Source organism: Achromobacter aloeverae (assembly GCF_004121055.1).
GTDB lineage: Bacteria > Pseudomonadota > Gammaproteobacteria > Burkholderiales > Burkholderiaceae_B > Bordetella_C > Bordetella_C aloeverae.
Genome location: NZ_PYAL01000001.1, coordinates 1,488,711 through 1,544,465 on the forward strand (window position 1 = coordinate 1,488,711; position 55,755 = coordinate 1,544,465).

54 protein-coding genes (2 of these 54 running past the window's edge) are annotated in these 55,755 nt (G+C 66.9%); 23 read left to right on the forward strand and 31 right to left on the reverse strand.

The annotated features are described in order from the left end of the window. On the forward strand, positions 1-293 hold the 3' portion of the coding sequence (locus tag C7R54_RS06460) for an NADPH-dependent FMN reductase (protein ID WP_129149286.1). It extends 259 nt beyond the left edge of the window; only the last 293 of its 552 coding nucleotides appear in the window; its start codon lies beyond the left edge, outside the window; the stop codon is at positions 291-293. Between the two features lie 73 nt (positions 294-366). On the opposite strand, the gene C7R54_RS06465 is transcribed toward C7R54_RS06460, so the two are convergent. Continuing rightward, positions 367-585, reverse strand: a complete 219-nt coding sequence (locus tag C7R54_RS06465) for a dodecin (protein WP_129149287.1) — start codon at positions 583-585, stop codon at positions 367-369. Between the two features lie 317 nt (positions 586-902). Between C7R54_RS06465 and C7R54_RS06470 the strand changes: the two genes are divergently transcribed. After that, entirely contained in the window at positions 903-1,427 is a 525-nt protein-coding gene (locus tag C7R54_RS06470) for a DUF6496 domain-containing protein (RefSeq protein ID WP_129149288.1), read from the forward strand. A 189-nt stretch (positions 1,428-1,616) separates the two neighbouring features. On the opposite strand, the gene C7R54_RS06475 is transcribed toward C7R54_RS06470, so the two are convergent. Further along, a complete protein-coding gene (locus C7R54_RS06475) occupies positions 1,617-3,101 on the reverse strand; it encodes an MFS transporter (protein WP_129149289.1) in 1,485 nt (494 codons plus the stop codon). Positions 3,102-3,394: 293 nt separating this feature from the next. Here C7R54_RS06475 and C7R54_RS06480 point away from each other — a divergent pair, with 293 nt between their 5' ends. The 6 genes from C7R54_RS06480 (at position 3,395) to C7R54_RS06505 (ending at position 11,623) form a co-directional block, all read left to right on the forward strand. Further along, positions 3,395-5,077 carry a pyridoxal phosphate-dependent decarboxylase family protein gene (locus tag C7R54_RS06480; protein WP_129149290.1) on the forward strand — a complete coding sequence of 561 codons (1,683 nt, stop codon included), beginning with the start codon at positions 3,395-3,397 and terminating at the stop codon, positions 5,075-5,077. A 29-nt stretch (positions 5,078-5,106) separates the two neighbouring features. Beyond that, positions 5,107-6,444, forward strand: coding sequence for an ATP-grasp domain-containing protein (locus C7R54_RS06485; RefSeq protein ID WP_129149291.1), 1,338 nt, complete (start codon positions 5,107-5,109; stop codon positions 6,442-6,444). A 115-nt stretch (positions 6,445-6,559) separates the two neighbouring features. Then, a complete protein-coding gene (gene mutS / locus C7R54_RS06490; RefSeq protein WP_420809123.1) occupies positions 6,560-9,190 on the forward strand; it encodes a DNA mismatch repair protein MutS in 2,631 nt (876 codons plus the stop codon). Between the two features lie 17 nt (positions 9,191-9,207). After that, positions 9,208-10,389 carry a cupin domain-containing protein gene (locus C7R54_RS06495; protein WP_129149292.1) on the forward strand — a complete coding sequence of 394 codons (1,182 nt, stop codon included), beginning with the start codon at positions 9,208-9,210 and terminating at the stop codon, positions 10,387-10,389. A gap of 309 nt (positions 10,390-10,698) precedes the next feature. Next, positions 10,699-10,917 (forward strand): endopeptidase, encoded by a 219-nt coding sequence (locus tag C7R54_RS06500; RefSeq protein ID WP_129149293.1) that lies wholly within the window; start codon positions 10,699-10,701, stop codon positions 10,915-10,917. A 274-nt stretch (positions 10,918-11,191) separates the two neighbouring features. After that, positions 11,192-11,623 (forward strand): carboxymuconolactone decarboxylase family protein, encoded by a 432-nt coding sequence (locus C7R54_RS06505; protein WP_129149294.1) that lies wholly within the window; start codon positions 11,192-11,194, stop codon positions 11,621-11,623. A gap of 195 nt (positions 11,624-11,818) precedes the next feature. On the opposite strand, the gene bamC is transcribed toward C7R54_RS06505, so the two are convergent. The 4 genes from bamC to C7R54_RS06525 form a co-directional block, all read right to left on the reverse strand. Then, positions 11,819-12,967, reverse strand: coding sequence for an outer membrane protein assembly factor BamC (gene bamC / locus C7R54_RS06510; protein WP_129149295.1), 1,149 nt, complete (start codon positions 12,965-12,967; stop codon positions 11,819-11,821). A gap of 19 nt (positions 12,968-12,986) precedes the next feature. Continuing rightward, the gene (gene dapA / locus C7R54_RS06515; protein ID WP_129149296.1) at positions 12,987-13,892 is read right to left on the reverse strand and encodes a 4-hydroxy-tetrahydrodipicolinate synthase; all 906 of its coding nucleotides are present in this window, start codon (positions 13,890-13,892) and stop codon (positions 12,987-12,989) included. 149 nt (positions 13,893-14,041) lie between these two features. Further along, a complete protein-coding gene (locus C7R54_RS06520; protein WP_129149297.1) occupies positions 14,042-14,689 on the reverse strand; it encodes a site-2 protease family protein in 648 nt (215 codons plus the stop codon). Positions 14,690-14,692: 3 nt separating this feature from the next. Beyond that, positions 14,693-15,319 (reverse strand): L-threonylcarbamoyladenylate synthase, encoded by a 627-nt coding sequence (locus tag C7R54_RS06525; RefSeq protein WP_129149298.1) that lies wholly within the window; start codon positions 15,317-15,319, stop codon positions 14,693-14,695. 63 nt (positions 15,320-15,382) lie between these two features. On the opposite strand from C7R54_RS06525, the gene ypfJ reads away from it, so the two are divergent. Continuing rightward, on the forward strand, positions 15,383-16,240 hold the full coding sequence (gene ypfJ, locus C7R54_RS06530; protein ID WP_129149299.1) for a KPN_02809 family neutral zinc metallopeptidase: 858 nt from the start codon (positions 15,383-15,385) through the stop codon (positions 16,238-16,240). 27 nt (positions 16,241-16,267) lie between these two features. On the opposite strand, the gene C7R54_RS06535 is transcribed toward ypfJ, so the two are convergent. After that, positions 16,268-16,549, reverse strand: coding sequence for a hypothetical protein (locus C7R54_RS06535; RefSeq protein WP_129149300.1), 282 nt, complete (start codon positions 16,547-16,549; stop codon positions 16,268-16,270). 260 nt (positions 16,550-16,809) lie between these two features. On the opposite strand from C7R54_RS06535, the gene C7R54_RS06540 reads away from it, so the two are divergent. Continuing rightward, positions 16,810-17,052, forward strand: a complete 243-nt coding sequence (locus C7R54_RS06540; RefSeq protein WP_129149301.1) for a hypothetical protein — start codon at positions 16,810-16,812, stop codon at positions 17,050-17,052. 92 nt (positions 17,053-17,144) lie between these two features. On the opposite strand, the gene C7R54_RS06545 is transcribed toward C7R54_RS06540, so the two are convergent. Continuing rightward, positions 17,145-17,390 (reverse strand): hypothetical protein, encoded by a 246-nt coding sequence (locus C7R54_RS06545; RefSeq protein WP_129149302.1) that lies wholly within the window; start codon positions 17,388-17,390, stop codon positions 17,145-17,147. Between the two features lie 405 nt (positions 17,391-17,795). Here C7R54_RS06545 and C7R54_RS06550 point away from each other — a divergent pair, with 405 nt between their 5' ends. Together C7R54_RS06550 and C7R54_RS06555 are read left to right on the forward strand one after the other, a co-directional pair. Next, the gene (locus C7R54_RS06550; protein ID WP_129149303.1) at positions 17,796-18,899 is read left to right on the forward strand and encodes a DUF748 domain-containing protein; all 1,104 of its coding nucleotides are present in this window, start codon (positions 17,796-17,798) and stop codon (positions 18,897-18,899) included. A gap of 123 nt (positions 18,900-19,022) precedes the next feature. Then, positions 19,023-19,568 (forward strand): low affinity iron permease family protein, encoded by a 546-nt coding sequence (locus C7R54_RS06555; RefSeq protein WP_129149304.1) that lies wholly within the window; start codon positions 19,023-19,025, stop codon positions 19,566-19,568. Positions 19,569-19,574: 6 nt separating this feature from the next. Here the strand turns inward: C7R54_RS06555 and C7R54_RS06560 are convergent, their stop codons facing one another. The 8 genes from C7R54_RS06560 to C7R54_RS06595 all read right to left on the reverse strand — a co-directional run bounded on the left by C7R54_RS06560 (position 19,575) and on the right by C7R54_RS06595 (position 27,643). Next, complete coding sequence (locus C7R54_RS06560; protein WP_129149305.1) at positions 19,575-19,778, reverse strand: hypothetical protein; 204 nt, start codon at positions 19,776-19,778, stop codon at positions 19,575-19,577. A 106-nt stretch (positions 19,779-19,884) separates the two neighbouring features. After that, positions 19,885-21,906, reverse strand: coding sequence for a hypothetical protein (locus tag C7R54_RS06565; RefSeq protein ID WP_129149306.1), 2,022 nt, complete (start codon positions 21,904-21,906; stop codon positions 19,885-19,887). Positions 21,907-21,992: 86 nt separating this feature from the next. Beyond that, positions 21,993-22,856: an isocitrate lyase/PEP mutase family protein gene (locus C7R54_RS06570; protein ID WP_129149307.1), complete on the reverse strand. Its 864-nt coding sequence runs from the start codon at positions 22,854-22,856 to the stop codon at positions 21,993-21,995. 126 nt (positions 22,857-22,982) lie between these two features. Next, positions 22,983-23,534 (reverse strand): LeuD/DmdB family oxidoreductase small subunit, encoded by a 552-nt coding sequence (locus C7R54_RS06575; protein WP_129149308.1) that lies wholly within the window; start codon positions 23,532-23,534, stop codon positions 22,983-22,985. Positions 23,535-23,547: 13 nt separating this feature from the next. Further along, a complete protein-coding gene (locus tag C7R54_RS06580) occupies positions 23,548-24,819 on the reverse strand; it encodes an aconitase/3-isopropylmalate dehydratase large subunit family protein (RefSeq protein ID WP_129149309.1) in 1,272 nt (423 codons plus the stop codon). A gap of 16 nt (positions 24,820-24,835) precedes the next feature. After that, positions 24,836-25,627 (reverse strand): GntR family transcriptional regulator, encoded by a 792-nt coding sequence (locus tag C7R54_RS06585; protein ID WP_129149310.1) that lies wholly within the window; start codon positions 25,625-25,627, stop codon positions 24,836-24,838. 4 nt (positions 25,628-25,631) lie between these two features. After that, on the reverse strand, positions 25,632-26,612 hold the full coding sequence (locus C7R54_RS06590; RefSeq protein ID WP_192903599.1) for a tripartite tricarboxylate transporter substrate binding protein: 981 nt from the start codon (positions 26,610-26,612) through the stop codon (positions 25,632-25,634). 122 nt (positions 26,613-26,734) lie between these two features. Further along, complete coding sequence (locus tag C7R54_RS06595; RefSeq protein WP_129149311.1) at positions 26,735-27,643, reverse strand: LysR substrate-binding domain-containing protein; 909 nt, start codon at positions 27,641-27,643, stop codon at positions 26,735-26,737. Between the two features lie 56 nt (positions 27,644-27,699). On the opposite strand from C7R54_RS06595, the gene C7R54_RS06600 reads away from it, so the two are divergent. Then, positions 27,700-28,926 carry an MFS transporter gene (locus C7R54_RS06600; RefSeq protein WP_129149312.1) on the forward strand — a complete coding sequence of 409 codons (1,227 nt, stop codon included), beginning with the start codon at positions 27,700-27,702 and terminating at the stop codon, positions 28,924-28,926. Positions 28,927-28,994: 68 nt separating this feature from the next. Further along, the gene (gene pcaC, locus C7R54_RS06605) at positions 28,995-29,420 is read left to right on the forward strand and encodes a 4-carboxymuconolactone decarboxylase (protein WP_129149313.1); all 426 of its coding nucleotides are present in this window, start codon (positions 28,995-28,997) and stop codon (positions 29,418-29,420) included. A gap of 143 nt (positions 29,421-29,563) precedes the next feature. Here the strand turns inward: pcaC and hpaR are convergent, their stop codons facing one another. The 8 genes from hpaR to C7R54_RS06645 all read right to left on the reverse strand — a co-directional run bounded on the left by hpaR (position 29,564) and on the right by C7R54_RS06645 (position 36,503). Further along, positions 29,564-30,049: a homoprotocatechuate degradation operon regulator HpaR gene (hpaR, locus tag C7R54_RS06610; protein WP_129149314.1), complete on the reverse strand. Its 486-nt coding sequence runs from the start codon at positions 30,047-30,049 to the stop codon at positions 29,564-29,566. Positions 30,050-30,171: 122 nt separating this feature from the next. Next, positions 30,172-30,990 (reverse strand): aldolase/citrate lyase family protein, encoded by an 819-nt coding sequence (locus tag C7R54_RS06615; protein ID WP_129149315.1) that lies wholly within the window; start codon positions 30,988-30,990, stop codon positions 30,172-30,174. A 55-nt stretch (positions 30,991-31,045) separates the two neighbouring features. Further along, positions 31,046-31,879 carry a 2-oxo-hept-4-ene-1,7-dioate hydratase gene (gene hpaH, locus C7R54_RS06620; RefSeq protein ID WP_129149316.1) on the reverse strand — a complete coding sequence of 278 codons (834 nt, stop codon included), beginning with the start codon at positions 31,877-31,879 and terminating at the stop codon, positions 31,046-31,048. Positions 31,880-31,881: 2 nt separating this feature from the next. Beyond that, a complete protein-coding gene (locus C7R54_RS06625; RefSeq protein ID WP_129149317.1) occupies positions 31,882-32,316 on the reverse strand; it encodes a 5-carboxymethyl-2-hydroxymuconate Delta-isomerase in 435 nt (144 codons plus the stop codon). 35 nt (positions 32,317-32,351) lie between these two features. Beyond that, complete coding sequence (locus tag C7R54_RS06630; RefSeq protein WP_129149318.1) at positions 32,352-33,326, reverse strand: tripartite tricarboxylate transporter substrate binding protein; 975 nt, start codon at positions 33,324-33,326, stop codon at positions 32,352-32,354. A 134-nt stretch (positions 33,327-33,460) separates the two neighbouring features. Beyond that, positions 33,461-34,918 carry a 5-carboxymethyl-2-hydroxymuconate semialdehyde dehydrogenase gene (gene hpaE / locus C7R54_RS06635; protein ID WP_129149319.1) on the reverse strand — a complete coding sequence of 486 codons (1,458 nt, stop codon included), beginning with the start codon at positions 34,916-34,918 and terminating at the stop codon, positions 33,461-33,463. Positions 34,919-35,010: 92 nt separating this feature from the next. Next, the gene (locus tag C7R54_RS06640; RefSeq protein WP_129149320.1) at positions 35,011-35,808 is read right to left on the reverse strand and encodes a fumarylacetoacetate hydrolase family protein; all 798 of its coding nucleotides are present in this window, start codon (positions 35,806-35,808) and stop codon (positions 35,011-35,013) included. Then, entirely contained in the window at positions 35,805-36,503 is a 699-nt protein-coding gene (locus C7R54_RS06645) for a fumarylacetoacetate hydrolase family protein (RefSeq protein WP_129149321.1), read from the reverse strand. Before C7R54_RS06645 ends, C7R54_RS06640 begins: the two co-directional genes overlap by 4 nt. A gap of 396 nt (positions 36,504-36,899) precedes the next feature. On the opposite strand from C7R54_RS06645, the gene gorA reads away from it, so the two are divergent. After that, positions 36,900-38,249 (forward strand): glutathione-disulfide reductase, encoded by a 1,350-nt coding sequence (gene gorA / locus C7R54_RS06655; RefSeq protein WP_129149323.1) that lies wholly within the window; start codon positions 36,900-36,902, stop codon positions 38,247-38,249. 25 nt (positions 38,250-38,274) lie between these two features. Here the strand turns inward: gorA and C7R54_RS06660 are convergent, their stop codons facing one another. From C7R54_RS06660 to C7R54_RS06670, 3 genes are all read right to left on the reverse strand, one after another. Further along, positions 38,275-39,033: a COG4705 family protein gene (locus C7R54_RS06660; protein ID WP_129149324.1), complete on the reverse strand. Its 759-nt coding sequence runs from the start codon at positions 39,031-39,033 to the stop codon at positions 38,275-38,277. A gap of 143 nt (positions 39,034-39,176) precedes the next feature. After that, on the reverse strand, positions 39,177-39,395 hold the full coding sequence (locus C7R54_RS06665; protein WP_129149325.1) for a hypothetical protein: 219 nt from the start codon (positions 39,393-39,395) through the stop codon (positions 39,177-39,179). Beyond that, complete coding sequence (locus tag C7R54_RS06670) at positions 39,383-40,150, reverse strand: COG4280 domain-containing protein (protein ID WP_129149326.1); 768 nt, start codon at positions 40,148-40,150, stop codon at positions 39,383-39,385. Before C7R54_RS06670 ends, C7R54_RS06665 begins: the two co-directional genes overlap by 13 nt. Positions 40,151-40,277: 127 nt before the next feature. Here C7R54_RS06670 and C7R54_RS06675 point away from each other — a divergent pair, with 127 nt between their 5' ends. From C7R54_RS06675 to C7R54_RS06685, 3 genes are all read left to right on the forward strand, one after another. Next, the gene (locus C7R54_RS06675; RefSeq protein WP_129149327.1) at positions 40,278-41,174 is read left to right on the forward strand and encodes a MurR/RpiR family transcriptional regulator; all 897 of its coding nucleotides are present in this window, start codon (positions 40,278-40,280) and stop codon (positions 41,172-41,174) included. A gap of 164 nt (positions 41,175-41,338) precedes the next feature. Continuing rightward, on the forward strand, positions 41,339-43,378 hold the full coding sequence (locus C7R54_RS06680; protein ID WP_129149328.1) for a hydantoinase/oxoprolinase family protein: 2,040 nt from the start codon (positions 41,339-41,341) through the stop codon (positions 43,376-43,378). Positions 43,379-43,400: 22 nt separating this feature from the next. Next, positions 43,401-45,110, forward strand: a complete 1,710-nt coding sequence (locus C7R54_RS06685; protein ID WP_129149329.1) for a hydantoinase B/oxoprolinase family protein — start codon at positions 43,401-43,403, stop codon at positions 45,108-45,110. Between the two features lie 79 nt (positions 45,111-45,189). On the opposite strand, the gene C7R54_RS06690 is transcribed toward C7R54_RS06685, so the two are convergent. After that, positions 45,190-46,122: a LysR family transcriptional regulator gene (locus C7R54_RS06690; RefSeq protein ID WP_377813552.1), complete on the reverse strand. Its 933-nt coding sequence runs from the start codon at positions 46,120-46,122 to the stop codon at positions 45,190-45,192. Positions 46,123-46,275: 153 nt separating this feature from the next. Between C7R54_RS06690 and C7R54_RS06695 the strand changes: the two genes are divergently transcribed. Next, a complete protein-coding gene (locus C7R54_RS06695) occupies positions 46,276-47,262 on the forward strand; it encodes a Bug family tripartite tricarboxylate transporter substrate binding protein (protein ID WP_158021162.1) in 987 nt (328 codons plus the stop codon). A gap of 60 nt (positions 47,263-47,322) precedes the next feature. Here the strand turns inward: C7R54_RS06695 and C7R54_RS06700 are convergent, their stop codons facing one another. Next, positions 47,323-49,500: a TonB-dependent siderophore receptor gene (locus tag C7R54_RS06700; protein WP_129149332.1), complete on the reverse strand. Its 2,178-nt coding sequence runs from the start codon at positions 49,498-49,500 to the stop codon at positions 47,323-47,325. 156 nt (positions 49,501-49,656) lie between these two features. Between C7R54_RS06700 and C7R54_RS06705 the strand changes: the two genes are divergently transcribed. Next, positions 49,657-50,442: an AraC family transcriptional regulator gene (locus tag C7R54_RS06705; protein ID WP_129149333.1), complete on the forward strand. Its 786-nt coding sequence runs from the start codon at positions 49,657-49,659 to the stop codon at positions 50,440-50,442. 33 nt (positions 50,443-50,475) lie between these two features. Here C7R54_RS06705 and C7R54_RS06710 read toward each other — a convergent pair whose 3' ends face one another. Then, positions 50,476-51,426, reverse strand: a complete 951-nt coding sequence (locus C7R54_RS06710) for an AraC family transcriptional regulator (protein WP_129149334.1) — start codon at positions 51,424-51,426, stop codon at positions 50,476-50,478. Between the two features lie 101 nt (positions 51,427-51,527). Between C7R54_RS06710 and C7R54_RS06715 the strand changes: the two genes are divergently transcribed. Both C7R54_RS06715 and C7R54_RS06720 read left to right on the forward strand, forming a co-directional pair. Continuing rightward, on the forward strand, positions 51,528-52,775 hold the full coding sequence (locus tag C7R54_RS06715) for an MFS transporter (RefSeq protein WP_129149335.1): 1,248 nt from the start codon (positions 51,528-51,530) through the stop codon (positions 52,773-52,775). Between the two features lie 185 nt (positions 52,776-52,960). Next, on the forward strand, positions 52,961-54,319 hold the full coding sequence (locus tag C7R54_RS06720) for an MFS transporter (RefSeq protein WP_129149336.1): 1,359 nt from the start codon (positions 52,961-52,963) through the stop codon (positions 54,317-54,319). Here the strand turns inward: C7R54_RS06720 and C7R54_RS06725 are convergent. Continuing rightward, positions 54,269-55,051 (reverse strand): IclR family transcriptional regulator, encoded by a 783-nt coding sequence (locus tag C7R54_RS06725; RefSeq protein ID WP_129149337.1) that lies wholly within the window; start codon positions 55,049-55,051, stop codon positions 54,269-54,271. The genes C7R54_RS06720 and C7R54_RS06725 overlap by 51 nt on opposite strands. Before the next feature lie 43 nt (positions 55,052-55,094). Here C7R54_RS06725 and C7R54_RS06730 point away from each other — a divergent pair, with 43 nt between their 5' ends. After that, a protein-coding gene (locus C7R54_RS06730; protein WP_129149338.1) for a N,N-dimethylformamidase beta subunit family domain-containing protein crosses the window boundary here: on the forward strand, positions 55,095-55,755 show its 5' portion. 992 nt of this gene lie beyond the right edge of the window; 661 of the gene's 1,653 nt are visible here — the first part of the coding sequence; its start codon is at positions 55,095-55,097; the stop codon falls past the right edge of the window.

A 55,755-nucleotide genomic window follows, 5' to 3' on the forward strand; every position in this document is an offset into this window, starting at 1 on the left:
AGAACGCCATCGACTGGGGCACCCGTCCATGGGGCCAGAACAACTGGAACAACAAGCCGGTGGGCATCGTGGGGGCCTCGCCCAGCGCCGCCGGCACGGCGCTCGCGCAGCAGCACTTGCGCAATATCCTGGCGGCGGAGGGCGCTCCCGCGCTGACCACGCCGGAGGTCTTCCTGCAGATGAAGGAAGGCTTGATCGATGCGCAGTTCAATATCACCAACGCCGACACCAAGGCCTTCCTGCAAGGATGGGTGGACCGCTACGTCGCGTGGGTCGCGAAGTTCGCGACCTGACCGCGCCGCCGCGCGCGCCGCGCCGCTCGGGCTGGCGCGCGCCTTACTTACCCTGCTCTCGGCCCTGCTCCTGCTACTCGCCGGGATCCTCGATCCGCATCCCCACTTTCAGACATACCTGCCAGTGCGCGATCTTGCCATTCTCGATGTGCCCGCGCACCGAGGTCACCTCGAACCACTCCACATTGCGCAGCGTCTGCGACGCGCGCTGGATGGCGCGTTGAATGGCATCGTCGCTGGACGTGGTCGACGAACCGACCAGTTCGACTTGTTTGTAAACGTGGTTGGCCATGAGTTTTCTCCTCTGTTCCGCGCAATGGCGGTCGCTGTGCCGACGCGAGCCGCCGGCATGCAGACGCCGCAAGCGGCGTGCACGACAGAGTAGTCCTACGCGGGCATGTCCGCCATAAACCTTCAGGCGCGGGATGACCCCTGCATCCTTGCACCCGTGCGCCCTTGCACGGCACAACGTTTGCTGGCTCCCACGCAACCGCGTCGAAGCATGGTGTCGACGGCGTGGCCATACGCGAACGGGCCGACGCACTGCCTGCGCATTGCCTACCCGCACTGCCTGCACCCTGCGCGGCCATCTTCCAGGAGGTATCCATCATGCCGGAGAAAAAAACCGTCGCTCGGGCCGCCCGCGACAAGAAGCAGGGCAAGTCCGCGTCCACCCAGGCCGGGGAGTTCGTCAAGGAGCAGATCCATCACGTGCGCGAAGGCAAGCATGGCGTGCGTTCGGCCAAGCAGGCCGTCGCCATCGGCCTGTCCGAAGCGCGCCGGTCGGGCGTGAAGGTCCCGACCAAATCGACCGCGTCCGCCGCCACCAAGAAGAAGGCGCACCAGGACGAGGCCCACGCCAAGGAGGCCAAGGCGGGTACGGCGCGCAAGTCCACGCGCCGCGCCACCGCGACCACCCGCGCCTTGAAGCGTGAAAGCAGCGCCGGCGCGTCCAAGCGCGCCCTGTCGTCCCAGTCCCGGTCGGCGGCATCCAAGCGCACCGCGTCGGACCGCTCCGCCGCTGCCCGCAAGGCAGCCGCCACCAAGGGCGCCGCCGGCCGTTCCGCCGCCGCCAAGAAAGCGGCGCGCACCCGGGCAGCCAACAAGAGCGCGCACGCGGCGAGCCACCGCTAGGCAGTCAGGCCACCGCCCGGCGGGCAGGCCGCTGCCGGGCGGTCGCTACTGAACGCTTGCGCGGATCGGGGAGGCGCCCCCCAAAAAAGTTCTCCAAAAAGGGGGCTCTCAAAAGGAGCTTCTCAAAAGGAGCTTCTCCAAAGGGGATCTCCAAAGAGGGTTCTCCAAGGGCCCTACCCCTGCTTTCCTTCAAGCCGCCTTCGGCTTGTTGTGCCCGCTGATCGCGGCACCCGCATCCGCCCGCAGGCGCACGCTGTCGACGATTGCCAGCAAGGCCAGCACCGCCGCGGCCGCCAGGGCCAGGCGGAACTCCCGCGGCCCCGGCGTGGCGCCCGCCATGCCCGTGGCCCATTCGGCGGCCCGCAGCGCGATCGCGCCGAACGCGATGCCCATCCCTGCGTTCAGCTGCTGGCAGGCGCTGAACAAGGTCGTCGCGCCGGTCATCGCATCGCGCGGCACGTCGGCGAAACCCAGCGTATTCAACGCGGTGAACTGCATCGACCGGCACATCCCGCAGAAGAACAGCAGCGCGCAGGTCAGCCAGAACGGCGTACCGGCGCCCAGCATCGCGCAACCGGCGAAGCCCAGCGCCACCAGCAGGCCATTGGCCACAAGCACCCGCCGGAAGCCGAACGTGCGCATCACCCAACCCGTGCCCGGCTTCATGGCCAGGTTGCCCGCGAACAGCGCGAGCATCAGGCTGCCGGCCTGCACCGGCGTCAGGCCAAAGCCCACCTGGAACATCAGCGGCAGCAAGAAAGGCGCGCTACCGATGGCGATGCGGAACAGCGACCCGCCATATACCGTCACCGCGAAGGTCGGATAGCGCAGCGCCGTCAGGTCCACCAGCGGATGCGCCGCCTTGCGCAGATGGCGCACCGACAGCGCCAAGGCCGCCACGGCCACCGCCAACAGCACCGCGACGGACGGCAGGCTGACGTTCAGCTCGCCGCACAAGTCCATCGCGTACATGAATACGCTGCACCCCACGCCGGTCAGGATAAAGCCCCAAAGATCAAAGGGACGGCGTCCGCCCGCCTCGCCATGCACCAGGCGCTGCGTCAGCAGCATCCCTGCCAGGCCCAGCGGGACGTTGAGGAAGAAAATCCAGTGCCAGCCCAGGTAAGTGGTGATCAACCCGCCTACCAGCGGCCCAACCACGGGCGCCGCCAACCCCGGCCAGGTAATGATGGCGATTGCCCGCACCAACTCGTTCTTGGGCGTCGCGCGCAAGACGGCCAGGCGCCCGACGGGCACCATCATGGCGCCGCCCAGCCCTTGCAGCACCCGCGCCGCCGTGAATTGCAACAGGCTCTGAGACAAGCCGCACAGGATGGACGCGAAGGTGAACAGGGCCAGCGCGCCGCCGAACACCTTGCGCGAACCGTAACGGTCCGCCACCCAGCCGCTGATGGGAATGAACACCGCCAGCGCCAGCAGGTACGCGCTCATGCCGATGGACATATCGGCCGGCCGCACGCCGAAGGTACGGGCCATCTCCGGCAGGGCCGTGGTGATGATGGTCGAGTCCAGCATCTCCATGAAGAACGCCCCGGCCACGAGCCAGGCCACGCCCTTGCCCTTGGAGGGATCGCCGGGGCCGGGGGCGTCTCCCGCCGGGTCGGAGGGGCCTTGTCGGGATGGTCCTTGCGGATGGGTCGCCTGCACTGCCATTGCTGCTGCCTCTTGGTATCTCGGATAAGTCGGACCGGCCTGACCAAGCCGGAACCAGCCCTGGGCGCCGGCCGCGCCGGCCCGCTTCCCACGAACCCGAGCGATTGTGGGGGGATAGTCGGTATCGATTGCAGGTAACGGTCGTGGGTAACGGTCGTAGGTAACGATCGTAGGCAACGATTGTAGGCAACCTAAGGCGCCCCAGCGGGAAACCCGCCTCAAAAGCCCAAAATGGCCGGCAACTGGGCCGCTGATCGACTGTGCCCGCCGCCGCGGGCGATGGCAACATGCCCATGACTCCGCAACCGGCCACCGAGCCCCTGCCAGCAGGCGAGGCGCTCAACAAGCCCGAAGACATCTTGCCATCGCCCCAGCCCCCCACCCCCGCCGAGCACCAGACCTCCCTGGACCCCGCCGACTGGTCAGCCCTGCGCGCCCAGGGCCACCGCATGCTCGACGACATGTTCGACTACCTGAGCACCCTGCGCGAGCGGCCCGTCTGGCAGCCCGCCCCGCCCGCCGTGCGAGCCGGCTTCGCCGCGCCGATGCCGCGCCGGCCGACCGAGCTGGCCGACGCCCACGCCCGGTTCATGGAAGAAATCCTGCCGTACGCGGTGGGCAATGCCCATCCAGGCTTCATGGGCTGGGTGCATGGCGGCGGCAGCGCCGTCGGCATGCTGGCCGAAACGCTGGCCGCCGGTTTGAATGCCAACCTGGGCGGCCGCAACCAGATCCCCATCGAGGTGGAGCGCCAGATCGCCCGCTGGATGGCCGAGCTGTTCGGCCTGCCCGCCGGCGCCGGCGGCCTGTTCGTCACCGGCACGTCCATGGCCAACCTGATCGGCGTGCTCGTTGCCCGCACGGCGGCGCTGGGCCGGGCGGTGCGCCAGGCCGGGGTGGCGGCGCAATCCGACCGCCTGGTGGCCTACACGTCCGTCTGCGCCCATGGCTGCATCGCGCAGGCCATGGACATCGCCGGGCTGGGCATCGAGAACCTGCGCAAGATCCCGGTGGACAGCCAGTTCCGCATGGACCCGGCCGCCTTGCAGGCCGCCATCGATGCGGACCGCCGCGCCGGCCTGCGCCCCTTCCTGATTGCCGGCACCGCCGGCACCGTCGATGTGGGGGCGGTGGACCCGCTGGCGACCCTGGCCGATATCGCCGCGCGCGAACAGCTCTGGTTCCACGTCGACGGGGCCTTCGGCGCCCTGGCCATGCTGGCCCCCTCCCTGGCTCCCCTGCTGGACGGCATCGAGCGGGCCGACTCCATCGCCTTCGACTTTCACAAGTGGGGCCAGGTGCCCTACGACGCCGGCTTCATCCTGGTCCGCGACAGCGCTGCCCAGCAGGCGGCCTTCGCGGCCAGCGCCGCCTACCTGAGCCGGGACGATCGCGGCCTGGCGGCGAATTCGCCCTGGCCCTGCGACCTCGGTCCGGACTTGTCGCGCGGTTTCCGTGCCTTGAAGACCTGGTTCACCCTGACGGTCTATGGCGCCGACCAGCTGGGCGCCGTCATCGCCCATACGTGCGCGGTGGCGCAAGGGCTGGCGCGCCGCATCCAGGCCGAGCCGCGCCTGGAGCTGCTGGCGCCGGTGGCCTTGAATATCGTGTGCTTCCGCTACCGCGCCGAAGACGCGGCGGCGGCGGACCGCCTGAACGCGGCCATCGTGCTGGAATTGCAGGAATCCGGCGTGGCCGCGCCGTCGACCACCCGCATCGGCGGCGCCCTGGCCATCCGGGCGGCGATCGTCAACCACCGCAGCACCCACGCGGATGCGGCCCGCCTGTTCGACGCGGTGCTGTCCATCGGCGGCCAATTGACGGGAGCAGCCCCGTCGGCACGGACGCATCATGGCGGCCGCGCCGATACCGTGGAGGCTGTCCATGGCGCCGAGCGCGCCGGCGCCGCCGGCAAGGATGACCCCGTCGCCGCTCCCGCCGCTGCCTTCCGTTCCGAGCCTCACGCCGTATCATGACCGCCGCAACGCCCCCCCTGGACACTGATATGCGCCGCGCGCCAACCGCCGGCGCGGCGGCCACCGCCCGCCCCGACCTGATCGGCAAGGCGCGCCTGATCACCTACGCCTTCCAGCAAGGCGACCTCGACAGCCTGCGCCGGCAATTGCTGGCCCGCGCCCAGCAGGACGCCGACGACGCCAATGCCGCGCTGGACCTGTCCATGACCTTGCTGCTGCTGGGCCAGCACGACACCGCGATGGCCTTGCAGCGGCACGCGGTACAGGCACAGCCGCTGTATCACATGCCCGCCGCCCGCCAGCCCGCGACGCTGCGGCTGCTGGCCCTGGTCGCCTGCGGCGATTTCCTCGCCAATACGCCGCTGGAATTCCTGATCGCCGATTCCGACATCGCGCTGGACATTCTTTATGTGGGTGAAGGCATACCGGCGCCGCAACACTTGCCCGAGCATGACGCGCTGATCGTGGCAGTCGGCGAATCGAGCGCGAACCGGCCGCTGCTGGAAGCGCTGCAAGAGCCCGTCTCACTATGGCATCGTCCGGTGCTGAACCGGCCCGAGCACGTGCTCAAGACGTCCCGCGACGGCCTGGGCGAGGCCCTGCGCGATGCCGCGGGCATCATCATGCCGCGCATCCGGCGCGCCACGCGTGCCGACCTGGACGCCCTGGCCCGGGGCCACGTCCGTCCTGCAGACCTGCTGCCCGGCGTGGACTATCCCGTGCTGGTGCGGCCGCTGGATTCCCACGCAGGCCACGGCCTGGAGAAAATAGCCCGGCCGGCTGACCTCGCCGCCTACCTGGCCGCCCGCGACGCGGCGGGCCCCGCCGGCGCGGCGCCCGCGCCGACGTCCACGCCGGCATCCGTGCCGCCGCCCGACGCCGCGGAGGACGATGGCGCCACGCCCTCCGCCGAGTTCTACCTCTCGGAGTTCGTCGACTACCGCAGCGCCGACGGCCTCTTCCGCAAATACCGCGTGGTCATGGTGGACGGGCAGCCTTTCCTGGGCCACCTGGGCATCTCGCCGCGCTGGATGGTGCATTACCTGAACGCGGACATGCTGGAAAACACCGCCAACCGCGCCGAGGAAGGCGCGCAGATGCAGGGTTTCGACAGCGGTTTCGGCGCCCGCCACGCCGACGCCTTCGCGGCTATCCATCGCCGGGTCGGCCTGGACTATTTCGTCATGGACTGCGCGGAAACTCCGGACGGCCAATTGCTGGTCTTCGAAGGCGACACCTGCGGCATCGTCCACGCCATGGATCCGGAAGACATCTTCCCTTATAAAGCCCCCTACATGCGCCGCATCTTCGCGGCGTTCCAGGACATGCTGCGTAAACGCGCCGCCGGCCCGCGCGCAGCGGCGTGAACAAAAGACCCCGGGGGAAGGCCGCGGCCCTGCCGCAAGGCTCGCTACAATCTAGGTCCATTGCAAACCGGGGGGGCGTTCGTCCCCCCACCCCGCAAGACAGAACCGGATCCCGATGTCGCAACACGCAGAAGCCGCCCATACTCCCATGATGCAGCAGTATCTTCGCCTCAAGGCCGAGGCGGGTCCGCTGCTGCTGTTCTACCGGATGGGCGATTTCTATGAAATGTTCTACGACGATGCCGAGCGCGGCGCGCGGCTGCTGAACCTGACCCTGACCAAGCGGGGCAGTTCGGCGGGCCAGCCCATCCCGATGGCGGGCGTGCCTGTCCATGCCATGGAGCAATACCTGGCCCGCCTGGTCGCACTGGGCGAATCGATCGCCATCTGCGAACAGATCGGCGACCCGGCCGCCAGCAAGGGCCCGGTGGAACGGCGCATCGTGCGCATCGTCACACCCGGCACCCTCACCGACGAAGCCCTGCTGCCCGCGAAGGCGGACCGTTCGCTGGCCGCCGTTCACATCAGCGGCGGTCGTACGCCCCGTGCCGGCCTCGCCTGGCTGAACCTGGCCAGCGGCGACTTCCACGTGACCGAGTGCGCGCCGGCGCAGCTCGAATCCGAGTTGCACCGCATCGCCCCGGCCGAGCTCATCTACGCCGATGGCGCCGACTGCGATTTCAGCTTCGACGGCGCCCGCACCCGGGTACCGGACTGGCATTTCGAAAGCGATGGCGCGCGCCAGCATCTGCTGGCCCACTTCCGAACCGACAACCTGGCCGGCTTCGATGTCGAGGACATGCCGGCCGCCATCTGCGCCGCCGGCGCGCTGCTGCGCTATGCCGCGCGCACGCAATCGCAGGGACTGTCCCATATCCAGAGCCTGAGCGCGCAGCGGCTGGGCGAGTTCGTCCTGCTGGACCCCGTCACCCGGCGCAACCTGGAACTGACCCAGACGCTGTCGGGCGAGGAAGCGCCCACGCTGTTCTCCGTGCTGGACGGCTGCCGCACCCCCATGGGCAGCCGCCTGCTGCGGCGGTGGCTGCACCATCCGCTGCGCGAGAACGCGCCGGTGGTGGCGCGCCAGACGGCGATCGCCGAAATGCTGGCCGACCGCATGGACGATGGCGCCGGCTATGCCTCGGCCACGCCGCTGGAAACCCTGCGCGACGCCCTGGAACGCTATCCCGATCTCGAACGGGTTGCCACGCGTGTGGCCCTGCGCTCGGTGCGCCCGCGCGAACTGGCCAGCCTGCGCGACGCCCTGCTGGCGCTGCCCGCGCTGCGCGAGGCAGTGCAACCGCTGACCCGCTCGCCGCGCCTGGCCGAGCTGGCGGGGCGGCTGGACCTGGACCCCGCCATCGCCCACCTGCTACAGGAAGCGATCGCCGCCGAACCGGCTGCGGCCGTCCGTGACGGCGGCGTCATCGCGGCCGGCTACGACGGCGACCTCGATGAACTGCGCGCCCTGGCCACCGACGGCGGCGACTTCCTGGTCCAGCTGGAAGCCCGCGAGCGCGAACGCAGCGGCATCGCCAATCTGCGCGTGGAATTCAATCGCGTGCACGGCTTCTATATCGAAGTCAGCCGCGGCCAGGCCGACAAGGTGCCGGAGGACTATCGCCGCCGCCAGACGCTGAAGAACGTCGAACGCTACATCACGCCCGAACTGAAAACGTGGGAAGACCGGGTGCTGTCGGCGCAGGACCGCTCGCTGGCGCGCGAGAAATGGCTGTACGAACAGGTCATGGATGCGCTGGCGGCGCATGTGCGCGCGCTGGCGGAATGCGCCGGCGCGCTGGCCGAGCTCGATTGCCTGGCGGCGCTGGCGGACCACGCCAGGCGCCACGCCTGGTGCGCGCCCGAACTGGCCGAGGATGCGGACATCGAGATCGACGCCGGCCGCCATCCGGTGGTCGAACGCGCCATCGAGCGCTTCACGCCCAACGGCTGCCGTCTCGACGCGACCCGCCGCATGCTGCTGATCACCGGCCCCAACATGGGCGGTAAATCGACCTATATGCGCCAGATCGCGCTGATCGTGCTGCTGGCCCGCACCGGCAGCTACGTACCGGCCACGCGCGCGCGCATCGGCCGCATCGACCGCATCTTCACCCGCATCGGCGCCGCCGACGACCTGGCGGGCGGGCGCTCCACCTTCATGATGGAGATGACCGAGGCCGCCGCCATTCTCGCCGCCAGCACCCCCGCCAGCCTGGTGCTGATGGACGAGATCGGCCGCGGCACGTCGACCTACGATGGCCTGGCCCTGGCCTGGGCCATCGCCCTGCGCCTGCTGACGCACAATCGGGCCTTGACGCTGTTCGCCACCCACTACTTCGAAATCACCCGGCTGCCGGCCGAACAGCCGACCGCGGCCAACGTCCACCTGGCGGCGGCCGAATCCGCCAACGGCATCGTCTTCCTGCACGAAGTGCGCGAAGGCCCGGCCAGCCGCAGCTACGGCATCCAGGTGGCGCAGCGCGCCGGCGTGCCGCCCGCCGTCATCCGCCAGGCCACGCGCGAACTCGAACGGCTGGAGGCGCAGGGCGCCCCGACGCCCCAGTTGGGCCTGTTCGCCGCCGCCGCGCAAGCCGATGCCGCCGCATCCGCCCAGGCCGACGCGGACGCGGACCAGGAAGCGCTGGCCGCGCTGCGCGACGAACTGGCTGCCATCGACCCAGACAGTCTGACGCCGCGCGAGGCGCTGGACGCCCTCTATCGCCTGAAGGCCGCCGTGCGCTAAGCCGGGCCAGGACCGCCATGAACCCCGATACCCCCTTGCAACTCCTTGGCGGGCGCACGCCCGCGGACTTCATGCGCCGCTATTGGCAGCGCAAGCCGCTGCTGATCCGCCAGGCCATCCCCGCCTTCCGCCCTCCGCTCACCATTGCGGGCATCAAGCGCCTGGCGCGCAACGATGATGTCGAAGCGCGCCTGATCTGGCGCGAGAACGGCGCCTGGCAGATGGAACATGGGCCCTTCGCCCGCCTGCCCAAGGCCGGCGAACCGGGATGGACGCTGCTGGTGCAAGGCGTGGACCTGCATGACGACGCCGCGGCGGCGCTGATGCAGCAGTTCCGCTTCATTCCCGACGCGCGGCTGGATGACATCATGATCAGCATCGCCACCGACGGCGGGGGCGTGGGTCCGCATTTCGACAGCTACGACGTATTCCTGCTGCAGGCGGTGGGCCAGCGCGACTGGCGCATCGGCCGCCAGCGCGACCTCAGCCTGGAACCCGGCCTGCCGCTGCGCATCCTGCGCGACTTCCGGCCCGAGGAGAACCATGTGCTGGCGCCGGGCGACATGCTGTACCTGCCGCCGCAAGTGGCGCACGACGGCATCGCGCTGGGCGACTGCATGACGATATCCATCGGCTTTCGCTCGCCCAGCCAGGCGGTGCTGGCGCGCGGCATGCTCGAAGCCGCGGCCGAACAGGTGTTGGCGCGCGCCGGCCAACCCGCGGGCCCCTACGCCGAACCGCCGCTGCCCGGTCCCGATCTGCAAGGCGTCTACCGCGACCCGGGCCAGCCCGCCGTGGCCCAGCCCGCCGCGCTGCCGGAATCGCTGGTCGACGCGGCGCTGGCCGCGGTCGGCAAACTGCGTTTCGACCAGGCGCTGGCAACGCGCTTCCTGGGCTGCTGGCTGACCGAACCCGCGGCCAATGCCGTATTCGACGGGCTGCCGCCCGAAGAGGTCGATCTTGCGACCGCCTGGCCCGCCGGCGGCCGCCTGGTACTGGACCGGCGCAGCCGCATGCTGTACCGCCAGCGCCAACTCTTCGTCAATGGCGAAGTGGCGCCGGTCCCGGCCTCGACGCTGATGCGCCGCCTTGCCGACGACCGCGCCATCGACTGCGCCAGCGCGCGGCCCAGCGCCGCGGAGCAGGACCTGCTCGCCGAGTGGCTGGACGACGGCTGGCTGCGTTACGTCGAAGCGTGACGCCTGGCGACGGGGAAGGCGACATCGCCTCCCCGCCGGCACCAACAGATCGACGGGTCCAGAGAACGCGGTTCGCTGCAAGGGCAGGAGGTATCCAGACGGAACACAGCCCCGCGGATAAGGCGGATTCGTCACATCAGGAAAAAAACGACACAGTGCAGCAAGGCCTTTTTCCTTTGGGACGAGGAAGCTTTAATTTTCCTACTCAATCCCTCAGCCCTTTCCTTTAGCCTGAAATATCGACTCCCGCGGTCGCTGGCTCGCGGCGCGGAAGACCGTCGATCGATTTCATTAAAAGGAGAACCGCTCATGTTGAGTAAAACCCTGATCCTCGCGTCCGTCCTTGCCGTCTCGCTGACGGCCTGCAACAAGAAAGAAGACACGGCGCCGGCAGCGGGTGGTTCGACGCCCTCGACCACCGCTCCGTCGACGACCGCGCCGTCCACCACCACGCCCCCGGCCGCGGGCGGCGCCATGACGCCGGCGCCCTCCACGGGCGGCACAACCACGCCGGCCGCGCCCAAGTAAGCGGCCGCGGCAGGCTCGCCCTGCCCCCAGGCCCCGCCCGACCCTCGAAGCAAGCCCGGACGCCCGTCCGGCTTGTGGGGGCCGCGCGGGGCCTTTTTTCGCCAGGGTAAGCGCACGCTCGGGCACACTGGCTTCTCCAGCATGTCCTAGTCCATCAAGCAAATCTTGCACCTATTCGCTGAGACATGAATTGCCTACAGTGGTGCCATCGCGTGGCCGGCAGCCATGACGGCAAGCCCGCGCGCACACCCTGAACCTATTGCGGAGCCGTTCCATGAGCACCCTGCGCCTTCCCTACAGCACCCTCTCCCCCGAAGCCTATGCCGGCTTCATCGCCACGAAGAAGGCCCTCTCCAAGAGCAGCCTGGGCAAGCAACTGGTGGAACTGGTCTACCTGCGGATCTCGCAAATCAACGGCTGCGCCTTCTGCCTGGAGATGCACACGGGGTCCTTGCGCGCCGGCGGCATGCCGGCGGCCAAGCTCGACGGCGTGGCGGGCTGGCGCGTCAGCGGACATTTCGACGAGCGCGAGCGCGCGGCCCTGGCCTGGACGGAATCGCTGGTCGATGTCGCCCACACGCACGCCCCCGATGAGGACTTCGAGCCACTCAAGGCGCATTTCAGCGATGCCGAGATCTCCGACCTCTGCTTCGCCATCGCGTTGATGAGCGCGTTCAACCGCATGGCGATAGGCTTGCGTCAGTAACACCGGTATCAGCGGGGAACCAGTGCGGCGCCGCCCTGGAGCCAGCGCCCCCCATACCCATAACGCAACGGGCCGCTCCCCTGTCACCAGGGAGCGGCCCGTCGCTACTTGCATCGCTTACACGCGCGGGCCGGACGGCATGTCGCCGCCTTGCCCCCGCATGCCGCCCCGTTGACCGGAGCGGCGTCACGTCACTTACATCTTGTCCCGCAGCACGCCCAGCAGACGCTGCGCCGTGGGCGTATTGTCACGCTGGCCGTTGGTGTCGAGCACCGTGATCTGCGTGGTATCGCCCTGGCCGGCCAGGTGCACGCGGTATTGCGGCGCCTGCGCCTTCTTGTCGCTGCTGGAGAACAGGCGGCCGAAGAAGCCAGGCTGTTCGTTCTGGATACCCGTGTCGGTATCGACGTAGCGAACGAAGTAGTCGCCAGCCGAACGGTCGCGGTCATCCACCGTGAAGCCGCCCGAATCGAGCGCCACGCCCACACGGCGCCACGTGCGATCGAAGGACTCATTGACGCTGAGCAAGGCGCCATCGGCACGCACGTCCTGCACCTGCGGACGCTGCGGCGCCTGTTCGGCATTGGCCACCAGCGTCTTGGCCTTGTCCGTATCGGTGCCCAGGAACACCATCATGCGCGCCAGCATGGCGGCGTTCAGGCCCGGGTCTTCCTTGCCGAAGGTCCACTGCGTGTTGGAGGGATCCGTGTTGGCGTTGCCCAGCACCTTTTCAACCATGTGCTGGTGGCTGACATAGATCTCGGTATGGCCGTTGACGCGCTCGACGCGGGTACGGAATTTCTCGCGCTCGCCACTATCGTAGGCCTGCTCGATCAGCAGCCCCAGGGCCTGGCGCAGCCAGCTTTCCGGAATCTTGGCGCGGTTCTCCGCCCAGTTCGTCTCGATCAGGCCGGCGGCCGGATTGTTGGTCTGGATGGTGAAGCCGTTCTCGGTCCAGAAGTCCACGATCCGGGGGAAGTACTTCTCCGGCGGCGCGTCGATCACCAGCCAGCGCAGGTCGCCGTCACGCTCGACATGCATGTCGGAGCGCTGCGGCAGCACGCCGGTGTTGACGGAGGCATTGCTGGCCTTGTCCATCGCCTGGGCCTGCGATTGCGCCTGGTATTGCGAGTACGTGGTCGACCCGGTGGTCGGCGCGCGATAGCGCGGGTCGTTGGCGGCTTGGGTGAGGTCGGGCGGGATGCTGAGCGGGTCGACACGCTGGGCGCTGGCGCTCTTGTAGTCGATCGATTCTTCTTTACCCAGGAACTGATTCACTTCGCTGCAACCGGCCAGCAAGGCCAGGGTAATCAATGCCGACAGGCCGGCATGGCGCTTGTTCATACGTATCCTCATAAATCCTTTAGAGCAGACCAGCGTCCTGGAGCGCGGCCTGAACCGTCGCGTGATGCTGGTCGCCAAGTTCAACCAGCGGCAGGCGATAGCCTAGGGGCATGCGCCCCAGTTTTGCCAAGGCCCACTTCACGGGAATTGGGTTCGCCTCGACGAAGAGCGCCTTGTTCAGACGCGCGAGGCGAGCGTTAAGTTCACGTACCTTGGCGACGTCCATGGCCAGCGCCGCCGCACAGAGATCGCGCATCAGGCGCGGCGCCACGTTGGCCGTCACCGAGATATTGCCGCGCGCGCCCAGCAGGATAAGGGCGGCCGCCGTGGGATCGTCGCCGCTGAACACCTGGAAGCTGGCCGGCGCCTCGCGCAACAGCAGCGCGCCGCGCGCGATGTCGCCGGTGGCGTCCTTGATGCCGATGATGCCCGGCACCTGGGCCAGGCGCAGCACCGTCTCGTTGCTCATGTCGGCCACGGTGCGGCCCGGCACGTTGTACAACACGGTCGGCAGGTCGACCGCCTCGGCGATCGCGCGGAAGTGGCGATACAGCCCTTCCTGGCTGGGTTTGTTGTAGTAGGGGACGACGGACAGGCCGGCTTGCGCGCCCACGGACTTCGCGTGGCGGGCCAGGTGGATGGCTTCGTCCGTGGAGTTGGCGCCCACGCCGGCGATGACGGCGATACGGCCAGCCGCATGCTCCACCGCCACACGGATCAATTCGGCATGTTCGTCCATCGACACGGTGGGCGATTCGCCGGTGGTGCCGACCACGACCAAGGCGTCGGTGCCTTCGGCCACATGCCAGTCGATCAGGTTGCGGTAGCTGGCGTAATCCAGCGTTCCGTCCGGATGCATAGGGGTGACCAGGGCCACCATGCTGCCCTGAAAAGTTACGCCAGCGGCGTTTGCCGAGGATGCCATCGTGAAGGGGCTCCTGTGCCGGGGACGGGATTGCCCGCGGCCGTAATCCGTAAAACCCGGGAGTTTACCGGATACGGCCGAAATTCCTAGAGAGCAACCCGCAATCGTGGAGAAAGCTGCCGATTTTGGATGCGCTCATAGGAAAATTCTTACAGGAACCAACTGACGATGGCCCCGCCCAGCGCCAGGAAGGGGTGCAGGAAGTAGCTCAAGGATCCGCTGAACAACAGCAGCAGCACGATCAGCGTGCCGTAGGGCTCGATGCGCGAATACTGCCAGGCCAGCTTGTGCGGCAGCAGGCTGAAGACGATGCGTCCGCCATCCAGCGGCAGCAGCGGCAACAGGTTCAGCGCCATGAGCACCAGGTTGACCTTCACGCCGCCGTACGCCATCTTCAGCCAGAACCCGTCCAGGCCGCCCGCCTGGGAGAGCAGGCGCAGGATGATGGCCCACAGGATGGCCATCAGCAGATTGGCGCCGGGCCCCGCCGCGGCCACCCACAGCATGTCCTTCTTGGGACGGCGCAGGCGCCCGAAGTCCACCGGCACCGGCTTGGCCCAGCCGAACAACAGGCCGGGACTGCCCAGCAGCTTGGAGGCCAGCAGGATCAGCAAGGGCACCAGCAGGGTGCCCACGGGGTCGATATGGCGGGCCGGGTTCAAGCTGATCCGTCCCATCTGCCAGGCGGTTGGATCGCCCAGCGCGCGCGCCGCGTAGCCATGCGCCGCTTCATGCAGGGTGATCGCGAAAATGACCGGGATCGCGTAGATGGCGATCGACTGGATGAGATCGTTCATGGATCAGCCGATTCCCAGCAGGGCGGGATCGCCGCGGCCCAGGCGCAGCACCTGGGGATCGTCGCCCGTCAGGTCGATGACCGTGGTGGACTCCTTGGGACAGGCGCCGCTGTCGATCACCGCGGCCAGGTCGTGCTCGTAGCGCTCGCGGATGAGTTCGCCGTCATTGAGCGCGTCCGTCTCGCCCTCGGGAATCAGGGTGGTCGACAGCAAGGGTTCGCCGACCAATTCCAGCAGGCCCAGCGTGACCGGATGCTCGGGCACCCGGATGCCTATGGTCTTGCGCGAAGGGTGGGAAACCCGCCGCGGCACCTCGCGCGTGGCTTCCAGGATAAAGGTATAGGGCCCCGGCGTAGCCGCCTTCAGAAGGCGGTACTGCCGGTTGTCGACCCTGGCAAAATGGCCGATCTGGGCCAGATCCCGGCAGATCAGCGTAAGATGATGCCGCTCGTCCAGCCCGCGCAAGCGGCGCAGGCCATCGGCGGCAGCCTTGTCATCCAGCCGCGCGATGACCGCGTAGCTTGAATCGGTGGGAACGGCGGCCAGCCCGCCGTCGCGCAGCAATTGCGCGGCCTGCTTCAACAGGCGGGGCTGGGGGTTCGCGGGGTGTACGGAGAAAAATTGCGCCATGCGATTATCCTAACATCCCGTATTGCGGCATCCGCGCGTGCGTATGCCTGAAGGAGAAGACTCATGCGCCTGGACGATTCCCGCGAAAGCGACAATGTGGAAGACCGCCGCGGCTCCGGCCCGATGATAGGCGGGCGCGGCACCATAGGCATAGGCACCATCGTGCTGGCCCTGGTGGCCATGTATTTCGGGGTCGACCCTCGCATCATCCTGCAACTGGCGGGCGGCGGCGCGCCGACCCAGCAGCAGCAGGCGCCGGCGCATGCGCCCCCCGCCGACGACAGCCGGGCGCGCTTCGTGGCCAAGGTGCTGGGCGAAACCGAGGACACCTGGACCCAGTTGTTCAAGCAGTTCGGCAATACGCCCTACGTCGATCCCAAGCTGGTGCTGTACACCGGCGCCACGCCCACCGCCTGCGGCACAGGCCAATCCGCGATGGGCCCCTTCTACTGCCCCGGGGACAGCAAGGTCTACCTGGACATGTCGTTTTTCGACGAGATGAAGCGCCGCTTCCAGGCGCCTGGCGAATTCGCGCAAGCGTATGTCATCGCGCATGAGGTCGGCCATCACGTCCAACACCTTCTGGGCATTTCGGACCGCGTCGACCAGTTGCGCCGGCAGAATCCGTCGCAGGGCAATGCGCTGTCGGTACGGCTGGAATTGCAGGCGGACTGCTTCGCCGGCCTCTGGGCCAAGCACGCCGACAGCGCCCGCCACATTCTCGAACAGGGCGACGTGGAGCAGGCCTTGAACGCCGCCAGCGCCATCGGCGACGATCGCCTGCAAAAGCGCAGCCAGGGCTACGTCGTGCCCGATACCTTCACCCACGGCACCTCGGCGCAGCGGGTACGCTGGTTCAAGCGCGGCCTGGACACCGGCGATATCAAGCAGTGCGATACCTTCGGCGCCAGCCAGCTGTAGCGCCTCGATCCTGAATCCCGGCGCGGCTCAGCGCGTCGGGAACCCCGTCAAGGCATCGACGATTTCGCGGCCGTGCGATACGGCGGCGTGCACGGCCTCGGCCGGACTGTAGACAAAGCCCCCATCGACGAAGCACGGGATGGGATAGGTATCGGCGTCCTCATGTTGCAGCGAGGCGGGAACCACCTCCACGACGGCGGTGAAGACGGGCGCGCCTGATGCCTGGCTGACGTGATCGGTGCTCTGCAAACCCCGCGCTACCTTGGCGGTCAGGCGGAAACCTTTGTAAATGGCGTGATTCTGATGCACTACAAGACCCCTCGCGTTTTAAGGAGCATAGCCGCGTGTCATGACAATACGCGGAATATTTTGTAACGCAGTAATTACCAAAGGTTAAGCAGTACTAACCCGCAGGGGAGAAAGCGCGCGCGCGGAAAATAGGGCCGGGCTCGCGCCGCTATGGAACCATGGCTGGGCATGGAAAATGCGGCAACTTTCCGCAAAAACAGGGTACGGAGTGGACATGGGAGCAGACGTTGTTCCACCGCCACGCCCGCTCGGAGACTCATATGCTGACTCGTGAACAACTCAAGGTGCTCAAGGCCATACACGCCGGCGGCCCGGTAGCGGACAACCCGCATACGGATCTATTACTGGAACGGGGGCTATTGGCGCGCCAGCCTGGCATGCCGGGCCTGGCGGTGACGCCAGCCGGCAGGCGCGCGATCGGCCTGGGCGAGGCGTTTGGCGATTCCATCCTGGATGCGCTCTTGCCTGGCGAAGGCGCCAGCCAGGCAGTGAAACCCCATTGAAGTGGCAGGGCCAAGCCCGCGGACCTGGCCGCGCGACCGGCGCGGGCGCATGGGTCCATGGCCGCCGGCCCTTGCCATGGCCCCGATGCGGTTTACTTCAGCGCCGCTGCGATCTGCTCGCGCATTCCCTCGAAACCCGCCAAGTACTGCTGGCTTTCCGATCGGGCCAGCAGGCTGGCATGGTTTTGCGCCAGGCGCGCCTCGATCGCTTCGCTCAAGCCCGGCGTGCCGCGCGCGACATGCAGCGTGCACAACAAGGCGCTGGCCAGGGCGCTGATTTGTCCGCCCTGATGAGCGATGGTCTGCGCGACCAAGGCCAGTTTTTCATCGGTATCCATGATTTCCTCGCTAGTCTAAGCCTGTGCCGGCGGACGGTGTAGCCCATGTGGCGCGCGATAGCGGGACATCCACGGAACGTCCTCGTGCAAGCGCCGCAGGACTGGCCGCAAGGCCGGCGAAGCCCGCGCATCCTAACATGGCGCCAGGCGGCTCCCGACCATGCGTATGGTGCGCGCACTGCCGTTACATCGCCGGCACGTCCGGATTGCGACTTCCGTCCGGCTTGGCGGCGCGCCCTTGCCGTGCCAAGCTGTGCGAAGCGCGCCGTGGCAGCGACCCCGGGTAGCGACCCCGGGTAGCAACCTCAGTTGGCGACCTCAGGTGGCGACCTCGGGTGGCGACCTCAGGTAGCAACCTCAGTCGGCAATATCACGCAGCCCATGCATGGCAAATGAGAAGACCCCATGACCAAGCCCGTCAAGATCACCCTGTTCACCCTGGTCATCATCGTCGCGCTCGTGGCGACGGCGGCGGCCCTGGCGATGCATATGGTCGTCACGCGCATCAATGCCGTGCTGGGCGAGCAGGGCCGTGCCGAGCAAATCCACGTCGGGCTGGCCGAAATCGTGCTGGAGAATGTGGATATCGGCGCGCCCCCGGACTGGCCGGCGCGCCAGACGCTACGCGCCGCGCGCGTGGTAATCGTCCCCCGCTGGCGGTCGCTGCTGTCCGATGAAATCTCGCTGGAACGGGTCACGGTGAACGACTACTACCTGACCGTCCTGCGGCCCCGCGACGGCGCCATCCGGTACATGCCCACCTTGCGCGAACACCGCAACGAAGCATCCTCCGGCGATGCGGCGTCCGGCGACCAGGGCGGCACGCCGCGCCGACGCACGGTCAATATCGAAAAACTGGAATTACGCAACGGCCATGTGGACTTCTATGACGCCACGATCGCCACCCCGCCCTATCGCGTGCCGCTGGATGAATTGAATGCCGACATCGGCCCCATCCGGCAGCCGCCCGTCAATCTCCATACGCAGTTGCACGCGCAAGGGCTGATGGTGGGCAAGAACCGGCGTGGCAAGATGGAGCTCGATGGCTGGGTGGCCCTGCCCAGCCACGATGCCGATATCCAGCTTCGCTTGCGCAGCGCGGACGTCACCCTGCTCGCGCCCTATCTGCAACGCCGTTCGCCCGCGGCCCTCGCCGGCGGCGCGATGGACCTGGACATGCGGACCGAGGTTGAAAAAGAGCGCTTGCGCGCGCAGGGCCGCATGACGCTGACCGATCTCAAGTTCGCCGAGGGCGATGCCCCCCTGCTCGCGCTGCCGCGCAAGGCCGTATTGGCCGCGATGGAAAACAGCAAGGGCAAGGTCAGCTTCGATTTCTCGATCACCGGCAACCTGCACGATCCCAAGTTCTCGATGGATGAAAGCCTGGCGACGCGCGTCACCGCCGGTTTCGCCAAGGCGCTGGGCATCAGCGTGGAAGGCGTGGCCGGCGGCGTGGGCGAGGCGGTCAAAGGCCTGGGCAACGCCTTGGACAGTCTGTTTGGAAAGTAGGAGGGCGCGGCACGGGGATGCCGCGCGGGTGGGCATAAGGGAGCATGGGGCCGGCATAGGGTGGCGCAGCGGCTGGCACAGTCCTTGCTCCAAGGGAGCTGTCCCTGGTTTCGGATGCAAGACATGAAGACACTGCGCCCTTCGTCCCAGGATGGGGAAAACCATCCAGCCCGCTCCGGAAATGCGCAACGGCGCACGGGGCGCAAAAGCGAACCTTCGCCCAGGCGCCTGGGGCTGCGCCCCGGTCACGCCTCCCCCGTGCACGCGCTGTTCGAGCGCTTTGCCAACAAGGTCACGTCATGGACCGGATCGCCCCTGGTGTTCGGCATCGCCTTCGGGCTGGTCCTGGTGTGGGCGATTACAGGCCCCTTCTTCGGCTACTCCGAGACCTGGCAACTGGTCATCAACACCGGCACCACCATCGTCACTTTCCTCATGGTCTTCCTGATCCAGCAAAGCCAGAACAAGGACAGCCATGCCGTGCACCTGAAGCTGGACGAACTGCTGTGCGCGATCGCTCAAGCCGACAATCGGCTGGTGCATATCGAAGAACTGGACGACGCGGAACTGGATGAAATCGCCGACCGCTACCGGCAGTTGGCGGAGCGCGCCCGCGCGCATCGCCGCGCCGCCCAGGCGCGCCACATGGGCGACGAACCGGCGCCATAGAACGGGTCAGGCCACCCATCCTGCGTCGGGAGCGGCGGGGCGGGGCGTGGGCAGCGGCGGCGACTTGGGCTGGCCGTCACCGGCGGGGCGCCCGTCCGGCGGAAGGTCGATGTCGGGCAAGCCGGGCGGCGTTGCGGGGTCTGGCGTATGCGGCACGGGGATGTCCGGATTTTCGGGCAGGCCCGGCGTACGATTGTCGGTTGGCTTCATGGCTGGTCTCCTATGACGACGGCGGGAAAATTCCCCCGGACTGCAACTTCCATACCTTGCCGGAAGGGCCGCCGCGCACGGCATCGCGCAAGGACCGATCCTGCGCTCATTCGCTCTCATAGCCACGATTCACGGAGCCCAGATAGCTCACCATGCAGTCGCGGTAGAGAGGTTCCTCGCTGTTGCCATCACCTGAATCGGGCGGAAAAAGTTGGAGGAGCGCGTCATCCAGCTGCGCGCCGAAAGTCGCCAGATAACGTTGCGTCGAAGGATCCAGGATGGTGAGCCCATCGCGGCCGAGTTGCTCTCCGATACCGCCCGATGACATCACCATCGCCCTGGCGCCGACTTGCAGGACGATGCTGCGATGCTCCTGGAGATAGCTGCGGATTTCCGTGGCCAGGTCGAACCGGGACATCGCGGGCAAGGGTGCGGAGGGAAGCGGATCCGGCCACTTGCAGTCATACTGCTTCAGATACGCAAGCCCGCCCTTGTGGTCCTGGCCCTTCAAGGCCAGCATCAACTGGCACAATTGGTGGGGCGTCTTGCGGTAGCTCTCGGGTTGCGCATCGTCGTCCGAAACGACCAGCCAGTCCGCATGGCCCATGGCTTTCCCGAGAAAATAAGCTCGGTAATCCAAGGCATGATGATCGGGGCGGCGATCTGCGTCCACGTGGTAGCAGACCACGATGGGAGGATCGTCCAGGTCCTCCATCAATGCGGCCTGGGCCAAAAGGCGCTCGATGGAGAACCGCCGTGCCGCGGTTGGGACGCTTGGAGCGGCTGGGGCGGCTGGAACGCCTGCCGAAACCGAGGGGGCCGACACATGCCAGTACACGCGCCGCGGCCCGCCGGCCCTGGCGGCAAACCCACCACCGGACGGCCTGGCGGAGGTATCCACGTACAGCAAGGCATAGTCGAGATCCGCATTGCCGAAATAACAGGCGGCATCGTCGACCGGCGTCGTCCCCGGTCTGGTCCCGTCGCCCATCCACAGCTCGGCGTGGTCCCTGATCGTATGCACGTCACCCGACCGGGGCTGGTAAAGATGAATCAAGTAAGCGGCGGCGCCAGCGCCATCCATATCGTCCGCACGCGCATAGGCGTCGAGGACGAAGGCGCGTACACCGATCTGGACCATGACGCTGTCCACGCCCGGTTTATCCAGCAGCGCGCGGATACGCTGTCGTACCTGGCCATGCGACAAGGATGGCGACAGGGTTTCACGCTGGATGTCGCCCCATTCATGGGCCCGCATGCAGCCGTCGATATCGGTCCACTTGCGGCCGTTGACCAGGTCGCGGACCTCGTCGGGACTCCTGCCGCGCGCCCTGAGCATCAGCCGGGCCAATTCGGGCTCGCTTTTACCCGACATCCAGTCGGCGATCACCGTGTAGACCGGCGGCCTGGCCGGCGTCGCGCGCCCCTCCCCCGCCCCATCCACCAGAGGATAGGCGCAGCATCCGATCCCCGTTATGGCCCCGACGGGGCGTCCCTGGACCGCATACCATGCGAGTCCCTTGCCCAGGCGCGCCTCCGGCGCCACGTAGGCACGCACAGGCGAAGAGACGGGTTCGCCGGCAGGGCTGAAATTGATAGCCAACTCGAATCGGGCGTCGGGGCGCCCCACCACGGCGCAGCGGCGCCCCACGTCAAGGACGCGATATTCGGCCGGCGAACCAAAGGCGCCATTGTGAAGTGGCTCGGATCGTTCGAAGGTATAGGGTTCGCGCACGAATGCATCGCCGCGATGCGTTTGTGGCTGCGGCAGCAGGTAGAAGAGATGCCGGCGCTCGGCATCCCAGGCGATTGCCTCCGTTCCCGAGCCGGAAAGCCGGACGTGGATACGAAATCGTGTTTCGCCAGGCGTTGACGGCGCGGGATAGCCGCGGCCGGCGGACCGGGTGGCGTCCAGCCCGAAACTTACCCGCGCATAGGCGCCGTCCCCATATGCCGACGCCAGAGGCTGGCTTTCGGCGCGGGCGAGGCGACGATGCGCGCGCGGCTGTCCGGCGCGAACCAGTGGGCCGCGGGCATCCTGGTCTTGTGCCTGGACAGTGGCCAGCCCATAGCTTTCAAACGCCTCGTTCCCCGACGGCGCCAAGCACATGGTCAGCGAATTTCCCACTCCGATTTCTCCCGTTCCAATTGAGAAAGATCCGAGTCGGTGGCGGAACTGTCCTTAAGGTTCCCGCCCGCGCGGCGGCCTGCCGCCTATTCGTACTTCCTGCCCTGCTCCAGCAACTCGGGCGTCCCGATCAACGCATTGAGCTGGTCGAAGTCCAGCATGGCGTCGCGCCAGGGCGCCGTGCTGCCATGCTCGCGCAGGCTGCCGTAATAGCGTTGCAGCATGAAGGACACTGCCCGCGCCGTGCCGCCCGGAAAGATGACGATGGAAAAACCCTTGGCGCCCAGCTCGGCGGCGCTCTTGACCGGCGTCAGCCCGCCTTCGACCATATTCGCCAGCAGCGGCACCTTGCCCCTGAAGCGCCGGCAGGCGGCTTCCATCTGTTCATCCGTGCGCAAGGCCTCGACGAAAACGGCGTCCACGCCGCACTCGCGATACTGCTCCGCGCGATCCAGGGCCGCCTCCAGCCCCTCCACGGCCACCGCGTCGGTACGCGCCAGGATCAAGGTATCGGCGCTATGGCGCGCATCCAGGGCCGCGCGCAGCTTGCCGCGCATTTCGCCCACCGGCACCACGGTCTTGCCCGCCAGGTGGCCGCAGCGCTTGGGAAAGCCCTGGTCTTCCAACTGGATCATGGCCGCGCCGGCGCGCTCGAAACCTCGCACGGTGCGCTGCGTGTTCAATGCATTGCCGAAGCCGGTATCGCCGTCGACGATGACAGGCGTGCGCACGCGCTCCGTGATGCGCGCCAGCGTCTGCTCGACTTCGCTGTAGGTCGTCAGGCCGACATCGGACCGTCCCAGCCGTGTATAGGCGATGGACGCCCCCGAGAGGTACAAGGCGTCGAAACCCGCCTGCTCCGCGATCAACGCGGAGAAGGCGTCGTAGATGCCCGGAGCCAGCACGCACTGGCCACTGTTGATTTTCTGCTTGAGCGTATCAGGCATCATGCCCTCGTATCGATGTTGTAGGGTGCCCAGCCGCGGCTGCGCCCCGTGGGCGCCGCCTCGGAAACGGCACCGGGAAGCGGCGGCGGGACGCGCCTTGCGGGCGCGCTTCCCGCCGCGACGGGATCGTCACCGCATGGGGTGGGCCTGCAAGGTACCATCGGCCAGGCGCCGCTTGAGTTGCGGCAACAGGCCGCCGGCCTGCACCATATCGCGCAGGAACGCCGGAATCGGCGCACAGGGCAAGACGCCGCCATCGTCGCGCACCACCCGGCTGCCCTCCAGGTCCAGCGCGACGTGCTCGCCTTCGGCCAGCGTCTCGGCGTCGGCGCAGGTCAGCAGCATGAGCCCGACATTGAAGGCGTTGCGGAAGTACAGGCCGCTATAGCTGGGCGCGATCACCGCGCTCACCCCCAGCGTCACCAGCGCGGCCGCCGCCTGCTCGCGCGACGAGCCGATGCCGAAGCCTGGCCCGGCAACGATCACATCGCCGGGTCGCACTTGCGCGGCGAACTCGGGACGCACCCGCTCCAGGCAATGGCGGGCGATTTCCTCGATGCTGAATTTCATGTAGGCGCCGGGCGCCAGTTGGTCGGTATCGACATCGGCGCCCAGGCGCCACACACGGTGGCGCCGCGCCGGCGTTGCGGTACCGGACGGGGCGGGATTCTTGCCATTCATCGCGCTACTCCTTTCAGGCCAGCATGTCGCGCGGATCCGCCAGGCGGCCGGCGACGGCGGCGGCGGCAACCGTATAGGGGGAAGCCAGATAGACCCGCGCCGTGCGCGCGCCCATCCGACCCTGGAAATTGCGCGCGGTCGACGCCACGACGTTCGCCCCTTCCGGGATCGAGCCGCCATAGCCGGAACAGGCGCCACAGGAATTGGGCAGCAGCTGCGCGCCCGCCTCGGTGAGGACGCCCAGCGTGCCCTCCTCGGCCGCCTGTTGCTGCGCGCGGGCGCTGGCCGGCGCCACCATCAGCGTCACGCCAGGCGCGACCCGCCGGCCCTTCAGCACCTGCGCGGCGGCGCGCAGGTCTTCCAGCTTCGCGCCGGTGCAGGCGCCGATATAGGCCACTTGCATCGCGGTCGGCTCGTAGTCGCCGATCGGACGCGAATTGGCGGGGCTGTGGGGCGCCGCCACGTGCGGCGCCAGCGTGGCGGCGTCGAAGGCGTAGTGTTCGGCCGGCGCATCCGGATCGGATTGCCAACGGCCGACATCGATATCCGCGGCCTGCGCGACGCCCGCCTGCGCCAGGTAGGCGACGGTCTTTTCGTCGGGCGCCACCAGGCCGACCTGCGAGCCGATCTCCGCCGACATGTTCGACAACGTCATGCGCTCCTGCATGGACAGGGCGCGCACCGCGTCGCCGCAGAACTCCACGGCCTGGTACTCGCCGCCGTTCATGCCGAAGCGGCCTATCATGTGCAGCATCATGTCCTTGGCCGTCACGCCCCGCGCCAGCGCGTTATCCCAGCGCATCATCAAGGTCCGGGGAACCTGGACCCAGATCTCGCCGGTCGCGACCACGCCCAGCATCTCGGTGCTGCCGATGCCGAACATGTAGGCGCCGAAAGCGCCGCCGGTCGGCGAGTGCGAGTCGCCGCCCACGCACAGCATGCCGGGCCGGATATGCCCGTGCTCCGGCACCACCACATGGCAGATGCCCATGCTGTCGTAGACATGGGGCAGGGACTGCTCGACCGCCCATTCACGGGCGATGCGCACGATGCGGCGCGACTCCTCGTCGGCCTCGGGCACGTAATGATCCATCACCAGGACGACCTTCTCGCGGTCCCATATCCCCGTGCCCAGCGCTTCGAGCATGGGCTTCAGGCGGCGCGGGCCGCTGGAATCGTGGAACATCGCCAGGTCGACGCGGCAGGTCAGGATATCGCCCGGGGCGACGGCGGCGCGCCCGCTGGCGGCCGCCAGGAGCTTCTGGGCCAAGGTCTGTGCAAGCATATCGAACCTCTCGAAGTCAACGACGTCCGGAGCCGGCGGGCGCCGCCGGCAGCCAGACGGGCGTACCCGACGTTTCGTGCGCCTGCATGTCCAGGCGATACTCGAAGCGATCGGGACGGTAGCGGGCGTCCAGGTATTCCACCGGCCGACCGCCGGTATCGCGCACCAGGCGACGGATATTGAGCAGGGCGGACGCCACGGGGACGTCCAGCGCCCGCGCGCTGTCGGGATCGGCCATGACCGCGGTCACGGTCTGCTCCGCGCCCATGACACGGACGCCCAGGTCGCCGAAGATCTGCAACAGCGGCTTGCTGCCCAACGCCTTGCGGGAAATGCGCTTGCCGATGGCGTCGGGCACGTAGGTCCGCAGATACGAGAACACCGCGTCCTGGTAGCTGCGCACGCGCACCGACCGGTGCACCGGCGCGCCCACGGGCACCTCCAGGCGGGCTGCCACCGTGGGCGACGCGGGTTCCACTTCCAATGCCAGCAGCTTGACCTGCGTGTGCATCCCCATGCGCGACAGATGCATCAGCAAGGCGTCGACGCTGGCGCCCTGCTGCGGCGTGGCCATCTCGGCGGGCGCCTGGGCGAACGTGCCCCGCCCTTGCTGCCGCGACACCAGGCCGTCCGCCGCCAGCGTGTCCAGCGCGCGCCGCACCGTCAGGCGCGACACGCCGTAGGCCTGGGCCAGCGCGTTTTCGCCGGGCAGCGGCGCGTCGGCGCCGAAGTCGCCGTCCAGCAGTCGCTGGCGCAGCAGCAGGTAGACCTTGTGATAGAGCGGAAGCGGACTCGCGCCGTCAGCCATGGCGCTACTCCGGTTTCGCGCCAGAGACCTTGACCACTTCGGCGTAGCGGTCGATGTCCTCGTCGACGAATTTCTTCAGGTCTTCGGGCGTGCTGCTGACCGCCTGGGCCGACTCCTGCTCCAGCAGGCGCTGGAAATCCGGCGCGGCCACGGCCTTGCGCGCGGCGGCGTTCAGCTTCTCCAGCGTCTCCGGCGGCAGCTTGGCCGGTCCGAACAGCGCGAACCAGGCATTGGATTCGAAGCCCTTGATCGCGGCGCCGATCGGCGGCACGTCGGGCAGCACGGCCAGCGGCTTGTTGCTGGTCACGCCCAGCGCCTTCAGGTTGCCCGCCTTGATGTGCGGCAAGGCGTTCAGCGTGCTGGCGAACATCATGTCCACCTGGCCCCCCAGCACGTCCGTGATGGCGGGCGTCGTGCCCTTGTACGGCACGTTGACGATGTCCAGTCCCGCCATCATCTTCATGCGCTCGCCCGCCATGTGCAGCGACGACCCGATGCCGCCCAGCGCCATGGTGAACTTGCCGGGATGGGCCTTGGCCTGCTGGATCAGCCCGGCCATGTCATTGGCGGGAAAATCCTTGCGCACCACCAGCACGCTGGGCACGGTCGCCAACATGCTGATCGGCGTGAAGTCCTTGCGTGGGTCGAAGGGCAGGTTCTTGTACAGGCTGGCGTTGATCGAGAAGCTGGTGAAGCTGACCAGCAGCGTATTGCCGTCGGCGGCGCTCTTGGCCACGTAATCGGCGGCGATATTGCCGCCGGCGCCGGGGCGATTCTCGACGATCACATTGCGGTCCAGCGCCTTGGCCATCTTGGCGCCGATATTGCGGGCCACGGTATCGGTGGTGCCGCCGGGCGGTGCGCCGACGACGAGCCGGATGGGCTGGCCTTGTGCATGGACGCTGGAAAGCGGCGCAAGCGCCGCCATGAAGGCCGAGGCGGCCGAGACGGCCGCGAGCATGAGGGCACGGCGAGGAAAGGCCATGTTGTCTCCTGTATGGTTGTATTGATAAGAATACAACTTGGCCGCAAAGCGTACAACCGGGAAATCCCAGGCCTCGCATGCGGGATGATGGGCCGGGGTTGGTGCGGCGCGGTGGCGCGGGCTCAGGCGGGCGCCGCGGCCTGGCGCGCCTGGCTGTCCAGCCAGCGGCTGAAGAGATGCGTTTCGCTGCTGGCCGAGGGATCGACGCCGTAGTAGTAACGGCCCATGGGCAGGCGCAGGTCCGGAAAGGGGCAGGCCAGCCGTCCTTCGGCCAGGTCATTGGCCAACAGCGAGACCGGCGCGATGGTATAGCCCAGCCCGTCGATGGCGGCCTGGAGCACGAAATGGGAGTGATCGAACATGATCTGGGCCCCGGGTCGCAGGCGCCGGATGCCCACGTGCTTTTTCCAGTCCTCCCAATCGGTCCTGCGTGTCTTGGCCGACAGCAGCGTCAAGGTGGACAAGTCCGCCGGCTCGGTGACGCCGCGCATCAGTCGCGGCGCGCCCACCAGCAGCGCCTCGTCCTCCAGGAACGGGTGCATGCTCAACGTATCCGGCCAGTTCTCCAGGCCGCGCCGGATGGCGATGTCGTAAGTGCCCTCGGATACGTTGGGCGGCGCGATACTGGTGAGGATCTGCGGCTCGATGCCCGGATATTGCGCAACGAAATCGGACAGGCGCGGAATCAGCCAGCGCACCGCGAAGGTCGGCCGCGCATTGATGCGGACCGCGCGGCCCGAAGCCTGCGCCATCACCTGGCGCGCCGCGGCCGCCACCTGGTCCAGGGCAGGGCCGGCTTCGGCCAGGAACTGTTGGCCCGCCGCGGTCAACCGCACCTGTCGCACGCGTCGCTCGAACAACGGCACGCCCAGGTACGCCTCCAGGCTCTTGATTTGCCGGCTGACCGCGCCATGGGTGACATGCAGGTCCGTGGCCGCCAACGTGAAGCTCTGGCGACGCGCGGCGGCCAGGAAGGCGCGCACCGCATTCAGGGGCAGGTGGGTGGACATGCGTGAGATTTTATCACTCATGAAGGGCACGATTTTCGTTTGTCATCGCCCTGAAATATGCGCACGATAGAGCTACCATGATCCAAGCAGACGCCCTCCCCCCCAAGGCCGGCACGCCTATCGACCCCCCCAACGACACCAACGCGAATTCGCGCCGCGCCGCCACCACGCTGGCGCTTACGCTTCCCGGCGACACCGTGCTGTACCTGCTGCTGCCGATGTACGCCGCGCAGTTCGGCGTGACGCTGCCCGAGGCGGGCATGCTGCTGGCGGCGAACCGGCTGGTGCGCATCGCCGGCTACGGATGGGTGGCGCGTTTCTATGCCCGCCACGGCGACCGACCGACCTGCATGCTGGCCGCCGCCGCCGCGACCATCAGCGCGCTGGGCTACGCAACCCTGTCGGGTTTCTGGGCGCTGGTCCCGCTGCGCCTGCTGTGGGGGCTGGCCTTCGCCGCCTTGAACCTTTCCACGCAAGCCATGGCCACCGCCGACCCGCGCGGCGCGGCGCGACGCAACGGCCGCTCGCGCGCCATCATCGCCATGGGGCCGGTGGCTGCCCTGCCGCTGGGCGCCTGGTTCGCCGACATGTGGGGACCGCGCGTGATCTTCTTCCTCCTGGCGCTGACTTCGCTGGCCGGCGTGCTCGCGGCGCGCGGCCTGCCCGCCCAGCCGCACCCGGCGCCCGCTGCCTCGCGCCGCCTGCGGCTGCCGGGCAGCCTGGATACGTGGTCCTTCCTCGAAGGCTTCACCCTGGATGGCCTGTTCATCATCGGCCTGTCCTACCTGGGCAAGGACCTGATGCCGGCCGGTTCCGTCATCGTCGCCGGCGCGGTATTGGCCCTGCGCTACCTGGGCGAGATCGTGCTCAGCCCCGTCGGCGGCCGGATGGCGGAACGTTTCGGCGCCGAACGCCTGCTGGTCAGCCTGTCGCTGCTTACCACGGTGGTGCTGGTGGGCTTCGGCGCGGGCTGGATCTGGAGCTGCGCCGCCGCCATCGTCGTGCTGCGGGCCTTGCAGCTGCCCTTGCTGCCGCCCATCGTCGCCATGCGCACGCCGGGGCCGGGACGCGTGCAGGCGCTGGCGGCGCGTTCGGTGTGGCGAGATATCGGCGCCGGCACCGGGCCCCTGCTGGCCGGCCTGGTGCTGCCGCTGGTCCCGCCCATCTGGATCTACACCGTGCCCGCCCTGCTACTGGCCCTGGCCGCGCTGGCCTGCGTGCGGACCGCGACGCCCCGGACGTCGGGCACGTCCAGTACGTCCGGTACGTCCGGTACGCCCAATACGCCGGATACGACGCCCTGAGCAAGGGCGGCCAGGCTGGGGCACACCCGCTACACTGCGCGACACCCCCCAGACTCACGGAGACGCCCTTGACCGCCCCCCAGAACGACACCCAACGCTATGAAGCCGGCCTGCAGGTCCGGCGCGAAGTCCTCGGCGCCCAGCACGTGGACCGGTCGCTGCAGCGCCTGACGCCCGTCAACGAGGAATTCCAGAATCTCATCACGCGCTACGCCTGGGGCGAGATCTGGACGCGCGAAGGCCTGCCGCGCCACACGCGCAGCCTGCTGACGATAGGACTGATGGTCGCGCTGAACCGCGGCGAAGAATTGAAGCTGCACCTGCGCGCGGCGCGCAACAACGGCGTCACCCGCGAGGAAATCAAGGAAGTGCTGTTGCAGACGGCCATCTATTGCGGCGTGCCGGCGGCCAACTCCGCCTTCCACGCGGCCGAGGAAATCTTCGCGGCCCAGGATGCGCAAGACACCTCGCCACCGCCAGAGCAATCCGCTTGAAACTGGCGGGCCGGCGCGGCACGGACGCGCCAGCCGCCACCTTCGTGAGCCATGGCCGGCACCGTGGTTCGCGCTAGTCAGCGCTAGACGGCTCTAATCCGTGCCCGTTCGTTCTCGTCCGCCGATGGCGGGACCGCCTCCCGCTACTCGCCCCCGGCGTCGGCGGCGTCCGGCGTCCCCAGGCGCTGGACCACCTGGTCCAGTACCCGATAAAGCTGTTCCAGGTTGTCCTGGCCCAGCGTGCGTTCGATCTCGGCATAGATCGTCTCCGACTCGGGCGCGATCTCGTCGACGATGGCCAGGCCCTGCGGGGTCAGGCCGAACTCGGCGCCGCGCAGGTCGGTCTCGTGGCGCCCGCGCGTAATCAGCGCCCTGCCCTCCAGCGTCTTCAGCAGGCGGGACAGGCTGGGCATGCTGATGAAGGTCATGCCCGACAACTCGCTGGGCCGCAAGCTCTGGTCCGCCGCCGACATGGCGCGCAGGACGCGCCACTGCTGTTCGGTCAGGCCGTGCGCGCGCAGCGACGGACGAAAACGCACCATGACCGACTCGCGCGCCTTGAGCAGGGCCATGGGCAGGGAACGCGCGAAGGAACGCATGGACTGTTGCGGAAGGGAAGGCTTGCTCATTCGAGACCTGTGCGGGAGGGCTCCAGATTATCACCAATTGAATGCGTCCTTCCTCGGCGCCCCGTCGCGCCCGTCGCGCGGGCGGCGGCGCGAAGCCGTGCGCCAGGAACGACCGCCTCGCGTCAATACACCGCGCCCGGGGCGACCGGCTGCGTGCCCTTGAATTTTTCAGCCAGCGCGCTGGTGGCCTGCACCAGCAAGCCGGTATCCAGCCCCACGGCCACGAACAGGCATCCGAGCTCCAGGTATTTGCGCGCCGTCGCCTCGTTGGCCATCAGGATGCCGGGCGCCTTGCCGGCCTTGCGGATGCGGGCGATGCCGTCCGTGATGGCGGCCTGGACCTCGGGATGGCCAGGGTTGCCGACATGCCCCATCGACGCCGACAGGTCCGCCGGACCGATGAACACGCCATCCACGCCCGGCGTCGCCGCGATGGCGTCCAGGTTGGCGAGGCCCTCGCGCGTCTCCACCTGCACCAGCACGCAGACCTGCGCGTTGGCTTCCTGGAAGTAGTCGCGGCGACGGCCCCAGGCCGAAGCGCGCGCGCCGGCCATGCCGCGGATGCCACCCTTGCCGTCGTCCTCCGGATACCGCGCCGCACGCACGATGCGCGCCGCCTGCTCCGCCGTGTCGACCATGGGCACGAGCAAGGTCTGCGCGCCCAGGTCCAGGTATTGCTTGATAAGCATCTCTCCCACTTCGCCATGGCCCATGGGCACGCGCGCGATCGGGTGGCTGGCCGGATAGGCGGCGGTGGCCTGCAATTGCGACAGCAGCGTCAACGTGTCGTTGGGGCCGTGCTCGCCGTCGATCAGCAACCAGTCGAAGCCGGCCGCCGCGCAGATCTCGGCGGTGTAAGGGCTGCCCAGCCCCAGCCACAGGCCGATCTGCGGCTGGCCGGCGGCAATGGCGGCCTTGAAGCGGTTTACGGGAGTCTGCATGGATACCTCGAAATAATGGGTCGCGGGAACCGTGATTCAAGCACAGGACCGGCGCCTAGACGAAGCGGAAATTTAATACGCCGAGGAGACCATAGTCGGCCTCGAACACGTCGCCGCGCCGGGCCGCCACCGGGCGGGTGAAGGAACCCGCCAGCACGATCTGCCCGGGCGCCAGGCTCTCGCCCCAGGGCGCCAGCTTGTTGGCCAGCCATGCCACGCCGATCGCCGGGTGTCCCTGCACGCCGGCCGCCAGGCCCGTTTCCTCGACCACGCCGTTCTGGCGCAGCACGGCGCCGCACCATGGCAGGCCCAGCGTCGCGGGGTCGACGCGCTCGCCGCCGAGCACCACGCCGGCATTGGCCGCGTTGTCGCTGATCGTGTCGTAGACCTTGCGCATGGCCTTGGTATGGCGGTCGAACTGCTCGATGCGCGCGTCGATGATTTCGATCGCCGGCCTCACGTAGTCCGTGGCCGCCAGCACGTCCTCGATCGCCAACGTCTTGCCGCCCGGCAGTCCGGGGCCGCGCAGCGGGGTCTTCAGGACGAAAGCCAGCTCCACTTCCACGCGCGGCGCGATGTAGCGGTCGGCCGGGATATCCAGCACGGCGCCGGGCACGCACGTATGGAGCATGGAATCCAGCAGGGTGCCGTAGTCGGGCTCGTCGATCTGGCTGGCCATCTGCATCGCGCGCGAGGTCAGGCCGATCTTGTGCCCGATCACCTTGCGGCCGGCGTCCAGCTGCATGCGCACCCACGCGCGCGCCACGCGGTAGCCGTCCTCGACGGTCATGCCAGGATAGCGCTTGGAAAAATGTTCGACCTGCACGCGCGATTTCTCGCTGGCGTCCAGTTCCCGGGCAAGCTGGTTCAGAAGGTCGTCAGAAAACATGGTCAGGATTTCGCGAAAAGGGGATGGAGCGTGCTGTGCTTGCCGTCGTAGACCTGGCTGGGACTTTCGTCGACCTGCACCGTCAGGCCCACATGGCCCTGCTCGAACAAGGCGGCCAGGCAGGACTTGGCGCAGGCGAGCAGGGCGTCGCCCGCCGCCTGCTTCACGGCATCCGAGCGCCCCCGCCCCATGCGCAGGTTGATGTAGACGAAACCGTAGTCGCCGTCGCCGCCCGCGGCACGGCCCGCCGCGCCGCCATCGGCAACCGCGTGATGCGGCGCGGGATAGGCAAGGACGCGCGTGCCGCCCGTAGGAAACACCTGGGCGCCGTCCTCGGCGCGTATCGTCAGCATGGTGTCGGCCAGCTTGCGGCACAGCCCGCCGATATCGGCGCGCGCTTCCAGGTTTCCGGTGTAGAGAATGACGACGTGAGGCATGGCGGGTGGCTGCTCCGATAAAAGGGGTCCCGGGCTCAACCCAGGGTGATGTTGGCGCGCTGGATGATGTCCGCGTACTTGACGATTTCGCTGTCGACGAAGCGGGCGAACTGGTCTACCGTACCGGCCTTGTCCACGATGCCGCTCTTGGCGAAGACCTCCACCACGCCCGGCGAGGCCAGCGCCTTGTTGACTTCGTCGTTGACGCGCTGGACGATCTCGTCCGGGGTGGCCGCCGGGGCCAGCAGGCCTTGCCAGGAGTTCGACTCCAGCGCGACGCCCTGCTCCGCCAGCGTCGGCACATTGGGCGCGAAACGCGAACGCCGCAGCGTGGCCATGCCCAGCGCCACCAGCTTGCCCCGCTCGATATGGGCGCGGAATTCCGACCAGTTGCCGAACATCATCGATACCTGGCCGCCCAGCAGGTCGGTCAGCGCGGGGCCCTGGCCCTTGTAGGGCACATGCACCATTTCCACGCCCATCATCTGGGACAGCAGGGCGCCGGAAAGATGCGCCGACGTGCCGTTGCCGAAGGACGCATAAGTCAGCGACCCGGGTTTTTCCAGCGCAAGCTTCTTCAGGTCGGCCAGCGTCTTCAAACCGCTGTCCGGATGGGCCGCCAGCACATGTTCGGACAGGCCCATGAGCGCCACGGGACGCAGGTCGCGCTTGGTGTCGTAAGGCAGGTTCTTCACCAGCGTCTTGTTGGCGGTGAAGCTATTGGCCACGCACACGAAGGTGTAGCCGTCGCCGGGCTGCTTGGCCACGTAGTCGGCGCCGATGACCGTGCCCGCGCCGGGCTTGTTCTCCACGATCACCGGCACCTTGAGCTGCTTGCCCAGCTCGGTCGCGATCAGGCGCGTGACCATGTCCGTGGTGCCGCCCGGCGGGAAGGGCACGACGATGCGGACGGGCTTGTCGGGCCAATTGCCGCCGGCGGCGCGGGCCAGGCCGGTGGCCGCCATCAGCGTGGCGGCGGCGGATGCTTGCAGGAATTGACGACGCAGCATGAAAGTCTCCGTTGCTTTTCTTGCCAATCCGCCGTCGGGGGATGCGTTCCCCGGCAGGCGGCTTCGGCTTGGTTTTTATGGGTGCTGGCTGGCGCACCGGGCACGTGTGGGCACGTGCGGGCGCGTGCGGACGCCTACACGCCCCAATGCGGAATGTGGTGCGCCCCCATCGACACCGCGATGTTCTTGGGTTCGCAGAACACTTCATAGCTCCAGGTCCCCCCTTCCCGGCCCGTGCCGGAAGCCTTGGTGCCGCCGAAAGGCTGGCGCAGGTCGCGCACGTTCTGGCTGTTGACGAAGCACATCCCGGCCTCGACCGCGGCGGCCACGCGATGGGCCCGGCCGATATTCTCGGACCAGACATAGCTGGACAGGCCATATTCCGTATCGTTGGCGATATGGATCGCCCGCGCCTCGTCCTCGAAGGGGATGATGCAGGCGACCGGCCCGAAGATTTCGTCCTGGGCGATGCGCATGCGGTTGTCCACGTCGGCGAACACCGTGGGCACCACATAGTTGCCGTCCTTCACGCGCGACGGCAGGTCCGGCGCATCCAGGCCGCCGCACAACATGCTGGCGCCCTCCTTCCGGCCCAGTTCGATGTAGTGCCGCACCTTGGCCAGGTGGTTCTTGCTGATCATCGGCCCGACGATGGTCTTTTCGTCCAGCGGATCGCCGACGGTGATCTTGCGGGCGCGTTCGACGAAGCGGTCGACGAAGCGGGCATAGATGCCCTTCTGCACCAGAATGCGGCTGCCTGCCGTGCAGCGTTCGCCATTGTTGGAGAAGATCATGAAGACGGCCGCGTCCAGGGCGCGCTCGAAATCGGCGTCGTCGAAGATCACGAACGGGCTCTTGCCGCCCAGCTCCATGCTGAACTTCTTCAGGCCGGCGGCCTGCACGATGCGATTGCCCGTCAGCGTCGAGCCGGTGAAGGAAACCGCGCGCACGTCGCGATGGGACACCAGCGGCTCGCCCGCGTCCTTGCCGTAGCCGTGCACGATGTTGAACACGCCGGCGGGAATGCCGGCCTCCAGCGCCAGCTCGCCCAGGCGGGCGGCCGACAGCGGCGACAGTTCGCTCATCTTCAGCACGGCCGTGTTGCCGAAGGCCAGGCAGGGCGCGGTCTTCCACGTTGCCGTCATGAAGGGCACGTTCCACGGCGAGACCAGGGCGCACACGCCCACCGGATGGAACAGCGTGTAGTTCAGGTGCGTGGGCGTCGGATACGTGTGCCCGTCGACGCGCGTGCACATCTCGGCGAAGTAATAGAAGTTATCGGCCGCGCGCGGCACCAGCTGCTTGCCGGTCTGCGCGATCACCTGGCCGCAGTCGTTGGTTTCGGTCTGGGCGATATCGGGCGCATGCGTGGCGATCAGGTCGCCCAGCTTGCGCACCAGCCTGGCCCGTTCCGCGGCCGGCGTATTGGCCCACTTGGGAAAGGCAGCCTTGGCGGCGGCGACGGCGGCATTGACTTCCTCCTCGCCGCCGGCGGCCACTTCGGCCAGCACTTCCTGCGTGGCGGGATTGATGGTTTCGAAATAGGTCTTGCCGCCAACGGACTTGCCGTCGATCAGGTGTTCGATGCGCATGAAGAGTCTCCAATCGGGGCGCCGCCAGTCCGGCGCGCGCGGCCGCGGGGGTAGGGTCGTTCGGACGCGGTGCCGTCCGGCCTATGAGCGGTTCAACGGTTCAACGGTTCAACGGTTGAACCGTTCAGCGGAATACTGGCCAGCGGCTCGCCAACGATGTAGTTCACCAGCCGGCCCACGCCTTCGACCTCGGTGACGATCTCGTCGCCGACCTTGGAATCCGCGACGCCGTCGGGCGTGCCCGTGAGGATCACGTCGCCGGGATTCAGGGTCATGAAACTGGACAGGTGGGCGATCAAGGCCGGGATATCGTGCACCATGTCGCGCGTGCTGCCGTCCTGCTTCAACTCGCCGTTGACCCAGCTGCGCAGGCGCAGGTTCATGGGGTCGGGAATGTCGGCCGCGTCCACGAACCACGGTCCGATGGGTGTGGCGCCGTCGCGATTCTTCACACGCAGGTTCGGCCGGTAGAAGTTTTCCAGGTAGTCGCGGATAGCGTAATCGTTGGCGGTGCAATAGCCCGCCACCACCTCGTACGCCTGCTCGCGCGGGACATTGCGGCAGGTCTTGCCGATCACCACCGCCAGTTCGCATTCGAAATGCATATAGCCGACGTCGGCCGGACGCCAGGTATCGCCACGATGGCCTTGCAAGGCGTTGGGTCCCTTGAGGAAGACCAGGGGTTCCTCGGGCGCCTTGTTGAAGGCGATCTCCTTGGCGTGGTCGGCGTAGTTCAAGCCCAGCACGAAAATCGTGCCGAACGCCATCGGCGGTAGCCATTGCACTTCGGTTTCCGCGACCTCGCGACCATCGGGCAGGCGCACCTTGCCGCCTTGGCCTTCCGTGACATCCAGGGTGCGGTCTTCAAAAACGACGCGCCCGTGCTTCATGCCTGTGCTCCTGCCCGGGACGCGCCGGCTTCGAGTTCAATGCGATGCGCCAGGCGGCCCAGGCCCGGCACCGTGATTTCCACGCTGTCCCCGGGACGGGCCAGCGGCGAGCCCTCGCCGGGGCCCAGCAGCAGGACATCGCCGCGGTCCAGCGTCATGTAGGCGGTCACGTCCGCCAGCAGTTGGGCAGCGGGGCGCACCAGGTCGGCGAAGCCGCGCTGGTAGGCCGGCTGGCCATTGATGGCGATCCCCAGCGTGGCCTGCGCGGGATCGAATCCCGGCGCCGGCTTGACCAGGCGCCCGATGGGGCAGAAGCCATCGCGACAGCGCTGGCGTATTGCCGGGCGGTAGTAGTTTTCGTGCGGCAGGGTGACGTCGCTGACCAGGACGTAGCCGGCTACGTGGGACCAGGCCTGTTCGGCACTGACGCGCGTGGCCCGCGCGCCGATCACCAGGCCCAGCGTGGCGTCCAGCCTCACTTCGCCGGGCTCGGCGGGCACGGCGACCGCGGCGCCATCCGCCGCATGCGTGTTGCGCGGCTTGATATAGAGCACGGGTGCCTTGGGCGGCGCCTTGTAAGGGGGACTGTCGAATTGGGGGGCCAGGCGTTGCACCGTGGCGCGGTCATTGAGGAGCACGCCGTAGACCGTGCCCAGTGGCAGGCCGTCGTCGAGGAGGAAAGTATTTTGTCTCATGGGATGTTCTTTTAGTTAACTTGGCAATTATTAACTGGAGAACTATGTTCGTCAAATATTTTTCCGACGGGCCGTCGGGTTTTTTGGGAGGCTGCGCCCCCCTTAGCCCCCTCTGTTCACCCCTGCCCCTGTCCTGTCCTGTCCTGTCCTGTCCTGTCCTGTCCTGTCCTGTCCTGTCCTGCCCGCCCCGCGCCCCGCGCCCTGCCGCTTGCCGCTTGCCGCCGGCGGTGGTGCCGGGATGAGCCTGGCGATCCGGCTACGACGCGGGCTGTGACCCCACGCGCGGGGCCGTTTTCAGGGGCTGGCCGGACCGGGGATGCGATACTCGCCCTGGTCATGGCCAGGCGCGAGCAATCGCTTGGCCGCGGAAAAACCATACATACAAGGTGTCTATCGATGAAGCACTATGACTACATCGCCATCGGCGGTGGCAGCGGCGGCATCGCGTCGGTCAACCGGGCGGCGATGTACGGCAGGAAATGCGCGCTGATCGAAGCGAAGGAGCTGGGCGGCACGTGCGTCAATGTCGGCTGCGTGCCCAAGAAGGTAATGTGGCATGCGGCGCAGATCGCCGAGGCCATCCATCGCTACGGGCCCGACTATGGCTATGAAGCCAAGGTGGAACGCTTCGACTGGGCCCGCCTGATCGAAAACCGCAGCGCCTATATCCACCGCATCCATGCGTCCTACGAGACCGGCCTCGACCGCAACAAGGTGGATGTCATCCGCGGCCATGGCCGCTTCATCGACGCGCGCACCATCGAAGTCAATGGCGAACGGTTCACCGCCGACCATATCCTGATCGCCACCGGCACGCAGCCGGCATGGCCGGATATCCCTGGCGCCGAACTGGGCATCGATTCCGACGGCTTCTTCGACCTGCCCGCCCTGCCCGCTCGCACCGCCGTGGTGGGCGCCGGCTACATCGCGGTCGAAATCGCGGGCGTCATGCACGCCTTGGGATCGAAAACCCACCTGTTCGTGCGCCAGGATTCCGCTTTGCGCAATTTCGATCCCATGTTGCGGGACACCTTGATGCAAGTGATGGACGCCGAAGGTCCCACGGTGCATCGCCGGTCGGTGCCCAAGGCCGTCGTCAAGAACGCCGACGGCAGCCTGACGCTGCAGCTGGACAACGGCGAAATGCACGTGGTGGACTGCGTCGTCTGGGCCATAGGCCGCGTTCCCGACACCAGCGGCCTGAACCTGGAAGCGGCGGGCGTGCGCGTCGACGCGCGCGGCTATATCGAATCGGACAAGTACGAGCGCACCAACGTCCCCAACGTCCATGCCCTGGGCGACGTCACCGGCAAGATCGAGCTGACGCCCGTGGCCGTGGCCGCCGGCCGGCGCCTGTCGGAACGCCTGTTCAACAACAAGCCGGACGAACACCTGGACTATGAGAACGTCCCAACGGTGGTATTCAGCCACCCGCCCATCGGCACCGTGGGCCTGACCGAACCGCAGGCCCGCGCACGCCATGGCGACGACCAGGTCAAGATCTACCAGTCAGGGTTCACCGCCATGTACACGGCCGTCACCCGGCATCGGCAGCCGGCGCGGATGAAGCTGGTCTGCGCGGGGCCGGAGGAACGCATCGTCGGCATCCACGGCATCGGCTACGGCATGGACGAAATCCTGCAAGGCTTCGCGGTGGCGCTCAAGATGGGCGCCACCAAGAAGGACTTCGACAACACCGTGGCCATCCACCCCACGGCGGCGGAAGAGTTCGTCACGATGCGCTGACGCCCCGCAAGGCAGGCGGCGCGCGTCAGTGCGCCGTCCGCGCCGCTCGCTGCCGGAACATCAATATCATCGCCACGATCAGCGCCAGCAGCACGCCCGTGGCGGCGTAGCGGCTGAGCGCCAGGCCCCCGGCGGCCAGCGGCTTGTCCAGGAAGTCGCCCACCGCCGCCCCCAGTGGCCGGGTCAGGATGAACGCGGCCCAGAACAGCAGGGTGCGCGACACCGACGTGCCGTAGTACAGGAGCGCGATGGCCAGCAACAGGGCGCCGAACACCAGCGCCGCGCCGGAGTAGCCCAGCGACCCCGTATCGGCGGTCCAGTCACCCAGCGCCGTGCCCAGGGTCTGGGAGAACATGATGGTCATCCAGTAGAAGGCCTCCACGCGAGGCGTATCCACGGTCCGTATCGATACCGATCCCTCGGACCGGTACCAGGCGTACAAGGAAATCAGCACCAGCGCGAGCAGCAGGCTGGCCCCGCCGGCATAACCGACGCCCAGGGACCGGTCGACGAAGTCGGCCATGGTCGTGCCGACGGTCGTCGTGGCGATGATCGTCAGCCAGTAGAGGAAGGGACGGAAGGTCCTGGCGCGGACCTGGGCGAACACGGCTGCGAGGAAGAACACCGCGAAGATGCCGGTGCTGACGGCGTAGCCCAGGTTCATGGACATCGACACCGCGTCGCCGCCGGTCTCGCCCAAGGTCGTGGCCGCGATCTTGATCAGCCAGAAACCCAGCGTGACCTCGGGAACCTTGATGGGCGCAGCATGATGATAAGGCTTCATCGGTCTGCTCTCTCGGAAAAATCGGCAAGACCCCATTATCGGGAGCCAGATGTCGAATTTTCATCGAGCGGCGCATTCATCGAGGGGCACGCCCACCTGCTCTTCCAAGCCGGCACCCTTCCTCCCACCCCCACCTTCCGCGGTCATTTTCCCTTGCGTTGCGCCCGCGCCATCCGCGTCACGGCCTCCACCAGGATCACCAGGCAACCGCCGAGCAGGACGGCGCCCCGCCAGAGGGGCGGAACATCGAAACGCGACATGGCCGCGACCGCCTCGACCAGGACCAGCACGGCCACGGTCAAGCCGATGTCGGCGACGAACATGCCGACCAATTCCTTGAGCACGTCTATCAGGACACGCATTGCTTGCTCCTTGCCATTGCATTGCGCACGAAGCGCGCGGTCGCCAGCCCGGTAGCCAGGAACACGGCGGCGAAGACGAGCAGGGCAAGGTCCGCGCCCGGCCACGCCACGCCCAACCCTTCACCCGTCCAGAAGACGCCGAACGAGGACAGCATGACGCCCACCGCGAACTTGAGCTTGTTCTCCGGCACCCGCGACAGCGGCTTGTGAGCGATGGCGCCGACGATCAGCACCGCCGCGCAGGCCCCCAGCGCGCCCAGCGCGGCGGGAAACAACAGCCCCCTGCCGGCGCCCACCGCCAGGATGATGAAGGCCACCTCCAGCCCTTCCAGCAGGACCGCCTTGAAGACGGCCAGGCCGGCCAACCAGTCCTGCGACCGTTGCTGCTGCCGCAACGCCTCGGCACTGAGCTGCGCCCGCGCGGTGGCGAAGATCGCGTCCTCGTCATGCATGGGTATCACGCCGGCGCTGCGCAACACGGCCTTGCGCAGCCAGCCCAGCCCGAACAGCAACAGCAACACCCCGATGACCAATTGCAGGATGTGCAAGGGCAACTGGTCGAATACGGGCCCCAGCGCAAGGACCAGGACGGCCAGCACGCCTAGCGCGGCCACGGTCCCCAGGATGGCGGCGCGCCAGCCGCGCAAGGTGGCGACGACCAGGATGATGGTGAACGCTTCGACCACCTCGACCACCGAGGCCAGGAACGCCGAGGCGACGGCAGGGGCGGCTACGCTCCAGGAGATGAAGTGCATGTGCAGGCACCGATGCGGGTTTGTAATGAGCACTACTTTAGTGTCCAATTCCCGTAGTACTCACTACAAGTCCGACTCCGTACCGAACACCCCGGGCCGATCCGCCGGAAAAGACAGGAAAAACACCATGGCCAAGGCAACGCTGGACGAACGGGTCGCCGCCAGGCTGGCGCGGCTGAGTCCCGCCGAACAGCGGGTCGCGCGTTTTTTCCAGGAACACAGGGAGGAGGTCATGGTCAACTCCGCCGCTGCGCTGGCGCGGCGCACCCACACCAGCGACGCCACCGTCGTGCGCACGACCCAGGCGCTGGGCTATGCCGGCCTGGACGCCTTGCGCCAGGGGCTGGCCCAGGAGCTCAGGGCGCGGCATACGCTGCCGCGCCGGTTGACCCAGACCGTCGAACAGATAGGGCACGATATCGAGACAGCCTTCGACAGGACGCTGCGCATCCAGACCGAGGCCCTGGCAAGCCTGCGGCAGGCCATCAAGCTTCCGGATTTCCGCGACGCCGTCGCCAGGCTGCGCCAGGCCAGCCGCGTGGTGATCTTCGGCCTGGGTCCGTCGAACGCCGTGGCCCGCTATTTTTCGGTGCAGCTCAATCGCTTCGGGTACGCGTGCCTGTGCCTGGAAAAAACAGGCCTGCTGTTCGCCGACGAGCTGCACGGCCTGCGCGCCGGCGACCTGCTGGTCGTGCTGGCCTACGACCGCGTGTATGCCGAACTGGACGTCCTGCTGTCCGAAGCGCGGCGCCGCCAACTGCCGGTCATCCTCGTCACGGACACGCTGAAGGACCAGCTGGCGGCCCGCGTCGACCTGGTGCTGCCGGTGCCGCGCGGCAAGGCGGACTTTCTCAGCCTGCACACCGCCACGCTGGCCCTGCTGGAAATGCTGCTCGTGGGCCTGGCCACCCAGGACGCGCCGCGCATCCTGGACAGCCTGGAACGCCTGGACACGCTGCGGGTGGCGATGTCCGCCAACGCGCCGCTGTCGGACTTGCGGCTCGGCCGGCCGAAGGTCGGATAACCGACGGCGGTGCGCGGACCGGCATCGGCAAACAACGCCAGGAGACAAGGGCAAACCTGTACAGGCCATAACCCGCACTATATAGCGCCATAGAACCGACTCATCTGGCGGCCCGCCTCCCCGCTTCCTATCATTTCCGCATCTTCAATCTCGCGGAAGCGATCATGTACAGAATAGGCGTGGATGTGGGCGGTACGTTTACGGATCTGGTGCTGGTGCACGGCGAAAGCGGCGGCACCATCTTCCACAAGGTGCCGTCCACGCCGCATGACCCCTCCGAGGCGATCCATCGCGGCGTGACCGAGCTGATGACGGAACACGGCCTGGACCCCGCCGCCATCCGTCACATCGGACACGGCACCACCGTCGCCACCAACCTGGTCATCGAGCGCAAGGGCGCGCGCTGCGCGTTGATCACCACCCGCGGATTTCGAGACATCCTGGATATCGGACGCCAGACCCGTCCGCACAATTTCGACTATGGCGTACGCAAGCCCCAGGCCCTGGCGCCGCGCCGCTGGCGCAAGGAAGTGCGCGAGCGCGTCGAGGCATCCGGCGCCATCCTTGAACCGCTGAACGAGGACGACGTGCGCCTCGCCGCCGAGGCGCTGAAGGCCGACGGCGTGGAAGCCATCGCCATCTGCTATCTGCATTCCTATCGCAATCCGGCGCACGAGCAGCGCACCCGCGAGATCGTGCGGGAGATCCTGCCCGACGCCTACATCTGCCTGTCCAGCGAAGTACTGCCGGAGTTCCGCGAGTACGAACGGTTCTCCACCACGGTGCTCAATGCGAAAGTGGGACCTCGCATGGAGAACTACCTGGCCAATTTCGTGGCCCGGGTGAAGGATGCCGGCGTCCGCCAGGATCCCTACACCATTCATTCCAACGGCGGACTGATGTCGGTGGAGGCGGTACGCCGCTTTCCCGTCAAGACCTGCCTGTCGGGCCCCGCCGCCGGCGTGATCGGCGCGGCGGCGCTGGGCCGCGTCATCGGCTATCCCAACCTGGTGACGTTCGACGTCGGCGGCACCAGCACCGACGTGTCGCTGATCGCCGACGGCCAGGCCATGTTCAGCGCCAGCCGCAACGTAGCGGGCTATCCGGTGAAGACGCCCATGGTCGACATCCACGTCATCGGCGCCGGAGGCGGCAGCCTCACCCGCATGGACGATGCCGGGTCGCTGAAGGTCGGGCCCGAAAGCGCCGGCGCGGCGCCCGGTCCGGTGGGCTACGGCCGGGGCGGCCGCCAGCCGACCATCACGGACGCGCAGATTTCCCTGCACCGCCTGAACCCGGTCGCCGTGCTGGACGGCAAGATGCCCATCCATGCCGACGCCGCCAAGCAAGCCCTGCGCGCGGAGGTCGCCGACAAGCTGGGCCTCGGCCTGGAGGCGGCCGCCGAAGGCATCATCCGCATCGCCAATGCCAACATGAGCCGGGCCATCCGGGCCGTGTCCACCGAGCGCGGCTACGACCTGTCCAGCTTCGCGCTGATCGCCTTCGGCGGCGCGGGCCCCCTGCACGCGCTGGGCGTGGCGCGCGAATGCGGCATCCCGACGGTCATCGTGCCGCGCGAGCCGGGCACCATGTGCGCGCGCGGCATCCTGTTGACGGACATTTCCTTCGACTTCGTCGCCAGCGACATCTCGCTGCTGGACGACGATGCCTGGACGCGCGTGCGGGGCCGCTTCGATGCGCTGCGCGCCGACGCCGACCGCTGGCTGGACGACGAACAGGTGCCGGTCGCCCAACGACGCTACCAGAGCCAGATCGACGCTCGCTACGTCGGGCAGAACTTCGAGGTTGCGGTGCCCGTCGAAGGGCCGCTGGATGCGGCCGCCCTCGTCCGGTTCGCGGCCGACTTCCATGAAGCGCATCGCAAGGAATATGGCTACGACGTGCCGTCGCGCCCCATCGAAATCATCAACTGCCGCATGAAGGCCATCGGCGCCATCGCCAAGGCGCCCCTGGCGCCGCTGGACTCGACCGGGGACAACCAGCCGCGCGGCGAACGCGACATCTGGTTCGGAGACGGCCATGGCTGGCTGCCCTCGCCGGTCTACCACCGCGCCAGCCTGGCGCCAGGCGTACGCATCGCCGGTCCGGCCGTCATCGAGGAAATGAGCTCCACCACGGTGCTCGAACCCGGGCACGACATGACGGTGGATGCCTACGGCAACCTCATCATCAATCTCGATTGAACCATCACCGCAAGGGCTAGGCATGAACCAGACGGAAACCGTACACGACCCCATCGAAATGGAGGTCTTCAACAACCGGCTGCAGTCGATCACCGAGGACATGAACAATACGCTGGTGCGTTCCTCGTTTTCGACCAATATCAAGGAGCGCAAGGACTGCTCGGTGGCCCTGTTCGACGCGCGTGGGCGCCTGGTGGTCCAGGGCACGCAAATCCCGCTGCACCTGGGTTCGCTCAATGGCGCCGTGAAGACCGTGCTGGCACGTTATGGCCAGGACGGCATCCGCGAGGGCGACGCATACATCTGCAACGACCCCTACCTGGCCGCCGGCAGCCACCTGCCGGACGTCAACCTGGTCACGCCGATCTTCCATGACGGCAGCCTGGCGTTCTTCGCCGCCAATGTAGGCCATCATTCCGACTTCGGCGGCGTCGTCGCCGGGTCGATCGCCGGCAATCTCCGATCCGTCTTCGCGGAAGGCCTGCGCCTGCCGGTCATCCGTATCGTGCGCGAAGGCGTGCTGGACGAAGACCTGCTGTATCTCATCGCGAACAATACGCGGGACCCAGAAGAGCGCATGCTGGACCTGAAGGTGCAGATCGCCACGAATGCGCGCGGCGCGGCGGCCGTGCGCGGGTTGATCGGGCAAATGGGCCTGGAGAAGACGCTGCGCGCGGTGGATGACGTCATCGTCTACACCCGCAACCGCCTGCGCATGCGCATCGCCGCGCTGAAGCAAGGCACCTACGCATTCGAAAACTGGCTCGACGACGACGGCCTGGGCGACGGCGCCCCGGTGCCGGTGCGCGTTTCCGTGACGGTGGAGCGCGACCGGCTGGTCTTCGACTTCACCGGCACCGGCGCACAGGCGCGCGGCGCCATGAACCTGCCGGTGAACGCCTTGAATGCCTGCGTCTACTATTCGGTCAAGTCCCTGCTCGATCCGGCGCTGGCCGCCAACGAAGGACTGATCGAACCCCTGGAAATCCGCCTGCCGCCGGGCAGCATCGTCAATCCGGCGCCTCCCGCCGCCGTGGGCGCCCGGTCCTTGACCGCGCAGAAGGTGGCCGGCGCCATCTTCGGCGCCTTCCGTGGCGTGCTGCCCGACGAGCGCGTCATGGGAGCAGGCAACGACGTCTGCCCCGCCATCGTGTTTTCCGGCGCCAACCGCGGCCGGGCGGGTGAATTCGTCTACCTGGAGTCCATCGGCGGCGGCTCGGGCGCGACGGCCGATGCGGACGGCATGGACGGCATCCACGTCCACATGACCAATTCCTCGAACCTGCCCGTGGAAGCGCTGGAGAACGAATACCCCCTGCGCGTCGATGAATACGCCTACGTGCAGGACTCGGGCGGCGCCGGACGACGGCGCGGCGGCATGGGCCTGGCGCGACAGATACGCAGCCTGGTGGACGGCATCGTGTTCACGGCCCGGGCCGACTCACATACGGTCGGCGAGGCTTCGGGCGCCCTGGGCGCGGGCCCGGGGGGCCGGGCAAGACTGGAACTGCGTGAGCCCGAAGGCACCGTGCGCGCGCTGCCTTCCAAGCCGGCGGCAATCACCCTGCGGGCGGGACAAAGCATACGCATGGAGACGTCGGGCGGCGGTGGCCTGGGCGCCCCTGCGCAGCGTAGCGGCGCCGATGTCGCGGATGACCTTGCCGACCAGGTGATCTCCCCGGAATGGGCGCGTGAACACTATCCGGAGCAATGGCGCGAGGTCGCACGCTGATGGCCGACGGACAACCGTCCCGGCCGGCGCGCATGGCGCAGGCGCCGCCAGCGTGACCAGCGTGGCCAGGGTCTGGGCCTCAGTCCTTGCCTGGTGCGCGCGCAACGCCATGCCGGCCCGCCAGCGCGTCCGCCTCCTGCAGGATGAAGCGGCGCAGCCAGGCATGAGGCGCATCGGCCTGGTGCCGTTCATGCCAGAACAGGGAGATCCGCAGGCGCGGCAACGGCAAGGGCGCCGGCAGGACCACCGTCCCGCTCGACGGGGCCAGGGCGCTGGCCATGCTGGCGGGCAAGGTGGCGACGAGGTCCGTGTCGCGCACCACGAAAGGCACGGCCAGGTAGCTGGACAACACCATGGCGACGCGCCGGCGGCGGCCCTGTTCGGACAGCGCCGCGTCCAGCTGGATGTTGAAGTAGCCGGAATGGCCGACGGCGTCGATATGCTCATGGTCGAGGAAGGTATCCATGTTCCAGGGGCGCGCCAGCAGGGGATGGCCAGCCCGCACCAGGCAACAGGCGCTCTCCTCGAACAGGAAACACGCACGCAGGCTGTCGGGCGGGTCCGGGTAATGCCCGATATACAGCTCGATGTGGTTCTGGGTCAGCATGTCCAGCCCGCCATGCGGCGTGGGCGGCAGGACACGCAGGCGGATGTTGGGAGCGACGGCGCGCAGCCGGGCGACCAGTCCCGGCAGGGCGACGAACTGGATGTAGTCGCTGGCGTAGAGGCTGTAGCGCTTGTGGGCGGCGGCCGGGTCGAAGTCCGAACCGGCGAGGGTTTCGCTGCGCCAGGCCTCCAGGAAGGGCCGGAACTCGCGGTGCAGGTGCATGGCGCGCTCGGTGGGCAGCAGCGAGTTGCCGTGGCGGATCAGGAGCGGATCGCCAAACAGGTGGCGCAGGCGGCTGAGGGCCGAACTCATGGCGGGCTGGGTAATCCCTAGCTGGGCAGCGGCCTTGGAGACGCTGCGCAGGGAAATCAGCGCATCGAAATGCGGCAACAGGTGTAGATCCACGGACTGCATCGTGTCTGGTTTATAGGTCTATAAGTCGCACTATGTGGGGCACGCCAGCTGATGTTCGTACCATGTCCGGGGAGCAGGCATCCGCTCGAACGGATCCGCATCCGGACTGTCTTTTTACTACGACTCGACGAGAAGGATCTCAATATGAGCACAAGGGGAAAGCTGGCAATGGCGCTGGCGTTCTATGCGGCACTCTGTACCGCGCAGGCCGCACCGCAGGAAACGCCCGCGCAATGGCCGGACAAGCCGGTGCATTTCATCGTGCCGTTCGCCGTCGGCGGCTCCACCGACCTGGTCATGCGGCGCGTCGCCGATGAGCTGGGCAAGGAGACGGGACAGCCGATGATCGTGGAAAACCGCGTCGGCGGCGGCGGCCTGGTGGGGTCGTCCTGGATCACGCGGCAGAAGCCGGACGGCTATACCCTGATGATAGGCACGATCTCCACCCACGCCATGCATCCCAGCGTGTTCAAGTCGCTGCCCTACGACATCTTCAAGGACTTCACGCCGATCACGATGATAGGCACCATCCCGGACCTGATCGTGGTCAATCCGCAAGTTCCCGCCAAGACCTTGCAGGAATTCATCGCGCTGGCGAAAAGCAAGCCCGGCCGCATCACCTATGCGTCCGGCGGCCCGGGCACGTCCAGTCACCTGGGCGCCGAGTACTTCGCCGCCGAGGCGGGCATCAAGCTCAACCACATCCCCTACAAGGGCAGCGGGCCGGCGCTGGTCGACGCGCTGGGCGGCCATGTCGACATGATGCTGGACGTCATCATGACCTCGCTCGAACCCGTCAAGAATGGCCGCATGCGGGCATTGGCGGTGACCTCGCGCACGCGCTCGCCGCTCATGCCGGACGTGCCGACGGTCGAGGAGCTGGGCATCAGGGACTTCGAAGCCATCATCTGGTTCGCCATCTACGGTCCCGCCGGCATATCGCCGGCCTTGCAGCAGCGCATCGCCGACCGCATCGACCAGGTACTGCAGGGCCAGGACATGAAGACCTTCCTGCTGCAGCAGGGCATCCAGGTCGCCGGCACGGGGCCGGCCCAGCTGTCGGCGCAGATGCGCACCGACTACGCCAAGTGGAAGCGCGTGGTGGAGATCTCCGGCTTCGAGCCGCAGTAGCCGTGGGGCGGGAGAGACCGAGGGCCGGGCCCGCCCCTCCCCGGCGCCCCGGGGGCGCGATCACCAGGTATAGGTGGCCGTCGCCATCACCGTGCGTTGGGCGCCGTAGTAGCAGAACAAATAGCTGGAGCAATACGACACGTAGGTCTTGTTGAACAGGTTGGACGCATTCAGCGCCAGCCGCCAGCGATCGATGTCGTAGTGCACCGCGGCGTCGACCAGCGTATGCGACGGCACGACCAGCGTATTGTCCGCGCTGCCATAGCTCTTGCCCACATAACGCACGCCGGCCCCGAAGCCCAGCTTGTCCAGCGGGCCGCCGTGTATCGTGTAGTCGCCCCACACCGACGCCATCTGCACCGGCTGCGAGACGGGATGATTGCCCTGGTCGCCGTTATTGGACTTCAGCACCGTCTGGTGCAGGTAGGAATACGACGCCAGCAGGCTGAAGTTGCGCGTCAGTTCCGCATGGCCTTCCACTTCCACCCCGCGCGATCGGACTTCGCCCGACTGTACGCTGTAGTTCGTGTGCGCGGGATCGGCGGTCAGCACATTGCTCTGGCGCAGGTCGAACAACGCCAGGGTGACATAGCTGCGCACGTCATTGGGCTGGTACTTGATGCCCACCTCGTACTGCTTGCCCTCGGTCGGCTTGAAGGCATTGCCCGCGTAGTCCGTGCCGGTCTGCGGCTGGAAGGACGTCGAATAGCTGGCGTACGGCGCGACGCCATTATCAAACTTGTAGTTCAGGCCGGCGCGCCAGGTGAAGGCGTGGTCGCGCTGGTCCGTGCGCGACGACGGCAGGCCCGTAATGGCGTTGTCCTGGCGATCGTCCGTATGGGCCCAGTCGAAGCGCCCGCCCAGTGTCAGCAGCCAGCGGTCCAGGCGCGCCTGCTCCTGCAGGTAGGTGCCCAGCTGCGTCAGCCGGGTGGTCTGGTCCAGCGTGACCGGCACCGTCGGCAGGACGCTGAAATCCGGGTTGTAGATATCGATGGGATAGTTGGCGAAATACGCCCCGCCGCGATGGATGTTGCTGCGCAGGTATTGGTAATCCAGCCCGGCCAGCACCGTGTGGCGCACCGGCCCGGTCGAGAAATCCGCCTGCACCTGGTTGTCCAGCGTGAACTGGCCCATGTGCTCCTTGTTCACGTTGGCCCACATGTAGGCCGTCCGGTAGTCCGGATTGAGCAGGCTGGACACCGACGTCTGGTAGTAATCGATGTCGTCATGCAGGTAGCGCAGGTTCTGCCGCACCTTCAGGTGTTCATTGAAGCGATGCTCGAAGAGATAGCCCGCGGAGTATTGATTGCGGGAAAAGTGATCGCGGTCCGGATCGCCGAGATAATCATGCGGAGAAATCCGGCCATTGGGATTCCAGCGCACGGTGCCGTAGGCGGGCAAGGGATTGAACAGGCCGCCCTGCGGATCGCGCTGGAAGCTCGTCAACAGCGTCAGGCTGGTGTCCGCGTCGGGACGCCACGTCAAGGCCGGCGCGATGGCCAGGCGCTCCTCGCCAATATGGTCGGTCTGCGTGTTGGAATCGCGCGCCAGGCCGGTGACGCGGTAAAGCCACTTGCCGTCCTGGTCCAGCGGACCACCGAAGTCGAAACCCAGCTGGCGGCGCTGGTCGTTGCCTATGCCTACCGTGATGGAATGCAGCGGATCCTCGGTCGGTCGCTTGGTCACCATGTCCACCACCCCGCCCGGGCTGGCCTGGCCATAGAGCACCGACGCGGGACCGCGCAGCACGTCGATGCGTTCGAGGAAGTACGGGTCGATGCGGGGATTGGCGAACCAGGTCGTGCGGTTCAGCTTCATGCCGTCCAGGTAGGAATCCGCGGCGAAGCCGCGGATGCTTAGCTGGTCGAAGCGCAGGTCGTTGTCCTGGCTGGAGGTGGACGGCACGTAGCGCACGGCCTGGTCCAGCGTCTGGACATTCTGGGCGTCCATCTGGGCGCGCGTAATGACCGTCACCGACTGCGGATTGTCGATCAGGGCCGTGTCCGTCTTGCTGCCGGCCCGGGAGCGCGTGGCGACATAGCCGGACACCGGCCCGTCGGCGGTTTCCTCGACGCGCTGTCCGCTGACGTCGATCGTCGGAAATTGGGTATTGATCTCCTGGGTTCCGGTCTGCTGGGCAGCCTGCTGCGCTTGCGCGCCGACCGTCCAGCCTGCCAGGACCGCCAAGGTCCACGTGGACGCGCGCAAGGCCGGGCGCGCCGCCAGAATCGAAAACATGAAGCGCTCTCCTCGGAGCATGGGAACCAACTCATAAACAAAAATAAGAATTCTTATTATTTGAATTGAAAAGCGGCAGGGCTAGTGGTCAAATGTCGACGCGAACCGGACAACAATTGGCATGATCACGTACTTTTCAGGACAGGCCACCGCAAAATGGACAATATCTGGCGACAACGCTACGCCGCGGGATATCAACGGCAACCCTGGCCCGTCATGGGCTGGGGCAAGCGCTATCGCGGCGGCCAGCGCGAGATCTGGCATAGCCATGAACAAGGCCAGCTGGTCTATCCCAGCGTGGGCGTGGTGCGGGTGCTGACGCCGGTGGGCGCGTGGACGGTGACGCCCGTCCAGGGCTTGTGGATCGCCTCGGGCGTGGACCATGAACTGCACATGATAGGCGCCGTGCACCTGCAGACCCTGCGGATAGAACCGGACGCCGCGCCCTGGCTGTGGCAGGAGTGCCGGCTGATCGAGGTGCAGCCCCTGCTGCGCGAACTGATGCTGGCGATGACCGCCGAGCCGCTGGAGTATGCCCCCGACAGCAATGCGGCGCTGATCGCGCCGCTGGCGCTGCGCTGCCTGGGGAACGCGCCTAGGCTGGACCATGGCAGGCTGCCCCTGCCCCGCGACAAGCGCCTGCTGCGCGTTTGCGAAATGCTGATGCAATCACCCGCCAGCGACAGCACGCTGGAGCAATTGAGCAGCCAGGTCGGCGCCAGCGCGCGCACCGTGGCACGCCTGTTCCAGGCCGAGACCGGCTTGACCTTCGGACAATGGCGGCGGCAGTTGCGTCTATCCGAAGCCGTGTGCCAGCTCTCGCTGGGCACGCCGGTCTCCACCGTCGCGCGCGACCTGGGCTATGCCAATCCCAATGCCTTCACCGCCATGTTCCGCAAGGCGCTGGGCTCGCCGCCGCAGCGGTACATGCGCGGCCTGTGAAGACGCCTCCCACCGACGGTGTTTACAAGCGGATCAATCGGCACTTCGGCTTGAGCCAGGGGGAAGACCGGTGACGCGCTTGAACGCGCGACTGAATGCAGCCTGCGAGCTGTAGCCCAGGCGTTCGGCAACCGAGTCTATCGACAGCCTGTCGTAGGTCAGCCATTGCCTGGCGAGCCGCATCTTCAATTCGGTCGCGTAGCGCAAAGGCGGGGTCCCCACCGTGGCATGGAATCGCTTGGCGAAAACCGAACGCGAGATATGGCACTCGTCCGCCAGTTCAGCCAATTTCCAATCGCGAGCCGGCTGGCGGTGCAAGGCCAGGATGGCGCGGGCCAGTCGCGGGTCTCGCAGCGCGCCGGCCATGCCGGAGGCATTGTCGCAGCCGCACTCGATCCAGCCCCGGACGATCATCGTGGCGACCACTTCGGCCAGTCGGGCCAGGATGTCCGCGTAGCCCACGCGCCTGGAGCAGATTTCTCCTTTCATCGACGAGAGGATAGGAATCAGGCCCGGATAGCGGTCGCTGTCGGCATTCACGCACATGACGTTAGGCATCAACTGGCCAAGCGCCCGCATGCCGCCAAGGTCGAATTCCATGCAACCGTAGAAGAAGATCGCGCTCGGCACGGTGCTGGTGCTGGGGCACGTATCCACCTCGGTCACGGAATTGCCGATCAGGGTCGTTTCAAGCGCCTCGATATCCTGCGCGTGGGCATCCTCGGTCGATAACCATTGATGCGCCTGTCCATGAGGCAGGAACACGGCATTGCCGGCGCTCACTTCATGCAAGGTCCCATCGTCGGTGCGCAGCAGGGCCGATCCCACAGCCAGGTAATGAAAATATCCATGGCCCGCCTTGGCTGCAAAACTCAGCCCAAAACTTGGACCGGTCTGCACGCGCTTGTAGCGCACGCCGCGTAGCCGCATGCCGGTAAGCAATTCGCTGATCAGGTGCGGCGCAAGCGCATAGGCCGTAGTCATCGCGATGGGATTTTCTATCAAAAATTCAATACGACTCATCATAGATCATCCTGCTCCCCACACCTAGACTCGCACCCACTGACTGTTTTCGGATGAGTGAAATGCGTAGTTATGTGGACAAATCCCAGCCGGGCGCTTCGATCGGCACGGACGACATCGACCCGGCTTCGGCTGCCTGGACGGCCGTGTTTTCCTTGGCGATGGGCGTGTTCGGCCTGTTGACCGCGGAGTATCTGCCGGCAAGCCTTCTGACGCCCATGGCCGCGACCTTGCGCGTCTCGGAAGCCATGGCGGGACAGGCTGTTACGGCCACCGCGGTGGTCGCACTATTCGCAGGCTTGTTCGTACCGGGTCTTACGCGCAGCCTCGATCGCCGCATCGTGCTGCTGGGCTTTTCAATCTTGATGATCGTGTCCAATCTATTGGTCGCGGCGTCGTCCAGCATGTGGGTATTGTTGCTGATGCGCGTACTGCTGGGGATCGCATTGGGCGGTTTCTGGAGCATGGCCGCGGCTGTCGCCATGCGCCTGGTACCGGCTGCGCTGCTGCCACGCGCGCTAGCCATCATCTTCAGCGGCATCGCCGTGGGGACGGTGGTGGCCGTACCGTTGGGCAGCTATCTGGGCGGTCGATTCGGATGGCGCAGCGCCTTTGTCGCCGCCGGGGTCGTGGGCATGATGACACTGGCATTCCAATGGTTCACCTTGCCGCGTATGGCGCCCCGCCAGCCCGCCCGCCTGGGAACGATCCTGGAAGTTCTCCGGCGCCCCGGCATCCCCCTCGGGATGCTCGGCTGCGTGCTGGCGCATACGGGGCATTTTGCCCTCTTCACCTATATCCGGCCATTCCTGGAAAACGCGACGGGTATCGGGACGGACGGCCTCGCGCTCATCTTGCTCGGCTTCGGCATCGCAAATTTCTTCGGGACCATGCTGGCCGGCTGGCTCATGCAGCGCAGCCTGCATTTCACCTTGGCGCTGATGCCCGTCATCGTCGGCGTCGTGGCCCTGGCAATGGCCATTTTTCCCGCGTCCCTGATCGGACAGGCAACGCTGGTCGCGGCCTGGGGTCTCGCATTCGGCGGCGTGCCGGTCGCATGGTCGAACTGGGTAGCGCGGGCGGTGCCGGATCAAGCCGAAAGCGCGGGCGGGATGGTCGTGGCGTCCGTGCAGTCATCAATCGCAACCGGCGCCGCGGCGGGCGGAGCGATGTTCAGCCTGAGCAGCATTACCGGCGTCTTCATCGCGGGGGGCTGCCTCATGCTGCTGGCCGGCCTGTTCATCTCCACGCGCGTCAATGTGCGGCCGCCGCCGCGGGGCGCGGCCACGCAGCCCGCGGTTCATCCTTGACGGCTAGCTCGGGCAAATGACGCAGGCGAAAGGGCCAAAGGACAAGGACCAAAGGACCAAATAGCTACAGTGTCATCTGATGACACGATATATTATCTGTTGACACTGCACGCGAATCCATTTCAAATGCGGTCTGGTTCGGAAATACCGAGCGGTGGAACTCGATACCGATAGCAAGGGAAAAAATGAGCAGCCCAAAGTCAGAAAAAGGACGCCTGAAGTCCTTGCGCGCAGTTGGCGTCGGCAACGCACTCGAATGGTTCGACTGGACGCTTTATGCCACCTTCTCCGCATACCTGGCGCGCAACCTTTTCGACAAGGCCGATGCGCGTTCCGCGATGCTGTCGACGCTGGCCGTATTCGCGGTGGGTTTCATTGCACGCCCGCTAGGGGGCCTGATATTCGGAAAACTGGCCGACCGGCTTGGGCGTCAACGCATGATGCTCATCACGATGTCCCTCCTTGCCGTGAGCAGCCTTGGAATCGCACTGATTCCAACTTATGAGTCGATAGGCCTGGCGGCGTCCCTGACGCTCATGATCTTTCGGCTACTACAAGGCATCGCGCATGGCGGCGAGACGGGTGTTTCCTACACCTATGTCGCGGAGATCGCCCCAAGCAAGCATCGTGGCCTGTGGTCGAGCTCCATCTATCTCGGCGTGATGGGCGGCGTGATCGCCGCCACGCTGGTGGCTGCGGCGCTGACAGCGATACTTGAGCCCGCCGCAATGAGCGATTACGGATGGCGTATCGGCTTCGCGGTCGGCGGCGTGCTCGGCATTTATGTGCTCTTCATGCGTCGCAACATCGAGGAATCGCATGTCTTCGCCGAACAGCGCAACCAGACTTCGGCGAATCGAAAATTGTCCCGCCGGGAAGTGTTTCGCATCGCCCGCAATCTTGTCATGCTCAACTGCTGCGCCAATGTCACCTACTACGCCTGGGTGACGTTTGCGCCGGCAACCGCGATTGCCAAGGGCATGGACGCGGCCGGGGCGTACCGTGCGAGCCTGCTCGCAATGCTTTTGTGCGTGCTGTGGCTGCCCATCTGCGGAATCATCTCCGACAGGCTGGGTCGTAAACCCATTATCGTCGCCTGGGGCGTCCTGGTTGTCGTACTCACCCAACCCATCGCTACCATGGTGACCACGGAGCCGCGTACCCTCTTCTGGGCGCAGGTCATCGGGCTTGCGGCGTGGTCTCTTATCGCCTCGATCTTTCCCGCGGTGCTGTCGGAGCAAGTGCCCACGCAGGCGCGTGCGCAAGGCGTCGGATTTGTTTCGTCGGTGTCCGTTGCCATCTTCGGCGGAACGGCGCCTTATCTGAACGCCTATCTTGCCGGAATCGGGCTGGAGCACGTCTATACCTACTACGTGATGGCCCTGGGCGTGGTCACCATCGTCGCGGGACTTCTGATCCGCGAGACCGCCGGTGTCGATCTCAGTGAGATCCAGGGTGGCGCCGTCGAAAATGCGTCGACCGCGCTGGCTCCCTCACCCGGTACGCAGCCGAGCACTGACTTCGGCCGCCGCCGTCTGGAGTAAGCCCAGCATTTCGGGCACACCGTTCTTGATCACGAATTGAGGAGTCAAGGTTGCAACGCTTATGCTGGCGACAAGCTGCCCATTTCGATCCAGGACCGGCACCCCCAAGGCAGACATTCCCAGCGTGTACGTGTCAACGGCAAACTCCCATCCACGCTCGCGGATCTGGGTCGCGGCGCGTTCCAGCGCGACGGGATCGACCACCGTACTTGTCGTCGGCCGCTCCAGGGGGCCCTGCAGGACTTTCGCACGCTCTTCCGCCGATAAATAAGCCAACAGCACCCGGGGTCCGCCGCTATGGTTCAAGGAAACCCGGGTGCCTATACCCGACCAGCGCGTATCGATATGCAGATCCGGACTTTTAACTCTATCCAGGCATAGCGCGGAACCGTCGAAGTATGTCCACAGGAATGACGTCGCGCCGCTGCGCTCGGCAAGACGGGTCAACGCGGGCGCCGCGACATCACGAAGGTCGTTTCCATATTGGACCGCGGGCATGAGCAGTAGGATGCCCGCTCCAAGCGAGTAGGTTTTCGTCGTATCGTCAAACTCGATGAAGTCGCCGGAGGCCAGCGTCTGAAGCAAACGTCTTGTCGTACCTTTGTCCAGGCCGCTCAGTCGAGTCAACTCTGCGAGAGAGAGACGCGCGGTCGTCGGACCGAAGGCGCGCAGAAGCGCCATCGCGCGTTCAACGGCACGGACTTTGGATAGAGAGCCACCCGTCTCGCCCATCACCACCCCCTTGGAACAAAAGCCATAGCATTAATGTCGTCTGATGACACATCATATTATCTCCCAACATCCTGACCGGTCTTCAGTGGATGCCGGATTCGCAGTTCGACCGTTATCGGGCCCTCGGCAAGGCGCTCGCGAAACCTGGGTCGAAGTCCCCTCGCAAGAGGGCGTTGCCGCGGCCTGGTGCTATTCCGACCACCGTTCCTACCTGCCAAATGACGTCGTCCGCCTGCATGTTTCTTCAAACCGCGATCGCGTCGGCCTGAAGATCTACCGGGAGGGCGCGAAACGAATCCTCGTGCATCAAACTGGCATACACCCGGCGAGTTTTCACGCCGTGCCTGATCGCGCTTATGAACGTGGATGCGACTGGCCTGTTTTCTCGCAATGGACCATCCCCGCCGACACGCCGTCCGGCGCCTACCTGGTCGAGGTGGTCGATGCCAACGACGTCCCTCTCGGGCACCATGTATTCATCGTTCGCGCGCTACGCAAGCGCGAGCACGCGCTAGTACTTGTGGCTGCCACGTGTACCTGGGCCGCATACAACGACTGGGGCGGCGCCAACCATTATTTCGGCATGCATCCCGATACGCCTCGTGGACGTGCTCCCATCCTGTCCGCCCAGCGTCCGTGGGCCCGAGGCCAAGCCTGGCTGCCTCCGGATGCTCCTCGCTCGGTCAATACAAAGCGTCCCGACA

Excerpts from the sequence above, each read along its gene's own strand:
- C7R54_RS06465 (WP_129149287.1), bottom strand. The coding sequence starts at position 585 with ATGGCCAACCACGTTTACAAACAAGTCGAACTGGTCGGTTCGTCGACC.
- C7R54_RS06470 (WP_129149288.1), top strand. The coding sequence starts at position 903 with ATGCCGGAGAAAAAAACCGTCGCTCGGGCCGCCCGCGACAAGAAGCAG.
- C7R54_RS06475 (WP_129149289.1), bottom strand. The coding sequence starts at position 3,101 with ATGGCAGTGCAGGCGACCCATCCGCAAGGACCATCCCGACAAGGCCCC.
- C7R54_RS06480 (WP_129149290.1), top strand. The coding sequence starts at position 3,395 with ATGACTCCGCAACCGGCCACCGAGCCCCTGCCAGCAGGCGAGGCGCTC.
- C7R54_RS06485 (WP_129149291.1), top strand. The coding sequence starts at position 5,107 with ATGCGCCGCGCGCCAACCGCCGGCGCGGCGGCCACCGCCCGCCCCGAC.
- mutS (WP_420809123.1), top strand. The coding sequence starts at position 6,560 with ATGTCGCAACACGCAGAAGCCGCCCATACTCCCATGATGCAGCAGTAT.
- C7R54_RS06495 (WP_129149292.1), top strand. The coding sequence starts at position 9,208 with ATGAACCCCGATACCCCCTTGCAACTCCTTGGCGGGCGCACGCCCGCG.
- C7R54_RS06500 (WP_129149293.1), top strand. The coding sequence starts at position 10,699 with ATGTTGAGTAAAACCCTGATCCTCGCGTCCGTCCTTGCCGTCTCGCTG.
- C7R54_RS06505 (WP_129149294.1), top strand. The coding sequence starts at position 11,192 with ATGAGCACCCTGCGCCTTCCCTACAGCACCCTCTCCCCCGAAGCCTAT.
- bamC (WP_129149295.1), bottom strand. The coding sequence starts at position 12,967 with ATGAACAAGCGCCATGCCGGCCTGTCGGCATTGATTACCCTGGCCTTG.
- dapA (WP_129149296.1), bottom strand. The coding sequence starts at position 13,892 with ATGGCATCCTCGGCAAACGCCGCTGGCGTAACTTTTCAGGGCAGCATG.
- C7R54_RS06520 (WP_129149297.1), bottom strand. The coding sequence starts at position 14,689 with ATGAACGATCTCATCCAGTCGATCGCCATCTACGCGATCCCGGTCATT.
- C7R54_RS06525 (WP_129149298.1), bottom strand. The coding sequence starts at position 15,319 with ATGGCGCAATTTTTCTCCGTACACCCCGCGAACCCCCAGCCCCGCCTG.
- ypfJ (WP_129149299.1), top strand. The coding sequence starts at position 15,383 with ATGCGCCTGGACGATTCCCGCGAAAGCGACAATGTGGAAGACCGCCGC.
- C7R54_RS06540 (WP_129149301.1), top strand. The coding sequence starts at position 16,810 with ATGCTGACTCGTGAACAACTCAAGGTGCTCAAGGCCATACACGCCGGC.
- C7R54_RS06545 (WP_129149302.1), bottom strand. The coding sequence starts at position 17,390 with ATGGATACCGATGAAAAACTGGCCTTGGTCGCGCAGACCATCGCTCAT.
- C7R54_RS06550 (WP_129149303.1), top strand. The coding sequence starts at position 17,796 with ATGACCAAGCCCGTCAAGATCACCCTGTTCACCCTGGTCATCATCGTC.
- C7R54_RS06555 (WP_129149304.1), top strand. The coding sequence starts at position 19,023 with ATGAAGACACTGCGCCCTTCGTCCCAGGATGGGGAAAACCATCCAGCC.
- C7R54_RS06560 (WP_129149305.1), bottom strand. The coding sequence starts at position 19,778 with ATGAAGCCAACCGACAATCGTACGCCGGGCCTGCCCGAAAATCCGGAC.
- C7R54_RS06570 (WP_129149307.1), bottom strand. The coding sequence starts at position 22,856 with ATGATGCCTGATACGCTCAAGCAGAAAATCAACAGTGGCCAGTGCGTG.
- C7R54_RS06575 (WP_129149308.1), bottom strand. The coding sequence starts at position 23,534 with ATGAATGGCAAGAATCCCGCCCCGTCCGGTACCGCAACGCCGGCGCGG.
- C7R54_RS06580 (WP_129149309.1), bottom strand. The coding sequence starts at position 24,819 with ATGCTTGCACAGACCTTGGCCCAGAAGCTCCTGGCGGCCGCCAGCGGG.
- C7R54_RS06585 (WP_129149310.1), bottom strand. The coding sequence starts at position 25,627 with ATGGCTGACGGCGCGAGTCCGCTTCCGCTCTATCACAAGGTCTACCTG.
- C7R54_RS06590 (WP_192903599.1), bottom strand. The coding sequence starts at position 26,612 with ATGGCCTTTCCTCGCCGTGCCCTCATGCTCGCGGCCGTCTCGGCCGCC.
- C7R54_RS06595 (WP_129149311.1), bottom strand. The coding sequence starts at position 27,643 with ATGAGTGATAAAATCTCACGCATGTCCACCCACCTGCCCCTGAATGCG.
- C7R54_RS06600 (WP_129149312.1), top strand. The coding sequence starts at position 27,700 with ATGATCCAAGCAGACGCCCTCCCCCCCAAGGCCGGCACGCCTATCGAC.
- hpaR (WP_129149314.1), bottom strand. The coding sequence starts at position 30,049 with ATGAGCAAGCCTTCCCTTCCGCAACAGTCCATGCGTTCCTTCGCGCGT.
- C7R54_RS06615 (WP_129149315.1), bottom strand. The coding sequence starts at position 30,990 with ATGCAGACTCCCGTAAACCGCTTCAAGGCCGCCATTGCCGCCGGCCAG.
- hpaH (WP_129149316.1), bottom strand. The coding sequence starts at position 31,879 with ATGTTTTCTGACGACCTTCTGAACCAGCTTGCCCGGGAACTGGACGCC.
- C7R54_RS06625 (WP_129149317.1), bottom strand. The coding sequence starts at position 32,316 with ATGCCTCACGTCGTCATTCTCTACACCGGAAACCTGGAAGCGCGCGCC.
- C7R54_RS06630 (WP_129149318.1), bottom strand. The coding sequence starts at position 33,326 with ATGCTGCGTCGTCAATTCCTGCAAGCATCCGCCGCCGCCACGCTGATG.
- hpaE (WP_129149319.1), bottom strand. The coding sequence starts at position 34,918 with ATGCGCATCGAACACCTGATCGACGGCAAGTCCGTTGGCGGCAAGACC.
- C7R54_RS06640 (WP_129149320.1), bottom strand. The coding sequence starts at position 35,808 with ATGAAGCACGGGCGCGTCGTTTTTGAAGACCGCACCCTGGATGTCACG.
- C7R54_RS06645 (WP_129149321.1), bottom strand. The coding sequence starts at position 36,503 with ATGAGACAAAATACTTTCCTCCTCGACGACGGCCTGCCACTGGGCACG.
- gorA (WP_129149323.1), top strand. The coding sequence starts at position 36,900 with ATGAAGCACTATGACTACATCGCCATCGGCGGTGGCAGCGGCGGCATC.
- C7R54_RS06660 (WP_129149324.1), bottom strand. The coding sequence starts at position 39,033 with ATGAAGCCTTATCATCATGCTGCGCCCATCAAGGTTCCCGAGGTCACG.
- C7R54_RS06665 (WP_129149325.1), bottom strand. The coding sequence starts at position 39,395 with ATGCGTGTCCTGATAGACGTGCTCAAGGAATTGGTCGGCATGTTCGTC.
- C7R54_RS06670 (WP_129149326.1), bottom strand. The coding sequence starts at position 40,150 with ATGCACTTCATCTCCTGGAGCGTAGCCGCCCCTGCCGTCGCCTCGGCG.
- C7R54_RS06675 (WP_129149327.1), top strand. The coding sequence starts at position 40,278 with ATGGCCAAGGCAACGCTGGACGAACGGGTCGCCGCCAGGCTGGCGCGG.
- C7R54_RS06680 (WP_129149328.1), top strand. The coding sequence starts at position 41,339 with ATGTACAGAATAGGCGTGGATGTGGGCGGTACGTTTACGGATCTGGTG.
- C7R54_RS06685 (WP_129149329.1), top strand. The coding sequence starts at position 43,401 with ATGAACCAGACGGAAACCGTACACGACCCCATCGAAATGGAGGTCTTC.
- C7R54_RS06695 (WP_158021162.1), top strand. The coding sequence starts at position 46,276 with ATGAGCACAAGGGGAAAGCTGGCAATGGCGCTGGCGTTCTATGCGGCA.
- C7R54_RS06700 (WP_129149332.1), bottom strand. The coding sequence starts at position 49,500 with ATGTTTTCGATTCTGGCGGCGCGCCCGGCCTTGCGCGCGTCCACGTGG.
- C7R54_RS06705 (WP_129149333.1), top strand. The coding sequence starts at position 49,657 with ATGGACAATATCTGGCGACAACGCTACGCCGCGGGATATCAACGGCAA.
- C7R54_RS06710 (WP_129149334.1), bottom strand. The coding sequence starts at position 51,426 with ATGACTACGGCCTATGCGCTTGCGCCGCACCTGATCAGCGAATTGCTT.
- C7R54_RS06715 (WP_129149335.1), top strand. The coding sequence starts at position 51,528 with ATGCGTAGTTATGTGGACAAATCCCAGCCGGGCGCTTCGATCGGCACG.
- C7R54_RS06720 (WP_129149336.1), top strand. The coding sequence starts at position 52,961 with ATGAGCAGCCCAAAGTCAGAAAAAGGACGCCTGAAGTCCTTGCGCGCA.
- C7R54_RS06725 (WP_129149337.1), bottom strand. The coding sequence starts at position 55,051 with ATGGGCGAGACGGGTGGCTCTCTATCCAAAGTCCGTGCCGTTGAACGC.